Source organism: Sphingomonas sp. (assembly GCF_036387535.1).
Lineage (GTDB): Bacteria > Pseudomonadota > Alphaproteobacteria > Sphingomonadales > Sphingomonadaceae > Sphingomonas_R.
This window is the reverse complement of the sequence record NZ_DASVTO010000004.1, coordinates 1-55954: the sequence shown is the minus strand read 5'-3', so window position 1 is coordinate 55954 and position 55954 is coordinate 1. Positions and strand designations below refer to the sequence as shown.

Genomic DNA, 55954 nt, shown 5'->3' with positions numbered 1-55954 from the left:
CGTGTCGATATATCCCGGCGCGATCGCGTTGACCGTGATCCCGAACCGCGCGCCTTCCTGTGCCAGCGCCTTGGTGAAACCATGGATGCCCGATTTGGCGGCGGCATAGTTTACCTGGCCATATTGCCCGGCCTGCCCGTTGATCGATCCGATATTGACGATCCGGCCCCAGCCCCGGTCCTTCATGCCGGAAAAGGTCGCCTTCGCCATGTTGAAGCAGCCACCCAGATTGGTATCGATCACTTCCTTCCACGCCTGATAGCTCATTTTCATCAGCGTGCCGTCGCGCGTGATGCCGGCATTGTTGACGACCACGTCGACTGGTCCAAGCGCCTCGGTCACCGCCGCCACGCCGTCGATGCAGGCCTGATGATCCGACACATCCCACTGGAACGTCTGGATGCCGGTTCGCTCGGTAAAGGCCCGCGCCCGTTCCGCATTGCCGGCGTAATTGGCGGCGACGGTCATTCCGGCGTCCTTCAATGCCAGGCTGATCGCCTCGCCGATGCCGCGTGTTCCTCCGGTAACGATTGCCACGCGTGCCATAAGCTCACTCTCCGATTTTCGTTGCCGCTACGTTAAGCGGCTCGCATCCACCCTTCAAGTTCGCGCGCGACAAGTTTTTCAAGGAGGGCGATTCCGATAGGGCTGTCGTTCAGGCACGGCAGATAGGCGAAACGCTCGCCCCCCGCCGCCTCGAACGTTTCGCGCCCGCGGATCGCCATTTCCTCCAGCGTCTCCAGACAATCGGCGGAAAAGCCGGGCGCGACCACGGCGACGGATTTCACGCCCTGTTCCGGCAATCCGGCCAGCATCAGGTCGGTCGCCGGCTCCAGCCACTTGGCCGGTCCGAACCGCGACTGGAACGCGATCGCGATCGGCCGCCCCATGGCTTCCGACAACAGCCGCGCCGTTTTCTGGCAATGGCAATGATAGGGATCGCCCAGTGCGAGCGTCCGTTTCGGCATGCCATGAAAGCTGGCGATGATCCGGTCTGGCACGAAATCCAGATCCGACAGCCCCTGTTCGATCGCCGTCTTCAGCGCCCCGATATAGTCCGGATCGTCATGATAGGGCGGCATCGTCCTCAGCGCCGGCTGCCACCGCATCTTCGCCAGTTCGGCGAACGCCTGGTCGTTCGCGGTGGCGGTCGTCGCCGCGCAATATTGCGGGTAGAGCGGCGCCAGCAGGATGCGTTCGCATCCGGCCGCCTTCATCGCCGCCAGCCGGTCGGGGATCGACGGATTGCCATAGCGCATGGCGTGATCGACCAGCACGTCCGGTCCGAACCGCCCCTTCAACGCATTCGCCTGGGCGGTCGTGATCGCCTGCAACGGCGATCCGTCGTCACGCCACACCTGCGCATAGGCGTGGGCGGATTTCTTCGGCCGCACGTTCAGGATGATGCCGCGCAGCACCGGCTGCCACAGCAGAGCCGGGATCTCGACCACGCGGCGATCGGACAGGAATTGCCGAAGATAGCGTTTCACTGCCTTCGCATCCGGCGCATCGGGCGTGCCAAGGTTCATCAGCAGCACGCCGATCCGCGGCTTGACGATGACGGGATGGTCGGGGGGGAGCGTAGCCATGCGCCGTCCTAGCCGCTCTGTATCAGGAAGGAAGCACGAATAGCCGATCAGAGTGAGCGACCCCGTCGTGCGGTCACAGCTTCAACGGCAAGGTCCGTAGCCGCCGGCCGATCAGGGTGGCGACCGCATTGGCGATCGCCGGCGCCACAGGCGGAACCGCAATCTCCCCCACGCCACCCGGTGCCGCATCGCTGCGGATCAGCTCGATCGCGATCTCCGGCGTATCGGCCAGCATTGGCAGGCCCAGCGCGTCGAAATTGCGTTGTTCGGGCACGCCGGCGACATAGCTGACCGCACCACCCAGCGTCGCCGCCATCCCCCACAGGATGCCACCCTCGATCTGCGCGCGGACCAGATCGGGATGGATCAACCGTCCGGCGTCGACCGCCGCGGTGATCTTCACCACCCGGATCCGGCCGGCATCGACCCGGACGTCCGCCAGCATCGCGACGTGCGATCCGAAGCTGGAATGAATCGCGATCCCCTGTCCCGATCCCGCGCCGCCGCCCTCCCATTCCCCGCGTGCGGTCACCAGCGACAGGCACTTTGCCAGCCGTGCCTGCCCGCCCAGCATACGGATGCGATGGGAGAACGGATCGATACCGGCCTGCGCCGCCAGCATGTCGACGAAGCATTCGGTGAAGAAGGCGGTGTAGCTATGCGCCACGCTGCGCCAGATCCCGGTTTCCACCCCGACCTCAACCGGCAGATGGTCGACCGCGACCGCCGGGATCGCATAGGGCGGCACGGCCCCCTCGACGGCCGCGCGTTCCGCATGGCCGGGGTCGCCCGCGAACCGCGGAAGCAGCCGCGCGGTCATTTCGCCCGCCGATGACGGAGTCGCGATCCGCGCCTGCCAGTCCAGGATCGCGCCGCCCGCACCCAGCCGGGCCGACATCCGTGCGCGCGCGGGCGGGCGATTGCGGCTGCGCATCGTCTCCTCCTCCCGCGACCAGACCAGTTGCACCGGGCGCTTCACCTGGATCGCGATCAGTGCCGCCTGCACCGCCGCGTCATGATCCACCTTGCGCCCGAACCCGCCGCCGATCGGCATCGGATAGACGATCACCTGCGCCGGCTTGAACCCCGTCGCTCGGGCCACCGCGTCCCGCGACGCGACCAGCGCCTGCGTCGGCATCCAGATTTCCAGCCGATCGCCACTGACCCGCGCCGTCGCGGTCAGCGTCTCCATCGGCGCATGGGCGGCGAACGGCACGGCGAACTCCGCGGTGATCGGCGCGGCGGCGCCCAGCACCGCCGCTACATCGCCCGTCTCGGCAAAGCGCTTGCCCCCCGTGCCGTTCAGGGCGGCGGTCAACGCCGCGTCGATCGATGCCGCGTCCGGTGCCGCGCCACCGGATCGGAACGCCGGGTCGATCGCGTCCAGACCCCGGTTGGCCGCCCACCAGTTGCGGGCCACGACAGCAACCCAAGCCGGGTTCTGCACGACCGCGATCACGCCGGGTACGCCGTCGCCCGCCGCCAGCGTCACGCCCGTCAGCCGTGCGCCACCCGCGGGCGCCCCGCGGACGGCGGCGTAGACCATGTCCGGCAACCGCACGTCCCCGGCAAAGCGCATCGATCCATCCACCTTGCTCGGCAGGTCGATGCGCGGGACGCTTCGCCCAGAAATGCCGCCCGCGCCCGGCGTCCGTAACGCCACGCCGGCGGGCAGATCGAGCGCCGCCGCTTCCGCCGCGAGTTCCCCGAACCGCAGCCGATCGTCGCCGCGCATGACGAAGCCGTCGCGCGTGTCGCATGCCTGCCAGTCGATCTTCCACCGCCGCGCCGCCGCCATGCACAACAGCACCCGCGCACCCGCCCCTGCGGCCCGGTACCGCGCTTCGAATCCGCGCACCGAACTGGATCCACCGGTCAGCAGAAAAGTGGTCCGCGCCGCTACTTCGGTCGCCACCCGCCCGGCCACGCCCGCCAGCGCATGCGGCACCGCTTCCGCCGCGCCCTCGCGCAACAGGAAATCATTGGCATAAAGGGGGTTGATCGGCGCCGGCTCGACCGACACGGTACGCCAATCCGCACCCAGCTCGTCCGCCAGCATCTGCGGCAGCGCCGTCCACACACCTTGCCCCATTTCCGCCTGCGGTACGACGACGGCGATGTGACCGTCCTCGCCGATCTTCACGAACCCGTCGAAGATCGTCTCCCCGGGCGCGGCGACCAGGTTGTTGGCGTAGCTGCGGGGCCAAACGCCCCAACCCACCAGCAACCCGGCTCCGATGCCGCCGGCCACCAACATCTTCCGCCGGCTGATCCCCTCATCCATGGCGCGGCGATAGCGCCCGCTTGATCGGCAAGGAAGCCGTCACGCCTCGGCCGGGACGGATCGATAGATTTCGCGCAGCAGCTTCTTGTCGATCTTGCCGGTTCCCAGCTTCGGCAGCGGATCCGCCGAAAACCATGTCCGAACCGGCAGCTTGAACCGCGCCAGCCGCTCGGTCAGGAACGCGGCCAGCACGTCGTCGGACAGAACCCCGTCCTCGACGAGATGGACGACCGCGCCCGGTACTTCCCCCAGGCGGTCGTCGGACAGCCCGAATACCGACGCTTCCGCCACCGCCGGATGGGCATAGATCGCGGCTTCCACCTCCTGGCAGCTGATATTTTCCCCGCCGCGGATGATGATGTCCTTGGCCCGGTCGACGATGAACAGATAGCCGTCGGCGTCCAGATAGCCGATATCGCCGGTCAGGAAATGGTCGCCGCGGAACGCCGCCTGCGTCGCCGCGGGGTTGTTCCAATAACCCCGGAAATTGGCGCGACTGCGGATTCCGATCTCCCCGCGTTCGCCGGGTGGCAGCATCGTGCCATCCTCCCCGAAAATCGCGACATCCACGAACGGCTGCTGCGCCTTGCCGGTCGATGCCGGTTTCGCGACGTAATTGGCGCGGAAATTGGTGCAGCCGACAGCATTGGTTTCCGTCAGGCCATAGCCCAGCATGGGGGAGCCCTTCGGAAACTGCGCGATCAGCCGCGCGACGTGCGCCACCGGCCGCGCGGCACCGCCCGCGGCGATATCCAGCAAGGAGGACGTATCATAGCGGCCATGATCCGGATGCTGCATCAGTTCCAGGCTCATCGTCGGAACCCCGACGAAATAGGTTATCTTCTCCGCTTCGATCAGGCGCAGCGCCTCGCCCGCATCCCATTTGCGCATCAGCACCATCTTGCGCCCGATCGCGAAGCTGTTCAGCATCACGGGGACTGCGCCGGTGACATGGAACAGCGGCACCGCCACCAGCGTGGCCGGCGGGTCCGCCGGCGGCTGGCCGTCATCGATCATCAGCTTCAGCAACGAAGCCGTATAGGCGAGAAAGGAATAGGTCGCGGTCACCACCGCCCGGTGATCCGATACCGCGCCCTTCGACAGGCCGGTCGATCCCGACGTGTAGAGGATGGTCGCATCATCCTCCGGCGCGACGACGGGGCGCACCCCCTCTGCGATCCCGTCGAGCAACGGCTGCAACGCTTCGGCCAGGTCGGCCTCGATCGGCAGGATCACCATCGCGGTTTCGATTCCCGCCGCGGCCACGCGCCGCCCACGCTCGGCGTCGGCCACGATCAGCGTGGGGGTCACCAATCCGATCCCGCTCGCCAGCTCGTCCGGCTGCCACCAGCCATTGACCAGCGTCGCGACCGCACCGGCCTTCACCACCGCCATATAGACCAGGATCCAGGATGGGCAGTTGCGCATCGCGATCACGATCCGGTCGCCCTTGGCGACACCCCACCCGCCGACAAAGGCACGCGCCAGCCGGTCGGACCATTGCGCCAGTTCAGCGAAGCTCAACCGCTCCGCACCGGCCACGACCGCCGGCTTGTCCCCGTGCGCCGCGCAGAAATAATCGAAGAAGGCGGCCAATGTCCCCGGTGCCCCCGGTACGATCGCGCGACCGGGCACGATGACATCGCCGCCATCGGCAGATCCGGCGATCAGCGGTCCTTGGGCACCCGTGACGCCGCCGATGGCGGCTTCCATGCGCAGGTCGAGCTCGCTGGCCATAACATTCTCTCGCTATCTTTTCGTTTGTCGTTGCGCCCTTTATGGAGGCCGAAATCGCCGGGGAAAAGCCTTGATCCTGAACCTCCTCGCCGACGCTACGGCAGCCTTGGATTTCTCCACGCTCGGGCTTTCCCCGATCGCGCTGGATCTTGGGACGTGGCGGATCGGCGGCACGACTCTGCACCCGCAGGTGCACTGGTATTCGCTCGGCTATATCGTCGGCATCCTGTTCGGATACTGGTACCTGACGAAGCTGCTGGCCCGACCGGGCGCCCCGATGGCGAAACGCCATGCGGAGGATCTGGTATTCTACGCCACCATCGGCATCCTCGCGGGCGGACGGCTTGGCTATGTGCTGTTCTACAAACCCGAAATCCTGCGCAACCCGATCGAGATCCTGTATCTCTGGCAGGGGGGCATGTCGCTGCACGGCGGGTTGCTCGGCACGATCATCGCGATCCTTTTGCTGGCCCGGAAGAACGGCTTGAACGCACTTCGCGTCTGCGATTATGTCGCGGTCTGCACGCCGCCGGCGCTGTTCCTGGTGCGCATCGCCAATTTCGTGAACGGCGAACTCTGGGGCCGGCCGACCACCCTGCCATGGGGCATCATCTTCCCGCGCACGGAAGACGGTATTCCCCGCCATCCGTCGCAACTCTATGAAGCGGCGCTGGAGGGCATTCTGCTGTTCATCATCCTCAACATCCTGTTCTGGCGCACCGATGCGCGCTACAAGCCCGGTCTCCTCGTCGGCAGCGGGCTGCTCGGCTATGGTATCATCCGCTTCCTGCTCGAATATGTGCGCCAGCCGGATGCCGGGCTCGAACATCTCAGCTGGGGCCTCACCATGGGCCAGACGCTCAGTGTGCCGATGCTGGCGGCGGGGCTCTATCTGATCGCGACTGCCAACGGCCGGCGCGTCCGCGTCGAACCGGTCGCCGGGGGGCAAAGCGTCGCCTGATAGCCTTGCCGATCGGCTGGCGGCGCAGATTGCGGCTGCCGGCCCGATGCCGCTCGACGCCTGGATGATGGCGGCGATCGCGCGATATTACGCCACGCGCGATCCGCTGGGTGCCGGGGGGGATTTCACCACCGCTCCGGAAATCAGCCAGATGTTCGGCGAACTGGCCGGTCTGTGGCTGGCGGACATCTGGGACCGGGCCGGTCGCCCGCCCGCCGCCTATGTCGAACTCGGTCCCGGCCGCGGTACGCTGGCGCATGACGCGCGGCGGGCGATGCGCAGCGCCGGGCTCGCCCCGGAAATCCACTTCGTCGAAACCAGCCCGGTCCTGCGCCACGCACAGGCGCTTCGCCTGCCCGACGCGGTCTGGCATGACGATGTCGCCTCGCTCCCCACCGATCGCGCACTGCTGATCGTGGCGAACGAGTTCTTCGACGCGCTGCCGATCCGGCAATGGCTGCGCACGGACGACGGCTGGCGCGAACGCCATGTCGATCATCAGTCGGGCCGCTTCCTGCCGGTTCCGGGGCCGCGCGTCGATACCGACGCCCCCATCCCGGACGCGCCGCCAGGCACGATCGCCGAACGCCGCCCCGCCGCCGATACGCTCCTGTCCGAACTCGCGCCACGGATCGCGGCGCAGGGCGGCACCTTGCTCGTGATCGACTATGGCTATCCCGGTCCCGCATCGGGCGACACGCTTCAGGCCGTGCGCGCGCATGGCTTCGTCGATCCGTTCCAGGATCCGGGCGAGGCGGATATCACCGCCCATGTCGATTTCACGGCGCTGGCCGCCGCTGCGGTGCCACTGGTCGCGTCCGGCCCGGTCGATCAGGGCGAATGGCTGCTTCGCCTGGGGATCGCTACCCGGGCGGCGGCCCTCGCCCGCGCCGCCCCCGATCAGGCGGATGCGATTGTCGCCGCCTATCGCCGCCTGACCGCGGCCGAAGATATGGGGCGTCTGTTCAAGGTCCTGGCCCTCACCGCGCCCGGCTGGCCCGAGCCCGCGGCCCTCCGCGGCTAGCTTGCGGGTCCGCCGCAAAACGCCGATGCTGCGGCCGGTATAGCGGAGAGGCACCATGCACCCCGACGACATCACGGCGCGCGCGATCGCACTGTACGATCGCTTCACCCACGATACGCATGATCGCCGCGCCTTCATGGCGGACCTGACGAAACTGGCCGGCGGCTCCGCTGCGGCCGGCGCCCTGCTCGCCACGATCGCGGCCGATCCTGCCGCTGCGGCGATCGTGGCGCCGGATGACAAACGGCTGAAGACCAGCAACGTCCGCTGGAAGATGTCCGAGACTCGCCTGATGCACGGCTATATGGCGCTGCCCGCCAACGCGCGTGGCCGCCAGTCATCGGTGATGGTGATCCATGAAAATCGCGGGCTCAACGATCATATCCGCGATATCGCCCGCCGCATCGCTCTGGCTGGCTATGTCGCGCTCGCGCCGGATTTTCTGTCCGGCAACGGCGGCACCCCCGGTGATCCGGATGCGGCCCGCACCCTGATCGGTCAGCTCGATCTGACGCAGGCCGTTGCGGATGCCGTTGCCACCACCCGCTGGTTGAGGAATAATCGGTTCGCCAGCGGCAAGGTCGCGGCGCTGGGCTTCTGCTGGGGCGGTGCGATGGTCAACCGCCTCGCCATCGCCGCGGGGGATCTGCTGACCGCCGGCGTCGCCTTCTACGGCCCGGCGCCCGATCCGGCCGAGGCCTTACGGGTCCGCGCCGCCCTGCTGCTTCACTATGCGGGGCTGGACGATCGTGTGAACAGGACCGCGCGGCCATGGATCGACGCGCTCAAGGCGGCGCACGTTCCGGTGGATGCCTATGACTATCCGGGTGTGAACCACGCGTTCAACAATGACACGTCGGCCGACCGCTATGATAAGGCCGCGGCCGATCTCGCCTGGGATCGCACGCTGGCCTTTCTGAAGGATCGCCTGTCATGACCCGCTCGCTCACGCTCTACACGAATCCCATGTCCCGCGGCCGTATCGTCCGCTGGATGCTGGAGGAAATCGGCACCGCCTATGACGTCGTGCTGCTCGACTATACCGGCGCGATGAAGGAACCCGATTATCTGGCGATCAACCCGATGGGAAAGGTTCCCGCACTGCGCCACGGCGACGCGGTGGTGACCGAGGTTGCGGCAATCTGCGCCTATCTGGCGGATGCGTTTCCGGATGCGGGCTTGGCGCCGCCGCTTCCGGACCGCGCGGCTTATTATCGCTGGCTGTTCTTTGCCGCCGGACCGTTGGAGGCCGCCGTCACCAATACGGCATTGGGCGCGGAGTTTCCGCCCGAACGCGCGGCGACGCTGGGCTATGGAACGCTGTCGACGACGCTCGATACGCTGGAGGCCGCGATCGGCGATCGTGATTACATCGCCGGTGACCGCTTCAGTGCGGCAGATGTCTATGTCGGCTCGCATCTGGGCTGGGGCATGATGTTCGGGACGATCGAAGCCCGCCCTACCTTCCAGCGCTATCAATCCGCGCTTCAAGACCGCCCGGCGTTCCACCGTGCCGCCTCGCTCGATGATGCCGCAATGCCGCCGCGGCCGGCGGGCTGACGAAAAAGGCCCGGCGGATCGCTCCGCCGGGCCCGTTCGAACGTCGTTGCGGATCGTTTAGCGGCGATCGCCCATGAAGCTCAGCAGGAACGTGAACATGTTGATGAAGTCGAGATAGAGCGTCAGCGCGCCCATCACCACCGACTTGCCGACGAAGTCGGAGCCCTGCACATGGAAATACATGCTCTTGATCTTCTGCGTGTCATAGGCGGTCAGGCCCGCGAATAGCAGCACGCCGATCGCGCTGATCGCCATCTGCATCGCCGGCGACCGCAGGAAGATGTTGATGACCATCGCCACCAGCAGGCCGACAACGCCCATGATCAGGAACGTGCCGAAGCCCGACAGATCCTTCTTGGTCGTATATCCGAACAGGCTGAGCCCGGCAAATGCCGCCGCGGTCGCGAAGAAGGTCGTCGCGATCGACGTGCCCGTATACACCAGGAAGATCGTCGACATCGACAGACCCATGACCGCGGCAAACGCCCAGAACAGGCCTTGCGCCGCGGTCGTCGAAAGCTTGTTGATGCCAAAGCTCAACACCATCACGAACGCCAGCGGCGCGAAGATGATGAGGTAGCGCAGAGGCGTCATCATGACCTGTTGCGCCAGGCCGCTCGACGCGAAACCCAGCGCGACGATGCCGGTCAGCAACACGCCGGACGCCATGTAATTGTAAACCGAAAGCATGTAGGAGCGCAGCCCCGCATCCCGGGCCGCGGACGCATCCCGGCCTGCCGAGCGCGGCACGGCCGTCGTACGGGGGTCAGACCAATTCGCCATCGCGATCATTCTCCAAGGTCGGAACGCAATACGCGTTCCTCTGGCGCCAATATCATCCCGAAGCGTATCGATTTCAAGCGGCGCACACGGGAGCGTCATGTTTCAAAAGGTTGCTGGAAGGATCGACGCATGCACAGGCTCTTCGTGGCGATCCGCCCTGCGCGGCCACTGCGCGACGCCATGCTCGCGATAGCGCCGGACATCGACGGTGCGCGTTGGCAGGACGATGATCACCTGCATGTGACGCTGCGCTTCATCGGCTCGGTCGAACGTCCTCTGGCGGAGGATATCGCCGCCGCGCTGGCGGCATCCGGGCCGCCGGCTTCGCTCTCACGCTGGGCGCGCCCGGCCGCTTCGATCGGCGTGGTCGGATCGACAGCCTCTGGATCGCCGCCGGCCCGGCGGACCGGCTGACCGCGCTCCATCGCAAGGTGGATCATGTCCTGACCGGCCTCGGCCTTCCGCCGGAGGGTCGCGCCTATCTGCCGCATGTCACGCTCGCCCGCTTCGGCCGGCACGGGGGCGATCCCGCGCCTTTCCTGTTCGCGGCCGCCGGTCTCGCAGGCCTGGCTGTGCCCGTGACGGATTTCACCCTGTTCGAAAGCCATCTCGGCCCCGACGGCGCGTTTTACGAACAGGTTGCACGCTATCCGCTGGGCGCTGCCGGCTAAGCATCTAGCCGGTAACCGGACACTGCTGCCTGTATGTGGGCGACGGACCTGCACCGCGTCCGCCGGAGCGCGCGCCTGCCACAGACGTTACAAAGCGTGTCGGTCATCCAATCGCCACTTTACGGGTCCGTCAATCTCTTGCACATCTTCGGACAGGGCGACGACCATGATCGCCGGCAGGAGAGCAGAACCATGCATCATGACGCCCGGCCCCCCGGTGCCTATCGCTGGTATGTTCTCGCCCTGTTCACGATCGTCTATGCGTTCAACTTCATCGATCGCCAGATCGTTACCATCCTCGCCCCCTATCTGAAGGCCGATCTTGGACTGACCGATGCGCAGGTCGGGCTGTTGTTCGGCACGGCCTTCGCGCTTTTCTATGCCCTGTTCGGCCTGCCGCTCGCCCGGTTGGCGGATGGATGGCACCGGGTCCGCACGCTGTCGATCGGCCTCGGGCTCTGGTCGGCGATGACCGCTCTGTCCGGAACCGCGGGCAGCTTCGGGCAACTCGCGCTCGCCCGCGTCGGGGTCGGGGTCGGGGAAGCCAGCGCCAGTCCGTCCGCCTTCTCGATCCTGCAGGATTATTTTCCCAAGGCACAGCGCGCCACTGCGCTCGCCCTGTATTCCAGCGGCATCTATCTCGGTGCCGGCGCTTCGCTGATGATCGGTGGCCATATCGTGGCCTTGTGGGATCGGCTCTATCCGATCGGCACCGCTCCGTTCGGCCTCGTCGGGTGGCAGGCCGCCTATATGGCGGTCGGGCTGCCCGGCGTCCTGCTCGCGCTGCTGGTGGTCATCACGGTGCGGGAACCCGTGCGCGGCGCGATTGATGGCCATCCTCACCCCGGCGATCCGCATCCGTTCCGCGCGGCGTTCCGGGAATTGGGGACCTTGTTTCCGCCCTTCAGCCTGCTGTCCCTCCGGCGGCTGGGTGCGTCGCCGGCCATGGTCCGGCGCAACCTGTTGCGGCTGCTGGCCATCGCGGGGGTCGCGGTCGCGATGATCCTGTTGACGGACGCGCTGCTCGCACCGGCCAAGCGTGCGCCGATCTTCTGGATCGGCACCACCGCGGTCACCACCAACATGGTGCAGTGGACGGCGATCGCGGTCGGTGCCTACGCCGTCCTGTCCTGGATCCAGTCGATCCGCCTGCGCGATCCGGTCGTCTCCGAACTGCTGCTGGACACTCCCAGCTTCCTCGCACTCGCGGTGGCCGGCGGATTTCTCAGCTTCGGCAGCTACGCACTCAGCGCCTTCATCTATCTCTACGGGGTCGCCCATCTGGGGATGAAGCCCGCGGATGGCTTCACCATCGGCGCGATCGCCGCCGTTGCCGGCGGAATCGGGACGACGCTCGGCGGCGTCATCGCCGATGCGGCGCGCCGGCGTCACCCCGGCGGCCGGCTCTATGTTGCCGCCGCCGCCGCCGGCATCTGCTGTATCCTCACCATCGGTCAGTATCTGACCACCGACCGGACCACCTTCTTCATTCTGAACTTTCTGGGAACATTGTGCCTCACCATGTGGCTCGGCCCGGTCTTCGCCACCGGCCAGGATCATGTTCTCCCAAGGATGCGCGGCACTGCCACCGCGGTCCAGTTTCTGGGAATCAACCTGATCGGGCTGGGTCTCGGCCCCTATTGGGTCGGTCTGATCAGCGACATCACGGGCGACCTGCGGCTGGCGATCCTCTCGGCGCTGGTCCCGATCCCGCTCGTCATCGCGCTGTTCCTGTTCGCCGCACGCCGGTTACCCGCGGCGGAGGCGCGCGTGGCGGAACTGGCCGCCACGCGCTGATCGCTCAGGCCGGCGTCACCACACCGCAGGCAAGCCGGCTGCCGCTGTTTCCCGACGGATCGGTGCGATAGTCGTCGGGGCCGGCGTGGATCAGGATCGCCGCGCCGTCGGCATCCAGCAACGGCGTGGCGCCCGACATCAGCATCACGCCCGCTGCCACCGTATCGATCTGACCCCGGCCATCGGCACCGATCTCGATGTTGGGCAGGTCGCCCAGATGCGGCCCTGCGCCCGAGTCCTTGCCATGCTTCATGCCGGTCGGGTTCCAATGGCCCCCCGCCGTGGTAAAATCGGGCGCGTCGCACTTGCCCATCATATGGAAATGCAGCCCCTTCGGGCCCGGCGCCATGCCCGTCGCCTGCACCCTCATGCGCAGGCCGCTCGCGGTCTGCTCGAACGTGGCGTTGCCCTTGGCCGCGCCGGTCGCATCCATCAAGGTCGCCGTGGCGCGGGGCATCGCCGCGCCACCGCCGGCAGTGCCGGTCCCGCCGACATCCATCGTACAGGCGGTCATCGCACAGGCGGTCGCGCCCAGCATCGCCAGCGTCGTCACCTTCACCCAAACATCACGCATGTCTTGCTCCTGCCTGTTCCCGGTCGATGAACGCGCCGCGGTTCGTTCCGGTGCCGATCCTGCAGGACGATCAACACAGTTTCGCACACACGAAAAAGGCCGGCTCCCTTGCGGAAGCCGACCCCTTCGTTGCGTCGGTCCCGCCCGAAGGCGGAACCAGGACAATCACATGCCCGAACCCGGACCGTAGGTGATTTCCACGCGACGGTTCTGCGGTTCGCGCACACCATCGGCGGTTTCCACCAGCGGGCGGCTTTCGCCGAACGCTTCGGTCGTGATCGAACCGTCGGCAATGCCCTTGCCGGCCAGGTACGACTTCACCGCGTCGGCACGACGCTGCGAAAGACCGACGTTGTAGGAGTCCGAACCGGACTTGTCGGCGTGACCGGCAAGCATGACCGAAGCCGAACCCGACGTCGTGAATGCCTGTGCGGCATTGTCGAGGATCGTGGCGGCTTCCGGCGTGATGTCCGACTTGTTCCAGTCGAAGAACACGATGAACGGACCAGCAGGAACCGGCGCAGGCGGCGGCGTCGGGGCTGGCTCAGGCGGCAACGGCGCGGGCTGCGGAGCCGGCTCGACCGGCGGCGGCGGCGCTGCCGGTTCACCGAAGTTGAACACCAGGCTGGCGAGAACCGAATGCGACCGGAAACGACCGTCCGTCTGTGCGCCACCGCTGGTGGTGTACTTCAGGTTGTCGACGTTGAAGAAACGATACTTCAGGCCGATGTCTACATTGTCGGTGACCGGATACCGGACGCCGGCAATCGCCTGCCATGCAAAGCGCGTGTCGCTGTCGTCGACGATCACCGGCCCGCCGTTGAGGCGATAGATGTTCGCGCTGACGCGGGCGATACCGGCACCACCGCCGACATAGCCGTTTAAGCCTTCGTTCGAACCGAAGTCGAGCAGGCCGTTGACCATGAAGCTGAGCGCATCGGTCGAACCGCTGCGGTTGCTCTCGTAACGGCCGGCCGGCGTGCCGTTGATGGCGACCGTCGTCGTGTGTGCTTCGACTTCGGCCCGCTTGTAGCCGACTTCGCCTTCGATCCGGATCGGACCGAAATCATAACCGATGATGCCGTCGACGTCGAAACCATAATCATGGTCGACCTTCAGGCCATTGTTGATGGCACCGATGTCGAAGTTCGAATCTTCGACCAGCAACCCGCCGCCTTCAACACCCACATACCAGGCGTTGTCACGCGCCATGGCCGGCGTCGCGAGCGCCGTTGTAGCAAGCGCGACCAAGATGGTCAGCTTACGCATAGAAATCCCCTTTCGTTCGTGTTCCGGAAGGAACCGCAGTTTACCTAAACTAACCCGCCCCCCCCACGCAAGCGTACTGGGTTCGGAAGCGTTGCATAAAGGCCACGTTGGCACCAATCGTGCCACGCCTCCGATTTGCAGACGCAGCCCTTAACACAGCAATCGGCTTGCGGTTTCGCACCCCCCGAAAAAAAACACTCAAGTGGTAATTAGACCATGGTTGCGAAGGGTGTCCAGAATGGCAAAAATCGTCGCGCGTGCCTCGATATCGGCGATAGGACCACCGGTAGGCCCAATGATTCCAGGCTGTTGCCGTCCGACCACCGGAATCCCGTCACACAGCACGCCGCCGGTGGGAAATGGCCCCGCCGTCCATGCCGATCCGGTCCACCGCACATGCCGGCCTTGATCGATAAGCCACACCAGCATGCCCGATACCGGCGCTGCGAACCGCCACCCGCCCTCGGTCCAGATCGCCAGCGATCCGGTTCGTCCTGCCCACGCACCGGTCCCGCCGGCCGCCACGATCCATGTCCGTCCCGCGCCCGGATCGGCCGGCGGCGTCGCCAGCACCATGGATTCGGCGACCGGGTGCAGCAGCATGTCGACACGCGCCAGCGCCTCATTGTGCGTCACCTCCTTCTGCGCCTGCCCCGTCATGATCCACGGCAACTCGAATCGTTCCGTCGCGTCCGTCATCGTCCCCACCCTTCCGCCTCAAACCCTGACCTCCGCTTCGGCCGCGATCGACGCCGCCGCCGTCCCGACCTGCACCACCGAAACGCGCAGCATCCCCGCTGCATCATATCCGTCGGCCGCCTGCAACGCGGGTGGGTAGCGCCACTCGGGAACCGTCAGGTCCACCGTCCGCGCCCCGCCCGGCCGCAGGATCCGGAGGCGGTACCGCTCCGTCTCTTCGCCCAGCGGCGCGTCGACCCCGTCCGCCCATCCCCACCCCATCCGGCTCCGCCGCGTCCAGCTGATCCGGACCGCTCCATCCGCCGTTCTGGCGGCACGCAGGTGGACGGGCGACAACGGCCGCACCGCCAACCCAGCCATCTCGTGCGTCGCGACCACCGGAGCAGGATCGCCGATCCCCTGCGCCAGCACCGTCGCCACCGACCCGACATCGGCGGCCACGGAAACCATCCGGTCCGGGTCGATCAGGATGAACCGTTCGTCCGGGCCATGCTGCGCGATCGCCACCTCGGTGCCGCGCCGCCCCCGCAACAGCCGTCCGATCCGGAACCGCGCCACGCCGATCTGCTCCGCCCGGCCGAACTGGACCAGTTCCGCGCCGAGCCACGCCAGGTTCGCGCCCGCCAGCAACTGCGCATCGGAACAGCCCTGCACCGTCATCCGGTCGTTCAACAGCAGGATCTCGATTTCCGTCCGGTCGTCGAACATCATGCCGCCCGCCGCCGGCACGCTGCCGGACACGCGCCCCATGGTCGCGGGCGGCGCCGTCCGCCCGATCGGGGTCAGCGTCCCGCCTGCATCGGCGCTGCCATCCAGCCGCGCCTGCCGCCATCCGGGCGGTGTTCCTGCCGCGGCGATACATAATCGCACGCTCCCATCGGCCGCGTCGGGGCCGGGCGGCATCTCGAACAGCGCGATCGTCGTCGGCCCCTGCGGTTCGTCCGTCTCCGTGATGGCGCGCCCGGCGACCGCGGTCGGCAGGGGCCGTGATCCGGCGCCGTCGCTGCCGACCAGCTGCAACTCCACCACCATCCGGTCCAGCGTCACCGACGCCACCCGCCACGGCTCGGCGCCATCGGACAGGGTCACCGCCTGTCCGGGCCGCACCGCCATCCACCGCCACGGCAGCCGGATCACTGCCGTCCGCCCTGCCGCCACGTCCGCCGCCAGCCGCCGCTCGGCCAGGTTCTTGGCCAGATCGGCGGAAAGCACCGCGGGCAGTTCCAGCATCGCCACCCGCCGTCCGACGCCACCCCGCCGCGCATGCTGCAACCCCGTCTGGTACGTACGCGCCACGTCATAATAGGCCAGCGTCACCGCGTCCGGCACCGTACCCGCCGCCCGCCGCGCCTGCGTCCGTCGCACTCCGCCACGCTCACCGGCCGCCGCGCCCAGCGCATGGTCGGGGAACCGCACCGCCGCTCCCTCCCCTTCGCGCAGCACCAGGCCATGATCGCCATCGACCAGCGTCAGCGGCACGACGGCGGCCAGCGTCTCGATCGCCGCCCGCACGCTGTCCCCGCTCGCCGCATAGCCGACGATCGTCGTGGCCGTCGCATCCGCCAGCACGCCGCCCGACACCTCACGGGCGATCGCCCCCACCGTCGCTGCGGCGGCGTCCGCCTCCACTTCGAAACTCAGCGACGGGATCCGATTGCCATAGGCAGCCAGCGACATATCCTCGAACACGACATAGGCGATCCCGCGATAAGCCGGCGTCTGCCCGATGCCCTCCGCCGCCGCGATCAACGGATCGGGTGCCTGATCCTCCCCGCCGTCATGAAATCGGAACCCCGTCGCCGCCTTCCAGTCACCGGCCGCGCCCCGCAACAGGATCCCGTCGGCCCAGATCCGACCGATCGACCGCACCCGCCGCGCCGACACGGCCACCGCGAACGACGCGGAATAGCTGTAGGTGGTCGTCCTCGGCTGTCCCTTGCCGCCACCGCCGCGCGTGCCTGTCTCCTTCAGGTCCGTCGCCCAGATCACGGTTCCGGCCACCCGCATGGTGCCGAACAGCTTCGGGATCGCGCTGCCATAGGTCGACGTCTGGACGCTCAGGTCGCCAAGGCGCGGCCCCTGCCGCCCCGACGCCAGCACGCGCGCATCGATCCGGTTGCCGATCAGCGCCCCGATCGCGCCGCCCACCGGTCCGCCGACCAGCGTCCCGACGGTCGTCAGCACCAGCGTCGCCATCGTTCAATCCTCCCCGAACCGCCACATCGCCAGTACCGGCCACGGCACCGCGCCCGGCACTTCCACCACCCGGCCGATCCCTGCATCGGCATGCACGAACCCGATGTCGGTGCTCATTAGCAGGTGGAACTGTCGCGGCCCCGCCTCCGCCAGCATCACGTCACCGGGCTCTGCCACCATGATCCGCCGCAGCCCCGCCTGGCCGATCGTCGCGATGATCGCCGCTGCCGTTCCTCCACGCATCGCATAGCGTGCCGGCACCCGACCCGGCGGCACCGCCCCCGCGACCGCAATCAGCCCGACACAGTCCAGCCCGAACGCCGGGTCCCGCCCCTGCGGCCGGAACCGCACGCCGATACAGGCGCGCGCCCGCGCCACCACCGCCTCACCCATGTCATTCCCCCGGATACCGTGTGAGCAGGTCATTGCCCGGCAGATGCGGTTCCCCGCGAAAGTTCACGGCATTGCCGAACCGCGTCGCGCAGGTCGCCAGGCTCCGGTCACATCCCTCGGTCAGCAGGATGCGGTCCCCGGCCGCCACCGGCCAGCGCGGCGGATCGCGCAGCACCAGCATCGCCCCGGCGGACCGCGCGATCCCGATCGACAGACCCGCGCCCGGCCCCTCCAGCCAGCGCGCCCGTCCGCCGCCCCAGCCGTTCGCCACCGGCTCGCCGGCCGCCACCATCACCGTCTGCGCATCCACCACCGCCGTGATCCGGATGACCCGGATCAGGCCGGCCATGTCGACCCGGCACCGCGCGTCGCCCAGGTCCGCGCGACATTCGGGCGACGTCCGTTCGACCACCGGCCGCTCCAGCACCGCGGTCGGCCCGCGCAATTCTGCCTCGAACGCCGCATCGCGTCGGTCGACATCGCCGATCTCACCGCGCGCCAGCGGCACCGGCACAGCATCCGGATCGCCCCAGTCGATCGCGAACAGCCGCACCGCCGCCCCGTCCCAGCGCCCGGCGTCCAGGTCCGCGGCCGCGATCCGGTCGTCGGTCAACGCACCGCTGATATCCAGCGACTCCACCGCAAACCCCTCGCTCCGTGTCACCGCCGACGGCACCATCCCCGGCGCCGCGGCATAGCGCAGCCCATCCACCTCCAGGTCGCGATCATGGCCGGTAAAGCCCAGGCTCACCCCGTCACGCCGGTCCAGCCGCCAGCAAAATGCTACCCGGGTCAGCTGTGGCGTCAGCCAGTCGCTCATGCCGCCCCCTCCCCTTCGCGGATCTCGATCAGCGGCACCGACGGGATGTCACCCGCCAGGAAGGTCGCGCGCCCGATATCGATCCGGTCCTCGGCGAACCGCACCGGCACGTCAAACCGGTACCCCGCCGTCACGGCAACGCCCGCCGCCGGCGCCCGCTCGAACGCCACGACGCCGCCCGGCTCCAGCGTCCAGCCGCCGATCGCCTGGACCCCGTTCAGTCCGACCCGCACGCTGCCCGCCACCGGACGTGTGATCCGGCGCGGCACCGCGTCACCGCCGGTCCCATAGGCCTTGGTCAAGCCAAAGCGCGTGGCCACGCCGTCCCCCGTGCCGATCGCCTGATCGCCGAAACCCGGCACGCCCGTCATCCCCGCCGAACTGTCGTCGAACGGATCGCGCAGGCGAAACCCCTGTGCCGCCCCGCGCCGCGCCCGGAAAAACGCGATCAGCGCCTGCGCATCCGCTTCGGATCGCACGCCCGGCCCGGCGTCGAACCGCAACCGTGCCTCCGCCCAATCCGCATTACGCTGCTCATGCCCGGCGGCGCTGGTCAAGATGGCGGTGGAGAAGCTCGGGCTCACGCTCACCTGCCGGCCCAGCGCGATCGGGAAATCCACATCGTCGAACGGCCGCATCGCCTCTCCTTCCATGTCCCAGTGCACATATCCGTCGCGCGCCACCTGGGGCAGCGCCCACACGAACACGTCGGCCACGCCCCGCGCCCGGCCCGCTTCGGCCGCCGCGTTGATCGCGCGCCATTGCGGCGCCGCTTCGCGGTTCAGCACGAACCCGGAAAAATACTGCTGCTCCTCCACCGGATAGCCCAGCCGTGCCGTCATCGCCGCCACGCCGCGCGCGGTCGCACCGGCATTCCGCGTCGTCACCCAGTCATAATCTTCCAGCTGCAGGATATCGAACGCCGGTCGCGCCCAGCCGACCGGTACGTTCATGCGGCGCAGTTCGGGCGCCGCACCGTCCAATACGGTCGGCAGATATACCAGCACCGCCACTCGACAGCCCGGCGCCTCCGCCCGCACCGCATCGCGCAGCGCCAGCGTCGACGCCGTCAGCATCTGCCCGGCCTGGTCCAGCATCGCGATCTGCGCGGCACTCATCGCCCCCGCAACGTCGGCGATCGGCACCAGCGTCGCCCCGAAGGCCGCACGCGCCGCCGCATCATACAGGCATGGCTGACCGCCCGGCGCGACCCACCACCATGGTTCCCCGATCTGGAACCAGGGCGATAATCCCGCCCCCACCCCCAGCCCCACGAACGCCCGCGCCACCGTCCGCAAATAGGCCATGGCCCCGTCATGGGCGGGCGACAGCAGGGTCGACGGCGGCACCCATCCGGTCAGCGCGGGGGCGCCGTCCGCAGTCCGCTGCTTCCAGTCGTCCCAGCAATGCGCATCGAACAGCTCATAGCTCAGCGACAGGATCACGCGATACTCCAGCGCCGCCGCCCGCGCCGCGAAATCCCGGTGCCATGCCGCGCAGGGTCCGTTCAACACGCCACCGGCCAGGCTGACCAGCCAGCGGTCGCCGGCCCGTTCCAGCCGGAAATAATGGCTCATCCCGACATAATGGTTGATGACCGCGCGGTAGCCGAGCATCAGCGCGCCGCGCAGCACCCGTTCCGGCGTCAGATGATAGGCATCGTCATATCCCGTCGCGATGCGCAGGCCATGCGCCGGTACCATCGCATCGCCCAGCGCCAGCACCGATCCCGCCCCGTCGCAGGCGATGTCCGACAGCGTGGCCCACCCCTCCACCGCCGTCGGCAACGCGCCGCCGCCGGTCGCATAGCCCGGCGCCACCAGCGACAGGAACATCCGGTCGATATCGCCCGCCCACACCCGGTCGGCCTCGTCTGGCAGCAGATAGCCGCCATCCAGCGCCGCGAAATGGAGTTCGACGACCGCATCCTCGGGCGTCCCCGCCGCATAATTCCATAACCGCACATACCAGGCACGCGGCTGCCCCGCCGCGTCGCGTCCCTCGATGGTCAGCGTCGGACCGTTGACCGCGTCCAGCGGCAGGATACCGCCCGACCGCCAGCGGAATCGCAAGACGCAGTCGCGGAAATCGCGATCCGTGGCATAGCCCAGCAACGGATGATCCCACCGGTCCTCCGCCGCCCAGATCAATCCCGCCAGATCGCCCTGCTGATAGAATACCGCTTCCACGCGCAAGGCGTGCGGGCCGGTCGTGACCACCGACGCCATCATCGGCCGCGGAAAATCCACCGTCCAGAACCGCGGGTCGAACCGCTTCACATGCGCCGTCTCGGTCCGCTCGCTCGCCAGTCGCCAGCCCATCGCATGCTCCCTACCGATCCACCCCGGCCAGCGCGGCGCGCACCGCCCGCGCCACCTGCCGCGACGATTGCGTCAGCGCATCCGGCGCGGTCCCCGCCGGCACGTTCACCATGATCGCCACGCGCACCTCGCGCGGGGCGGGCTCGGCCGGCTGCGCCGCACGCACCTGCCCGCTCGTTGTCGGCACGAACAGTTCCGGCCCGCGCTCGCCCACGATATAGGCGGCACCGGGCGCCACGGGTCCGCCGGTCGCCCGCCCCGGCAACCCCGCCACCGCCCCGATCAGGCTGGTCGCGACCGACGCCAGGCCTCCGCCCTTGCGGGGCGCGCCGCCACCCAGCACCGATCCGATCCCGCCCGATACCGCCGCCGCGGCAATCTCCCCCAGCACCGCCAAGGCCGTGCGCTTCAGATCGTCGAACCCCAGCTTGCCCGTCCGCACCGCCCGCGCCAGTGCGGTCTCGATCGCGCGTCCCGCCTGTGTCGCATCGCGGCCCAACGGGCCGGTCAGCGTCGCGCGCATCTCCGCCACGTCGCGCGCGAACCCGGCGGTATCGGCGCGCACACCGATCACCAGCCGCTCGATCTCATCCTCCATCCGGATCCCTTTCCTGCATCGCCGCCAGGTCCTGCGATCCCAGCGGTGCGCCGTCCTCGCTCGCAATCACCGCCACCAGCGCCGCCAGTTCCGCTGGCGTCGCCCGCCAGAACCGGTCCGGTCCCCAACCGAACAGCACGCCCGCCTGCCCCGCCATCCGCACCGCGGCATCGGCGAACCGCATCATCGCCCCTGCAGGATCTGCACGATCAGCGTGCGCAGCGCCGGCGTCACCGCCGCCAGCCCGACTTCCAGGATCGCCTCGCCGATCCGCTCCCTGGTCAGGCCGTCGTCGCGCTCGACCACGACATGCCAGAACAGCGTCGCGATCTCGTGCAGCGACAGCTTGCCCGCCGCCGCGCGTTCGACCAGATCGAACAGCGGCCCCAGATCCGCCTCCGCCGCCACCAGTGCCTGAAAACTCGGGCGCAGGGTCACGCCGCGGCCGTCGACGGTCAGCGCCGCCTCGCCCCGCGCGGCGTTCATGACGACACCACCTGGCCGGAGGACTCCAGCGCCAGCGTATAGGATCGCTCGCCATTATAATCCCCGGCATAGTCCAGCCGCGCGACCAGAAACCGCCCGCGCAGCCGCTCGCCGCTTTCGAAACTCAGCTCGTAATCGTCCAGCACGCCGCTCAGCGCATTCGCCTTCAATTGCGTCTCCGCCGCCGATCCGGTGAACACGCCCGCGCCGCTGACCGACACCGATCGCACGCCCGCACCCGACAGCAATTCGCGCCATCCGCCCGATGCCTTGCTGGTGATGACCACCGCTTCGCCATTGATCGACAATTGCGTCGTCCGCATCCCGGCGACGGTCGCATAGACCGGGCTCGCCGCCCCATCCCCGACCTTCAACAGAAACGCACTTCCCTTCTCCACCGCCATGCCAAACTCCTGATCCAAGATTTGAAAAGCCGTCTGCCTCGGGGGAACGGGCTCAGCTCAGCGGGACGGTCCGCACTCGATATTCCACCATCCCCGCCCATCTTCGCCCCACATCCCGCACCACGCGCGCGCGCAGGAACAGCAGCCCGGCCACCGCATGCCCCGGCAACATCCGCGGCATCTCCGCGATCGCCGCCTCCGCTGCGGCCATCAGCATGTGCAGCCGCGCCGCCTGTCCCGCCTCTTCGCGGATCACCACCGCGATCCGGTGCTCCCGCCCATCCAGCCCCTTGGCGCCCCACGCCATTGTCACGGTCTCGCCGATCTCGACGAAAGGCGGCACTGCGTCCGCCGGCGCCCCGTCGAACACACCGCTGACCCCCGCCCCCAACCCCGTCCGCAACGCCGCCACCACCGCCGCCTGCACCGCTGCCGCCGCGCCGTTCATGCCACCCCCGCCCGCACGGCGACGCCGATCGTGCGCAGCCGCGCATCCGCCAGCATTCGTCGTGACACACCCCGGCCGACCAGCACCACGCCGTCCGCGCGCGTTTCGATCGTCAGGTCCGGCAGCACCGCCGCCGCGACCGCCGCCACCCGCCCGATCGCCGCACGCTGCCGTTCCCGCACGATCCGCTCCACCTGGGTCATGGCACCTCCTCGGCATAGATCGTGATCCGGTCCGGCATCCGCGGGTCGGTCAGCACGCGCAGCACTCGCAACTGCATCCCCGCCCGCGCGATCCGGTCGTCCGCGCGGACGTCGAACGGGCGCATCGCGATCCGCCAGCGGCCGGGACCGTCGGGTACGCAGCCGGCCCATGCCGATCCCACCGCCGCCGCCGCGCCCGCCACCCCGCCCAGCGCATCGCGTGGGCCCTCCCGCGCCACCGTCACGCGTTCCCGCAACAGCCCCGCCAACCCGCCGCTCACAACCGCACCTGTCGGAACGGTCGCCACAGCGCCGCCACCGCGGCGGGCGGCGCTGCATCATCGTCGCGGTGCGCGTACAGATACGCTGCCAGCCGCACGATCCCCTGCCGCACCGGCGCCGGCATGTCCTCCGCCGGCGCCGCCCCCAGAAACCGCTCCGCCATCCCCTCCGCCGCCACGACCAGCGTCGCCAGCACCGCATCCTCAGCCGTACTCTCCAGCCGCAGATACGCCTTCACCTCCTCGGTCCCGACCATCCACCCCTCCTTTCCCTCCCGTCACCCCGGGTCGAGCCCGGGGTGACGCAGGCGTCACACCGAAAACCGCATCAGCTTGATGGCTTCGCTGTTCACCACCGCTCCGCCCACACGCTTGGTGGCGTAGAAATGGACGAACGGCTTGTTGGTGAACGGATCGCGCAGGATCTGCGTCTCCTGCCGCTCGGCGATCAGATAGCCGACGCGGAAATTGCCGAACGCGATCGCCAGGCTGTTCGCGGCGATGTCGGGCATGTCCTCCGCCTCCACTACCGGATACCCCAGCAGCGTGTCCGGTCGCCCCTCGATCAGCCCCGGCTGCCACAGGAACGCGCCGTCCGCGGTCTTCACCTTGCGGATCGCGGACAGGGTCGCGCTGTTCATCACGAACGACGCACCCTGCCGGTACGGACTGCGCAACGCCTGCACCAGGTCGATCAATCGGTCCTGCGGGTTGCTACCGAATGCACCCGCGGCACCCGATGCGACATATTGCAGTGTCCCGAACGCACGCGCCGCGTCCCCGTCCGCCGCTACCGGTTCGGCCAGGAACCCGCGCGGGCGATTGACGCCGTTGCCGACGACGAACGCCGCTCCCTCCGCCCGCGCGAACTCGGTCGCGATTTCGTTCGCCAGCCATTGTTCGACATCGAACGCGGCATCGTCCAGCATCGCCTGGCTCGCCGCGGGATTGGCATAGAGTTCACCCGTCGGCGGCGCGATTTCCGCGAATTGCGGCGTCGCCGTCTCCGGTCGCCCGGCGGTTTCCGCCACCCAGCCCGACGGCGTCGTCCCCTTCGCCACCAGTTTGCGGTACCCGGCGGTCCCGACCTTCACCACCTGCGCGATCGATCGGATTGGCGAGATATTCGCCAGCGTCGCGTCGATCCGCCGGTCGATCTCCTCCGGCACGGCATAGCCGCCGGCCGCATCGCCGACGCCGCTCATGCTCTTCAACTCGACACCCACCTCGCGCCCGGCGCGCAGATATCCGTCGACGAACGCCGTCACCGTGCCATGTTCCGCCCGCGCGCCTTGCAATGCCGGCCGCCCGAACCCGTCCGCCTTCACTTCGTACATATGCGTCTCCCAAGAAAAACCTTCCCCTCTCCCGCTGACAGGGAGAGGGGCTGACCACGGCCGGCGGTGGGGGGGCCGAGGCCGACCGAAGGTCACGCCAAACCCACCTCATCCACGCGCGCGCCCGGCTGCATCGGCACCGCCACCAACGACACCTCCAGCAAGTCGACATCGATCAGTTCACGATATGTTCCACGGCGTTCCCGCCGCGCTCGATACCCGAACGACAGTCCTTCGACCGTCCCCGCCAGCAACGCCGCGCCCGCCGCGGACCGCGCCGCCACCCGGCCCGTCACCCGCAATCCGCGCGCATCTTCGGTCAGCGTCTCGATCACCCCCGCCGCGCGCAGCCCGCCATGCTGCCACAGCAACGGCACCCGCCCGCGCCCTGCCGCCAGCGTCCGTGCGAACGCTCCTGCCCGCACGATATCGCCGCCACGATCCACCACGTCGAACAGCGCGGCATAGCCCGCGAACCGCACGACGCTCACGGCTTCAGATGCGCGGTCAAGCCGACCCGCGCCGCCATCCCGACCACCAGCGCCGCCAGCAGGATCCGTACGATCCAGGCCAGCACCGCGTTACGCGCCGACACCTTCGCATCGCGCCACGCCTTCAACAACTCGCGCAGTTCGCCGATGTCCGCGCGCGCGCCGGGATCGTTCAACCCCAGCCGCTCCAGCACCCGCTCCGCCCCCGCATTGCTCGCCTCCTCGATCAACGCGCGCACCGTTACCGGCGCGGGGCCCCTCGCCTCTTGTGTCATCGCTGCTTCCCCTCTCGCTCACTCCGCCGCGAACCCCAGCATCTCGCGCTTTTCCGCGCGCGTCAGGAAATCCGCGCCCGTCACCTGGCTCCACATCGCCGCGCGATCGCCGGCCAGGGCCGGCACCGCATCCAGGTCCGCCGCCAGGCCCAGGTCCGCCCACCACGGCGCCAGCCCGGCGGACAGTCCGTCCAGCAGCTTGGCCACCAGCGGCAGCACCGTCAGTCGCCACAGGGCCCGGCTCGCCTCCGCATAATTGGCGTAGGTATTGTCACCCGGCAGGCCGAGCAGCATCGGCGGCACGCCGAACGCCAGCGCGATCTCGCGCGCCGCCGCCGCTTTCAGGCCCACGAAATCCATGTCCGCCGGCGACAGGCTCATCGCCTGCCATTTCAACCCGCCTTCCAGCAGCATCGGCCGCCCGGCATTGGCGGATCCGGCGAAGCTCGCATCCATGTCGGCCTTCAACCGGTCATGTTGCTCGCGCGACAGCACCGCGCCCGGCTCACCCGGATCATAGACCAGCGCACCCGAAGGCCGGGCCGCATTGTCCAGCAACGCCTTGTTCCACCGTGTCGCGGCATTGTGGATCGCCACCGGCCCCGCCGCCGCGCCCAGCGATCCCAGGCCATAATGGTCGTCCAGCGGATGCAGCGCCTTCAGGTGGATCACCCCCGCACCGCCGTCACCGGCCAGCGGATACCGCATCACCGCAGCCCCGGCCTGATAGCGATAGGCAACCGGCCACCCGCCCCCATCCGGCTCCACCGTCACGCGCTCGGGACGCAATGGATACAGCGCATCCGGCCGCCCGTCCGCGCCGATCCCGACCAGCAGATACGCATTGCCGTGCAACAGCATCTGCGCCGCCGCCGTTTCCAGCACGGGCTTCACGATCCGCTCGGCCACGTGCCCCTGTTCGCCCGCCAGCACGATGACGCTGCCGCACGCATCCGCCACCATCCGCACTGATCGCTGCGCCACCGCATTGCCCAGATACGCATCCCGCACCTGCGCCTCATATCCGCGCGGCCAATCCCCCTGCAGGCCGCCGACGCCGATCCCACCCCGCACCAACGCCGGACGCGCCTCCGCACGCCCGGACCTCCGCCCGAACAACCGCATACCCACCTCCCTCTCCTTCTTCTAAACCCTCTCCCCTCGGGAGAGGGAGAAAGGCGGCTCACAACACCCTGAGCCCCGGCATCCCCACGCCCCGCCCCAGCATCAGCTCGGTCATCGCCCACACCAGCGCATCCGCCCGGTCCGGCGATCGTCCCGGCCCCACATAGCAACCGCCCGACAGCAGCCCCGCCAGCTCGTCCTCCAGCTGCGGAAACGCGCCGACATGCACCGCACGGCCGGCTTCATATAGCGCCGCTACCGGCTCGGCCCGCGCCACCTTGCCGCGGCTGGCGTGGACCAGCTTCACCGGCAGGCCCTGGTTCGCGGCGCGCAGCACCGCCTCCACCATCGCCCCGCCATTGTTCGCCTCTGCTACGACTCGATCCGCCCCGTGCCTCGCGGCGCAGTCCGCCACCGCCCGCGCCCAGCCGTCCGGCGTCGCCCCCTGCACGCTGGCGTCGGCGATCACCTGCGCGATCCCGTCCGCCCCCAGCGCCACCGCCACGATCCCGCACGCGTCCGATCCGGCCCCGGCTCCCGCCGGCGGATCGACCGCCACCACCGTCCGTACGGATGGCAGCGCACGGGTCCGCCGGCATGCCTCGATCAGCGCACGGCTCCACAGCGCGCCCTCGATCTCCTCGATCAGCTCGCCGTCCAGCTCCTGCCGCCCCAGCCGCGTGCCGCCATATAGCGCATCCATCGTCGCGACGAAGCTGTCGGCCAGGTTGGCACGGTTGTCCGCGGTTCGCCCGCGCGTCACCACCACCCCCGGCATCGCGACCAACCTGCGCACCAGCGGCACCGGGCGCGGGGTGGTGGTCGCCACCGTCCTGGGATCTTGCCCCAGCCGCAGACCCATCATCAGATTGTCCCACGCCGCGTCGCCATCCTTCCACTTCGCGATCTCGTCGGCCCACGCGGCATGATGCTGCGGCCCGCGCAACGCCTCCGGTTCCGCCGCGGAATAGACGAAGGCCTGCCCTCCACCCGGCCAGCGCAGCCGGCGCAGCGACGGCTCCCACACCGGCCGCACCGGTGGCGGCGCAATGGCCAGCAGCCCGCTTTCGCCCTCCACCATCACCGCCCGCGCCTCGGCATAGGTGGCTCCTACCAGCGCCACCTGCACGCCCGGCGTCGCCTCCACCTGCGCCCGCACCCATTCGGCACCGGCCCGCGTCTTCCCGAACCCGCGCCCGCCCAGCATCAGCCATATCCGCCAATCTCCCGTCGGCGCCCGCTGTCCCGGCCGCGCCCACAAGTCCCAATGATGCTCCGCCGCTCGCGCGCTTTCGCCCAGCCCGGCGATCCATCGCACCCGCTCCTCCGCCGGCAGACACGCCAGCCGCTCCCCCAAGGATCGATCCAATCCGCCTCCTTCCCCCGTTCATCCGATCACCGTCATCCCGGCGCCTACCGGGGTCCGACTCGACGGACGTCACCGGCGCGACCATCGCGGCGCATCTGGGCCCCGGCATGCGCCGGGGTGACGTTTGTGGTATCCAGCGCCGAAACCTCCCCTGCCACCAACCGCTGCTTTATCTCGGCCAGCTTGTCCCCGATCCGCTGCTGCACCACCGCCAGATCCTCGATCTCGTCGAAGATGTCGGTCGCCTGGACCGCGGCGCGGTGCTGCCGCAACAGTTGCAGCCAGCCGCGCTCCTCCTGCACGGATGGCGCATCGGCCTCCGCCGGCCCGCCGAACGCCCGCGCCAGCGCGCGTTCCAGCATCTTGAATTCCAGCCGCAGATACCCCTCCGCAAGTGCCCGCAGAAACGCCGTGCGGAACACGCCGTCAACCTGCCGCCGCTGCCAGGCGCGCTTGTCGTTCGTACCCGCCAGCACCGCCGACCGCGTCACATTCGCCGATGTCGCCAGTTCCTCCAGGAACCGCCGCTCGATTGTCGGCGACCAGGTCGCCGGCCGCTTCTCATCCGCCATTCCCGCCCTCCGGACATGAAAAGGGCCGGGATGCGGTCACCCGCCCCGGCCCTTTCGGACTTTCTCATCGTTCCTGTTTTGTGCCAGATCAGCGCGCCGATGTCAAGCACTAATAACCGCGCTGGTACATTGCTAGTCGGCGAGTGGTTGCCAGATCTCGTTATGCCGGGCCGGCGCCGGAATGAACGGCGCGTTGAAAAAGGCGTGGACGACCTCGCCGTCCGGCTGCAATCCCCGGCGCGCGATCCACGCCGCCAGTTCATCCGCCTTCGCCGCCAGGATCGCGTCGTCGACCTTGCCGGCGAACCCCACCACCGCCACCCGCCGCGCCGGGATCATCGCGATCTCCACACCCGGATCGGCGGTCGGCAACGTATCGCGCGTATAGATTTTCGGCATCACGAAACTGACGGTCCACCCCTGCCCGACGCGTCGCTCCGCCAGCACCGGCGCCGTCATCGGGATCTCGTCGCCTTCGCGATGCTCCGCAAAGATATAGCCGGCCAGCACGCCGAATCCCTGCCCCAGCGCCCGGTCGCGCCCGCCCGGCTGCACCGTCCGCGCCACCAGGATCGGCGGATATCGTCGTACCGAAAACAGCCCGTCTTCCTCCACCGTGATGAAATCGGGCTTCTCGGTCGCGCGCTCCTTCAGCCAGTACAGCCCGGCTCCCGCCACCGCGACCGCCCCGATCCCCGCGGCCCACCGTCCGATCCTGCGATAATTCATCGATATCATCCCGAAACGAAGCCCCTCCCCGTCAGGGGCGGGGTTGGGGCGGGGCAACAGCACCCCAAGGTTCAACGCCCGATCTTTACGCCAACAGCCATCCGGAAAGGAATGGAGCGCCCTAAGCCGCCGCCTGCTCCAGAACCTCGCTCGCCTCGACCCATTTCGCCTCCGCTGCGGCCAGCCCGGCCTCCGCCTCCGCCCGCGCCTTCATCAGTTCGGACATGGTCAGCTTCGCATAGGCCGCACCCGCCGATTTCGGATCGAACATCGCCAGGTCGATCTCGCCCCGGATCGCGGAATATCGCGCCATCTCGCGCTCCGCCGCCTGCACTGCCTTGCGCAGCCCCTGCGACTTCTCGCGCTGTTCCGCAGCCGCCTTGCGGTCCTGCTTCGACTTGGACTTGCCGCCGCCGGCACCATTGTCGTTGCTGCCCGACCCGCCCGATCCCTTCAGCACCATCTCGGTATAATCGTCCAGCGACCCGGTATATTCGGTCGCGGTCCCGCCATCGACCAGCACCAGTCGGTCCGCGGTCAGTTCCAGCATGTGGCGGTCATGGCTCACCAGCACCACCGCGCCCGCATAATCGTTCAACGCCTGCACCAGCGCCTCGCGCGAATCGACGTCCAGATGGTTGGTCGGCTCGTCCAGGATCAGCATGTGCGGCGCCTCCCGCGTGATCAGCGCCAGCGCCAGCCGCGCGCGCTCCCCGCCCGACAGCTTGCCGACCTTGGTCAGCGCCTTGTCGCCGGAAAATCCGAACCGCCCCAATTGCGCCCGCACCGCGCCCGGCGACATCCCCTTCATGATCCGCGTCATATGCTCCAGCGGCGTGTCCGACGTGTCGAGTTCCTCCACCTGATATTGCGTGAAATACCCGACCTTCATCTTCGACGTCGCGGTCATGCCGCCTTCCATCGCCGGCAATTGCGCCGCCAGCAGCCGTGCCAGCGTCGTCTTGCCATTGCCGTTGCGGCCCAGCAGCGCGACGCGGTCGTCCGGGTCCAACCGGAAATTCAGCCGTTGCAGGATCGGCGTGTCGGCATAGCCCACCGCCGCCATGTCCAGCGTCACCAGCGGCGGGCGCAACTCGCTCGGGTCCGGGAAATTGAACGACAGCGTCGGGTCCTCGGCCGCGCTCGCGATCGGCTGCATCTTGGCCAGCGCCTTGGCGCGCGACTGCGCCTGCTTGGCGGTCGATGCCCGCGCCGAATTGCGCGCGATATAATCCTGCAACTTCTCGCGCTGCTTCGCCTGGCTCGCCCGTGCCGACTCCAGCTGCGCCAGCCGCTCCGCACGCTGCCGCTCGAACGAATCATATCCGCCCGCGTACAGCGTGGTCTGCCCGTTCTCCAGGTGCAGGATATAATCGACGACGTTGTTCAGCAGGTCGCGTTCATGGCTGATGACCACCATCGTCGCGCGATAGCCCTTCAGGAAGTTCTCCAGCCACATCGTCGCTTCCAGATCGAGATGGTTGGACGGCTCGTCCAGCATCAGCAGGTCCGGCCCGGAAAACAGCAGCGCGGCCAGCGCGACGCGCATCTTCCATCCGCCCGAATAGCTGTCGAGCGGCCGCCCCTGCATCTCCTCGTCGAACCCCAGCCCGACCAGGATCCGCGCCGCCCGCGCCGGCGCGCCATAGGCGTCGATCGCGATCAGCCGTTCATGCACCTCGCCCAGCCGGTCCGGATCGGTCTCGGCCTCGCTTTCGATCAGCAACGCCGCGCGCTCGGTATCCGCGGCCAGCACCGTCTCGAACGGCGTGGCCGTACCCGACGGCGCCTCCTGCGCGATATAGCCGATCTTGGCGCCGCGCGGCATCTCGACCGCGCCCTCGTCCGAATCCATCAGGCCGCAGATGACCTTCATCAGCGTCGACTTGCCGGCGCCGTTGCGGCCGATCAGCCCGACGCGTGCCCGCATGGGCAGCGCCGCCGTGGCGCGGTTCAGGATCGTGCGTCCGCCAAGACGCACCGTGATTCCGTTCAGGTTCAGCATGGCCGCGCCGATAGCGCAAAACGCCGCGCCGCGCTATCGGGGCGCGAACACGACCAGACGGAAGCCCCGAACCATGACCGACACGCCCCCCGATCGCCTCTCCACCAACCCGAAAAGTCCCTATTTCCTGACCGAACATCTCCAGCGCGGCGTCGGCATCGTCTTCAACGGCGTCGAAAAGACCAATGTCGACGAATATTGCGTGTCCGAAGGCTGGGTGAAGATGGCGGTCGGTCGCACGCTGGATCGCAAGGGCAATCCGATGACGATCACGCTGAAGGGCACCGTCATCCCCTATTTCCGCGACACCGCTGCGCAAACCGACCAAGGGCCTGAAGCCGAAACGGCGCCCGCGGATCCGGCTGCGGACTCCTGATCCGGCCTGCGCCGACTGCCGCAGCCGGTTCAGCTCTTCACGAACGCGCCGAATTCCCCCAGTTGCACGATCGGATCACGAAGCCGCGCATCCTGCATCGCCTCGACGAACTGATCGTGCTGCGGGTGCGACGGCAGCCAGACCGCACGGCTCTGGAAGTCTGCCGCCGAATAGGTCCCCCAGTTGGTCAGCTGCCCGAAATAGATCTCGCTGGCGCCCACGCGGTGGGCCAGGTCGCACGCATCGCCCATCTCGGCAAAGTTCTCGACCTGCACGGTAAAGGCCAGACCGAACAGGTCGACCTGTCCCGTCGCCAGCAGCTCGCCCGCAAACGCCATATTCTCCAGCATCGTGCTCCACCGGGCACCACGGCGCAGCCGCTCGTGCGTCGGTCCGGTGGCGGCATCCACGCTGATCCGCAATGTGGATGTCCGGCCATGCAGCACCGGGAAACTCGCCCATTGCCGCGGCGTCAGCAGCATGGCGTTGGTCATGATCCTGAACTTCAGCTTGGCGAACGCGTCGTCCTCCAACGCGGTCAGCAACTGGCGGAAGTTCTTGCTGGCGAACGGATCGCCCGAACCGGTGACGTAAACTGACGTCGCGCCTTTCAACAGCGGCAGGATCTTCGTTTCCTGCAACAGGTCGAACGCCGCCCGCTGCGCCGAATCCGCCGCATAGGTTTCGATCCGGCAACTCGGACAGCTCAGGTTGCAGGTCCGGTCATAGGCCAGGTTCACGTCCTGCGGCCCTTGGTTCAGCCTGACGGCCGCGTCGCGGATCACGGTTCGCCAGAAATCGGATTGCGCCGCCATGTCGGCCGCGGTCGACAGGCGCGCGGACTGGATGGAAGGGCACGTCATCTTGTTGCAGTAACGGTAGCTTCCGTCATGGATCGACGCCCGGATGTTCCGCGCCTGATCGGAATTCCAGACATCTTCCCAGGCCTGCGTCTGCAGATTTCCGATCGATCTCGGCAGGTAACTGGAGCAGCAGAGATGCGCCGATCGTTCCAGCACGTCCAGGTTGACGAACGGCATGCGACAGACCCGGCCCTGCAGATCATATTTCGGATTATCGGGATCCAGCAGGCTGTTCAGGTAGAAAAGCGCACCCTGCATCAACGGAGATTGGCTGAACCGCGCCGCGACGGGATCGAGACTTTCGATCACGGTTGCGACCTGCCCGTTCGCCGCATGGTACATCCCGATCAGGATGATCAGCCTCAGCTGCTCGCCCTTGTCGGCTGTCCGGTCCAGCCGGTCGCCCAATGCCGCCAGCAGATCGGGCAGGCCCTGGGTAATGCCCGGAATCTCCGGCCACAATTCGGGATGATCCAGGCCGTCCGACAGGATCGACATCAGCAGGTCGGCGATTTCGTCGGTGTTCTGCCGCAACGACGCCGCCGGCGCGGGTCGGCTTTCTTCCGCAATCGGGTCGATGACGGGTTCGGTGACGTCCGACAGGAAATCCATGGTTAAGCCCCGATCAAGATAATTGAACGAAACCTACCCGGACAAGGTTAACAACCTCTTCACCGATCGCTCACGCCATCCGCGCGATGAACGCCCGCTCCTTTTCCGCCAGGCCCGCGAACGACGGCCGTGCCAGGATCGCGTCCCGGAACGCCGTCACCCGCGGATATGCGTCCAGCGTGCCGCCGGCATGCTCCAGGTTGAGCAACGGGCTCGCCACGGCCAGATCCGCCAGGGTACAGCGGTCCTCGACCAGGAACAGGCTGTCCGGGATCCGCGTCTCCAGATAGGTGAGCAGCCGCGGCAACGCCGCTTCACCCCGCGCCGCAGCGTCATCGTCGCCGGCGACCCGCTCGAACTTCGGCCGCACCACGCGGTTCAGGAACATCGGCCCGATCGCGCCGAACAGCTCGCTGTCACCGAACTCCTCCCATGCCATGGCCCAGCCCCGCGCGCGGGGCGCGGTGGGGATCAGCGCCGGCTCTGGATGCTTCGCTTCGATATAGGCCACGATCGCGCTCGAATCGGGCAGCAGATAGTCGTCATCGCGCAACGCCGGCATCTTGCCGAGCGGATTGGCCTCGCGGAACTCCGGATCCTCGCTTGCCCGCCCGATCCGCTTCAGTTCGATCGCCACGCCCTTTTCATGCGCGAACGCCAATACCTTGCGCACGAAGGGAGAAAAGGAACTGCCATACAGGATCACGCGCCGTCTCCTCAAATCCCTCTCCCACCGGGAGAGGGAGGGCCCCGCCGCAAAGCGGTGGGAGGGTGAGAGTGACAGGGCTGTCGCGCTTCATCCCAGACCATAATGATCCGCCACCCGGTCCAGCGCCAGCCCCAGCACCAGTTTTCCCGACCGCTTCGGCCAGGCCAGCGCCCGTTCCGCTGCCTCCAGCCCCTCGCCCGCACACACCACGCGCCACAACACGTCCGACAATCCCGGCCCGGCCGCCGTAACCGCGTCCGAAAATCGCTGCTTGGCCGCGATCTGCGCCGTGGTCGGATCCATCGCCTGCGCCCCGCCGCGGCCCGGGGTCGCCGCCGCGTCCCACCGCATCGTGACACGCGGGTTCAGCTGCGCCGTTTCCCAATCCGCCCGCACCCGCTCGCCCGCCTCATATTGCCGTGCGCTCACATGCCCGCGGGCACGCAACCAGCCGAGCGTCGACTCACCCCGGTTGACGGTCACGCGCCGCCCGTCGCCACCGGGCGCGGGCATGGTGCGCTCCGCCAGCATCCGGTTCGCGCCGTCCGGCCGCGCATCGCGCACGCACCAGCCGCGCCCTGCTGCGGTCGCGACCAGGCATCCGCCCTCGATCCGCGCCAGATCATGGCGCACCAACACCGCCACCAGCGCGGCCGGCGTATCCGACAGCCTCCGTCCCGCCGCCAACGCCGCCATCACCGCCTGACCACGCCGGTCCAACTGCACGCCCATCGCCATCTCCCTCGCTGCCGGCCATGACTTGCCATATTCGCCGGTTTGTAGGACAGGGGAATAACCGTATCGGTTAGCGAGGGTTTATGATCACCATCATCCGCGATGTTCGCCGGTCCAGGGGCATGACGTTGCAGGACGTCGCCGATGCTTGCGTCCCACCCACCACGGCGCAGACGATCGGGCGGCTGGAAACGGGCATGCGCACCGTCTCGGTCGCGTGGCTCAACCGGATCGCCGCTGCGCTGGGCGTGCCCGCGGCCGATCTCGTACGCCTGCCGGAACAGGTCGATCTGCCCGTCGCCGCGATCCTCGGCGGCACCGGCGCCGTCGCCCCGCGCCAATCGGACGCCGTCATACCGCCCCGTCCCGCCGCGGGTCAGGTCGCGATCATCGTGGAGGCCGGCGTTGGCGATTACCGCGCCGGTGACATCCTCTGGTGCGATCGCATCGCGGCGGACGCCTTCCCCGCTGCGCTCAACCGCGACATCCTCGTACCCCGACCTGCCGGACGATTCCTGTTCGGCCGCCTGATCGGGCGCGAAGCCGGCAAGCTTCAGATGCTCCCCCTCGGCGCCGGCATGCGGCAACAGGTGCTGGCCGATCCGCCCTGGGCCGCGGTCGCGCGCCTCCTGGTCCGCAATCTCTGACGCTCTGCCCCGGTAACGTCCGCGACCAACACAGATCGGGTCGACCACCCCTCGCCACCCTTGCCCCCTTCCGCTAAGAGCGCGCGACACCCGAAGGAGCCTGACAGGATGATCGAAGCGGAATGGTGGGAGTTCGAGGACCGCAAGAGCCTCGCGCAACAGGTCGCCGACGATATCGAATTCGTGATCGAACGCGCGATCACCGGCCGCGGCCATGCCTTGCTCGCGGTGACCGGCGGCAGCATGCCGGCCGCGATCTTCGCCGAACTCGGCAAGCGGAAAATCGCCTGGGACAAGGTGGCCATCACCCTCACCGACGACCGTATCGTTCCCGATGATGATGCGCTCAGCAATTTCGCCGCGCTGAAAGCCATGGCCGGCAAGACCGGCGCGACCCTGGTGCCGCTGGTGCAGGGTGCGACGCGCGATGACGATGTTGCCGCCGCCGGTCGCGCCGCCGATGCGCGGCTGGCCGATCTTCATTTCCCGCCGGACCTCGTCTGGCTGGGCGTGGGAGAGGATGGCCACACCGCCTCGATCTTCCCGGGTCCCGATTTTCAGCACGCCGTCGCCGGTCCCGCCGCCCGGCGTGCGGTCGGTGTCCGTCCCGATCCGATGCCGGCCGATCGCCCCGCCAACCGCGTCACGCTGACGCTGCCCGCGCTTGCCGCCGGCCACGCCATGATCGTCACCATCGCCGGCGATGCGAAGAAGGCGGTGCTGGAACGCGCGATCGAGGAAGGCCCGTCATCCACGCTGCCGATCGGGCGCGTGCTGGCCGCGACCGAGGCTGCGATCGATATCTACTGGAGCGCCGAATGACGACGACCGACGCCACTGCGCTACCGCCCGCCACCGACACTGCGACGTTGGCCGCCGCGGTCCGGCTCGCACTGCGCCGGATGGCGAAATCGGTCACCGTCATCACCTGCCTGCACGAAGGCCGGCGCTATGCGATGGCGGCCACGGCGGTCGATGCGCTGTCGATGGATCCGCCATCGATGATCCTGTCGGTCAACCGGTCGGCGTCGCTGCACGCCCCGCTCGCGGCGGGTGCGGACTTCTGCATCAACGTCCTCGGACACAGCCATGAAGCGGTCAGCCGCGCCTGCGGCGGCGGCATGAGCGGCGAGGATCGCTTCGGGGTGGGCGACTGGATCGCGGGGCCATCCGGCGTGCCGATCCTGGCCGATGCGCAGGCCAGCTTCGTCTGCCACAACGACGTCTCGCTCAGCTATGGCACGCATGGCATCTTCGTCGGCCGCCTGGTCGATGTGCGCTCGTTCGGCGATGTCGATCCGCTCGTCTATCTCGACGGCCGCTATACCCGCATCGCCGATTGATCGCCGCGGCCGGGTTCAGGCCGCGGTGATTGCCTGCCCCTGCTGCAACATCTCGCCGCGCGTCACGATCACGCGGTCGCCCAGTTTCACCGCCTTGAACAGCTTGGCCGCGAACGGCGTCGGCACCCCGATGCAGCCATGGCTGACGAATCCATAGCGCACGTTGCTGCCGTGGATGGACACGCCGTCGTTGGTCAGCCGCAGCATATAGGGCATCGGTGCGTCATACAGGTTGGAAACATGATCCGCGTCCTTCTGCGTGATCGGAAAAATGCCGAGCGGCGTCGGCTTCTCGTCGGCGCCGTACATCACCACCGCGGTCCCGATCTCATATCCCCCGCGAAAGATCGACAGCGTCTGCGCCATCAGGTCGACGGTGACGATCACCGGGCCGGGCGGTACCCCGGCCTCGTCCCATACATAATCGCCGTGGGTGAAGGGATGCGGCACGTCCAGCACCCGCTTGATGACCATGCCCGTTTCGGCCGGTTCGGCTTGCGGCTTGGTGATCTTGGGCGCGGCGACGGGCCGGACCGCCTGCACCGGATGTTCCGTCGCCGCCACGACATGCGGCGCGGGAACCGGCGCCGGCCGGCGCAACGTGACTCCGGCATACCAGGTTGCGGCGCCCAGCCCGATCAGGGCGATCGCGCCCGCTATTCCCCGCTCCATCCACCGTCTGCCCGTCATCGCCGTCCCTTCGCCTTGGCGCCGCATCGCACCGCGCGCAAGGCATCCCTGCACGCCGTCCGGTAAAGATCGCGCAAAGCGCCGCCGCGGCCGTGGGATCAGCGGCTCCGCCGCACCGGCGTCGCGCTCACTCGCTCGACATACAGCCGGTCGCCGCCGGTCGCGACCTTTTCGCGCAGGATGTCATAGCCATTCTCGTTCTCGACCAGATCGCTCAGCTTGCGCATGCCATAGTTGCGCGGGTCGAAATCGGGCATCAGCTTCTGGATCTGCGTGCCGACCACGCCCAGCGGAACGCGCTTGTCATCGCCGATCACCGCATCGAACGCCTCGTCCAGTGCCGGGCGAAAATCAGCGGGGGATTTCAGCGTCTGCGCGGTCGCGGCCACCGGTTCGGCGACCTCCGGCTCCGGCTCCGTCACCCGTGTCCGCGGCGCCTTTGCCGGCTTGCTCACCGCCGCCGCCGGGGCGCTGGCGACTGCGGCGGCCGCCGCGCCTTTCTGCCGGAACAATTCGGTGTAGATGAAGCGGTCGCATGCGGTGATGAACGGCTTCGGCGTCTTCTTCTCGCCAAATCCGAACACCGTCAGCCCATTTTCCCGGATCCGGGTCGCGAGCCGCGTGAAATCGCTGTCGCTGGTCACCAGGCAGAACCCGTCCAGGCTGCCCTGATGCAACAGGTCCATCGCATCGATGATCAGCGCGCTGTCGCTGGCGTTTTTCCCGATGGTATTGCGGAACTGCTGGATCGGCTGGATCGCATGTTCCATCAACGGGTTCCGCCACCCCGCCAGGTTCTGCATCGTGAAATCGCCGTAGATGCGCTTCACCACCGCGGTCCCCAGCGCCGCCACCTCCGACAGCAGCGGCCCGATGACATTGGGCGATGCATTGTCGGCATCGATCAGGACGGCAAGGCGCAAAGCAGATCTCCCGGACATGCGGCGTGTCGCATGATCATGTATAGCCGGGCATTGGCCCGCCGGGCTACCCTGGTTCGCAGACGCCCGGTCAATCTCTGTCCTTTGGCGGCTATGCCGACCGCATCACGACGTCACGTCAGGGGGATCGGCGGGTGCCGTGTCAGAACCGCGCCGCCAGCGACAGGCCGCCGCCGCTGCCATCGCCCCACGGCACCAGCCGCACGTCGGACGTGCGCTGGCGGGTGATGGCGAACGCGGTTCCCGTACCCAATGCCGCGCCGGCGACCGCGTCGTACCAATGATGCCGCCGCGCCTCCACGCGCGCGACACCGACGAACGTCGCCAGTGCAAACGCCGGCAATCCTGCCTGCCAGCCATATCGATTTTCCAGCGTGCCCGCTGCCGCGAATGCGATGGACGTATGTCCCGACGGGAAACTCTTGCGATCGCTGCCGTCCGGGCGGCGCTCGGGGATCAGTTCCTTCAAGGCATAGGTCGCGCCGCCGGTCGCAATCAGGCTTCCCGCCGCCTGCAGATCACCATGCCAGTCGCCCTGCACCGCCGGCACGCCCAGCGCGACACCGACCAGCGCATCCCGCGCGATCCCGCTCGCCTTGCCCCACCCCCGGTGCGACGCCGCGGCCGGCGACGAAATCAGGAACAGCATGATCGCACACAGGGTGCGGCGTTTTGGATCCATGGTCATGCAGACCAGACGTACCCGTGCAGCCATTCCCTCACAAGCCGGTGGATGATGTCGCAAACGGGGGCTGCGAAACCGCGATTCCCAAGCGGATCGGAGGCATGGACCGGACGGCCACGGCGCGCCATAGACGCAGGGATCTTATCGGAGCCCTGCCATGTCCCTGTCCCTTTATGACGCCGTCGTTCCTTCCAACCTGCAGATTCTGGCCGCCGTCGACGCCATGCTGGACAAGGCGGAGGCGTCCTGCACCGAAAGCGGCCGCGCGGCATCCGATCTGATCGATGCGCGGCTTGCGCCCGACATGCTGCCGTTCGGCTACCAGGTGAAATCCTGCGCCGCGCACTCGGCCGGTGCCATCGACGGCACGAAGGCGGGGCGCTTCGCCCCGGACCGGTCGCCATGGCCGACCGATTTCGTCAGCCTGCATGCCATCGTGCAACAGGCGATCACCGATCTGAACGGACTGGACCGGGCGGCGGTCGATGCCTTGGTCGATCAGGATACTTGCTTCGAATTTGGCGAAGTGCGCTTCCCCTTCACGGGCGCGAACTTCCTGCTCTCCTTCTCGCAACCGAACTTCTATTTCCACGCGTCCATGGCCTATGCGATCCTGCGGGCGCAGGGCGTGAACCTGGGCAAGCGCGACTTTCTGGGCACGATGCGCATGGCGCAATAGCATCGCCGGACGCGGGGCCGCTTCGTCACCGGGCCGCTCCGCCGACCTCCTCCAGCGTGCGGACGGTGCCCGGTGCTGCGGGGCGCCGTCGACGCCCGAACCGGATCGCCAGGGTGGTTGCGAACGGCACGATGATGACGGCATCGATGGCGATCACACCCGGCGGCGCATCGGGAAACGCGATCAGGTGCAGGCAGGCGGTCGTCAACACGGCCGCCGCCACGGTCCGCCGCAGGTGCGCGCGGGCGATCACGGCCGGCCGGGCCGCGGCCACGATGATCGCCGCCGCAAGGCTGCTCCAGAAACCGGCGGCAAGCGGTGCATCCGGGCCGGCCAGCGCGCGAAGCCACAGCATCGCCAGCAACAGCAGGGGCACGCCCCACAGGATGACGTCCCAGCATGCCGCCAGCCGATCACCGCGAAGGCCGCGGCGGCGGCGCTTCTGCAACCATAAGGTCGTGCCCGTTGCGGTCACGACGCACAGCGCCCCGCCCAGCAGCATATAGGCGATCTCGACCGCCAGTCCGCCATAATTGCCGAAGTGCAGATTATAGGTCGACGCCGCCACCTGCTTGCCGATCGCGCCGTTCGACAGCCCGATCGGGCCTCGCCACCGCCCCGCCCCATCGAAGACATAGCTTTCGCCATAGATCAGCCGCCGGGGATGGTCGGCCAGGATCTGGATATGTTGCCCCCGCGTGCCGGGATCGTGGATGGTGACATAGGTCGGATCGGCGAACGGAACCCGCCTGCCCAGCACGCGCAACGCCGTCGCGGCATCGGCCAGCGGAGCCTTTGCCGCGTCGGGCGCCGGGTCCTGGCCGAAGATCGGGGCATAGATGCGCTCCATGTCGCCGCCGGTATAAGCGCGGGCCAGCATGCTGAACCCGACGCTGCCAAGCCCGATGAACGCGCCGGTCAATGCCACGGCCAGCACGAACGGCACCGTCCACACGCCCAGCCGGTTGTGCCAGTCGGCACGCGCGATCTGCGGATCGTGGCGCATGCGCAGGCGGAACGCATCGCGAATGATCCGCGGATGCGCCAGCACGCCGGTCACGACCAGCACGACCAGCATGACGCCCAGCGCGCCGACCAGGATAAGTCCCCATGTCGTCGGCAGATGCAGATATTCGTGCATCGCGATCAGGAATTCGGTCCAGGCATGCGCTTCCCGACCGACCACGCGGCCGGCGCCATCGACATACCAGGCGCCATTGTCGGTGGTGACGACCGCCCGGGGCAGGTCGTCGGTCGGCATGCGGATATACAGGTGCGCCGTCCGGGGCTTGCCTGCCTCCGATGCCAGCACGGCCTGCATCGCGCGTTGCGCGGCATCGGGCGACAGATACCGGGTTTCGGTCACCAGCGGCTGCTCCCATCGCTGCCAGCGATCGTGGATCACGATCAGCGATCCGGTCAGCGCAAGGATGTAGATCAGCGCGCTGGCAAGCAGGCCGATCGCGGCGTGGCCGCCCAGCGCGCGCTGGACGATGCTCTGGCGGGGTGAATCGGGTCGGGTCACGAAACCTCCCACAGGATGGTGCCGATCATTGCGGCGGTCAGCGGCGCGGCGATCATCCGGACGGGTGCCGCGCGTGTCATCTGGATCGCCATGATCGCGGCCCATGCCGTCGGTTGCAGGAACAACGCCAGGACGATCGCATCCGCATCCCCCGCGCCGCCGCGCCGCGCGAAGGCCTGCGCGCCAAATGCCAGCCACTGCGCCGCCGCGAACGCACCCGGCACGACCAGCATGAACACGATCAGCCGGCGGGCCAGGTCACGTCGGCGCTGCGGGAGGGTGATCGATGGCGCCGTCCGCGCCGCGCGGCGCGATCTGGCGGGTGCGGTCCACGCCTCGCGCAGCACCAGGATCAACGCCACCGCCATCGCCGTGACGGTGCCGATCGCCAGTCCCCATGCACCGTCCGTGATCGTCAGCATGGCCAGTCCCACGATCCCCAGGCCCCAGCCGATCGCCGCCAGCACGCGACGTCCGCCCCAGCCGAGCCGGATCAACAGCATCGCGGCCGCAAGGCCGATCAGGGCAAGCGCGATCATGCGACCGCTCTCAATAATTCCAGCCGATGGTGCCAAGCACCGTGCGTGGCGCACTGTAGAAGCCCTGATCGAAATTGAGTGCGCCCAGATATTTGGCGTTGGTCACATTCTTCAGGTTGGCGCTGATCGACAGGCGCTCGGTCAACGCATAGCGCGCGAGCAGGTCGAGCACGGCATAGCCCTTCTGCGTGATGCGGACCTGCTCGCCGGTCGTCTTTGAAACGATGCCGTCGGGTTCCAGGTAGATGCGGCTCTGATACTGGAACGAAGCGCCGATCTTCAGCGCCGGCAGCGGCGGCGGTGAATAGGTCAGGTTGAGCCGCGCGGTGTTGCGCGGCACGAAGGTACGGACCGGCTCGTCTCTATCCCCGCGCACCCGCATGATCGTGTACCCGCCCGTCGCCTGCACACCCGGCGCCAGCTGACCTCCGAATTCCAGCTCGACGCCCTGCGATGTCGCGTCGACTCCGCGGTAGATGGTGCGCAACAGCACCGGATCCAAGCCCGCGGCCTCCGCGGTATTCTTCTGCCGCGCCTGGAAGATCGCGGCACTGGCGTTCAGCCGGCCACCCAGCCATTCGCCCTTCACGCCCGCTTCGATCGTGTCGCCTTCGATCGGCGCGAGCAGCCGGTTGTCGGCATCGAACTGGGTCTGCGGATTGAAGATCGTGGCGAAACTCGCATAGCCGCTGATCGTGGACGACAGGTCCAGCGTGGCGCCGACGAACGGCAGAAACTTCGTCCGGTCATAATCGGTCGGGGTGTTATAGGATGTGCCCTCGCTGAACGCGCGGGTATAATTGCCGCCGACCATGATCTTCAGGCGGTCGGCCGGATTGATCCGCACCAGGCCATAACCGGTCTCGCGGCGGGTATGGGTCGACAGGCTGGGCGTGTACGGCGTCGGAAAGTTTGGCAACGGGAAACTGCCGTCGAATGCGGTGGTCAGCGTCAGGGGCAATCCGATGGTGGCGGTCTCATAGCTTGAATCCTGCCGATATTGCTGCGCGCTGCGGTTGACGCCCAGCATCACGTCATGGTCGCGGCCGAACAGCGCCACGGTCCCGGCGACATGGGCATCGACGGTCAGGTTGCGGCCCTCGCCCCGGAATGCGCCGGGATAACTGAAGATGCCGCCGCCGGTGATCCTGTCCGGATTGCCATAGACATAGAAATTGCGGTCATTCTCGCTGTTCGCGCGGCGCACCGCACTGATCTTGGCGGTCCAGCCATTCCCGAACCGGTGCGTGATGTCGCCGAAGATCTGGCGGTCCACCACGTTCCAGCCGGCCCAGTCCGGCCCGGTGTTGGTCGACCGCGCCAGCGGAATCCGCGTGCCGTCGGTATAGTATAGCGGCAGCGCGCCCCACATCGCGCCGCGGGTCTGGTGATCCTGATGCCCATAACCGCCGCTGACCACCGTATTCGCCCCGACATCGGCCTCGACGATGCCATAGCCGGTCCAGCGGCGCAGATGGTAGCGATCGAGATAGCTGTCGGTGTCGAGCAACGCCCCGACCGCGCGGGCCCGGATGCTGCCATCCTTGTTCAACGGCATGCTGACATCACCGTCCAGACGGACATGGTCGAACGATCCATATTGCGCGCTGAACGACGCGTTCGGGGTCAGGCTCGGACGCTTGCGGATGAAATTGACGACCGCCGATGGATTGCCGGTCGACGACAACAGCCCCGGCGCACCGCGCAGCACCTCGATCCGGTCATAGATTGCGGTGTCGATCGAACCGGTCTGCACCGCGAATGCGAACGGCAGGCCGATGCCGTCGATCTGGAATGTCTGGATGTCGAACCCGCGCGCGGAATAATAAAAGCGGTCGGTCTCCTGCGCCTGGACGGTGATGCCGGGCACCGTCGCCAGCAGCGCGTTGACATCGTTGAGTTGAAAATCCTGGATCTGCGCGCGCGTGACGACGCTGACCGATTGCGGCGTTTCACGCTGGCTCAGCGCAAACCGCGTGGCCGTGCTCTGCGCCTTCACCCCATAATCATCCGTGCCTTCGGTCCGCTGCCCGGTCACGACGATCTCGTCGCGCGCAGAGGCAGCCGGATTCTCGTCCCCGACGGCGGCGACCGCCGATACGGCGAGCAGGGCAAGGGCAAAGGTCATGAGCGTGCGGTCCTCCAGCGGGCGTCCGCACTCCTTATCGCCTGCAACCGCTATTGCAAGTGATTATCACTATCGTTCGCTGTGGGGAGCGCGTCGGCAGTCCCGATTGTGCGCTTTCCAACGCCGCGACCCGTCATGCCGGCCTCGGCCTCCCGTCGATCGGCAAGGCTCAGGTCGCCCTTGCGGCCTACGTCCAAAGCGCCAAGGCGTCTTCGTCGATCGGCGCGACATGGGTCGGCCCATCGCCGAACCGCACTTCCGCCCGGGATCGTGTCAGCGACGGCCACATCACCGCCCCATGATGATCGGGGGAGCCATGAATGATGAAAGCGGCCCAGCGATCATGCATTTCCGTCGCCAGCGCCTGATTGGCCGGTGTCGGCAACTGCCCGAAAGCACGCCCGATCGGGGTGTCCAGCCGCCCCCAGGCATATCCCATCTCTGCGACATGGCTTGCCCAACCCGCAAATGGCCCGCTCTCCGCTGTGCGGTCGAACCGATAGACATAGGTCGGCGCAGCGCCGACCGCCGCATGCGCGAACGCGATCTGCATGGACGACCGCCAATATTCCTCGGCGGTCAGGAACTGGACGCGCAACTGGATCGGCGACAGGTCCGGGTACCGTGCGCGATAGCGATCGAACACCGGCGCCGCGATCGCCAGATCAATGTTGCTGAGTTCGGACTGCGCCAGTGGCTGGCCAATCCGCTTCCGGTCGAGAAACACGATTGCCTCATCCCGGTTGGTGCCGATCAACAAACCGACGCCGGCGGCCGCTCGCGCCTGCATGGCGGCCAACGGTGGTCGTGGGAGGAAATCGTCCCCGATCATCGCACGGAATGGGAACGGCCGCCCATATCCGGCGGCGAGATCGGCCTGAAGCGCCAGAATGTCGGCGGTAGACAGCGTGCGGAGCGCCTCGGCAGGCTGCCCGCGCCGTTCCAGCCATGTGCCCGCCATGCGCCCCAGCGCCGTCGCCCGCGGCACGTCGCAGAGCGTTTCACCCCCGCTTTCCACGATGGCGCGCTTGAACAACCCGCGTGCCGATGGTGCCGCCATCAGCGAGACGACATTCTTGCCGCCCGCGGACTCACCGCCCAGCGTCACGCGGGCCGGGTCGCCGCCAAAGGCAGCGATATTGGCTTGCACCCACCGCAGCGCCGCAACGATATCCTTCAGGCCGTTGTTGCCACTGCCGCGCCATGCGCGCCCCAGCACTGCGCCCAGCTCCAGAAAGCCCAGTGCGCCGACGCGGTAACCCACCGTCACGCACACGATCCCCTTCCTGGCGAAGGTACCGGTGTCGAACGGCGCCTGCGACGCGGCACCGGACTCGTTGCCGCCTCCGTGCACCCAGACATACACCGGGTGCGGCCCGGGTGCATCGGGCGCGAATATGTTCAGGTACAGACAATCCTCGGACCGTTCGGCGGTACCGAAATACTCCTCGGGCGACGCGACATAGGCGGGGTCGGGCTGGATGGGTGCAGGCGCCCAGGCGCTCCCGTCGCGCACACCCGACCAGGATCGTGCCGGCTGTGGTGCCCGGAACCGGTTCGGCCCGATCGGCGGCGCGGCATAGGGAATGGCCTTGAACGCGACCACGCCCTGCTGCGCCCGGCCCCGGATACGACCCTGCCGCAACGCTAGCGTGCCATCGGCATCCCATGTCGCGCCCGGGACAGCACCCGCTCGCCCGCTCGCTGCCAACGCCGCACCACCGATCAGCAGCGCGCGTCGGTCGACGAACGGGCCGGCGCTCATACCGCGTTGCCGCGCGCGATCGTGGCGAGGACAGCGGCGCTTGGCTTCGGCGTGCGGCGGAAGGTCGTGCGATCGACGCTGCACAATCCGAACTTGGGCCCGTAACCGAACACCCACTCGAAATTATCGAGCAAGGACCAGTGAATGTAGCCCAGCACCGGCACACCGGCGGCCATTGCTGCCTTCAAGTCCGCCAATGCCGCAGGAATGAACGCCGCGCGCTGTCGGTCGTCGTCGGTGCCGATGCCATGCTCGGTCACCAGCACCGGCACCCTGGCCCGTTCCCAGGCGTAGCGCGCCGCACCGGCCAGCGACGCAGGATAGATTTCCGTGCCGCGCGTGCTCTTGGGCGCGTCGGCGGGTGGCGGCAGATCGCCCTTGTCGCCGACCCGCTGCCGTTCGTAATTCTGCACGCCGACGAAATCGTCATGCTGCGCGAGGCTCAGCCAGTCATCATAGCAATAGGCGCGTTTCTCATCCCGTCGGCTGCTGGGACCGGCGGGCTGATCGTCCTCGATCGCCAGGCTCACGCCGACCGGCAGGTCGCGCCGTACCGCCTTGATCGCGGCCTTGGCGGCCGTGTGCGCCTTCATCAGAATGGGCTGGATGACCTTGGTCTGCGCCGGGCTTTCGACGAACATCGCCACGAAATTCGTGCCGCCATACGCCTTCGCAGCGGCGGCCCGCACCGCATCCGCGTCGCCAAAGGCCTGCGGCGGCAGCTTCCACCGCAACAGCGGCATCAGGTTCGGCTCGTTGAGCGTCACGACCGCATGGATACCCGCCGCCATGTGGCGCGCGACCCGGTCCGCAAATCGCGCGAACAGCAGCGGAGCGTCGGCATTGGTCCAACCACCCTTCAACGCGAACCAGCGCGGGCAGGTGAAATGATTGAGCGTCACGACGGGCTTCAGTCCACGGGCACGGCACCCGTCGATCATCGCCTTGTAGTGATCGAGCATGGCAAGTGAAAATTCGTTCTCCGCCGGCTCGATCCGCGCCCATTCGAGCGAGAAGCGATAGCTGTTCAGACCGAGGGAGCGGACAATGTCCAGGTCGAGCGGCCAACGATGAAAGCTGTCGCATGCATCGCCCGAGGACTCGGCAAAAGGGGATGGCTTGACATGCTCGATCGCCCAAACGTCCGAATTGACGTTGTTGCCTTCGACCTGGTGGGCGGCGGTCGCTGCTCCCCACAGGAATCCGGCGGGAAACGTCTTGGCTTTCGACGGGCGCGCGATCCGCTGTGCCGCCACCGGGGCCGCAGCCGCGATCGACGCCAGCGCGCCCGCCTTCAACACCACCCGGCGCCCGGCGTTCGAAAGATCTGAAAATTTCGGCATCATCAAAATCCAAATCGCAATGCGGTACCGATCGTCCGCACGGAATCGAGGTTGAACGTCTGCAGGTTGGTCAGCTTGTTGGGCGTGGACGTTGCGTCGCCGGCATCCGTGCTCAACGACGTCGGGACGAACCGGTTCGTGCAATTCTTGCAGAATAGCGAGAAGCGCAGATTGTCGCCCACCCGTACGCCCGCGGTCATGCCGAACAGATCGATCGCGCCAAGCCCCGTCGCTGGCGACCGGTTTATGGCATAGTTGATGCTCGACCGGTGGTACCAATCGCCGCCGATGAACGGGACGACGTCGCCGCTGACCGGCAGGTCATAGCCGATCTGCACCGTGGAGGTAAATTTGGGCGATACGGGCAGGGTCAGGCCGGCGGCATCGAACACCCGGACCGTGGCGGAACACCCCCTGGTCGCCTGGGTCGGATAGCATTGCGCCCCGGGAAAGCTGGAGAATTTCGACGACAGCAGCGCGCCGCTCGCATTGATCGCCAGGCCTTCGATCGGCCGCAGCCCGATGGTCGTTTCGATGCCGCGGGATCGTACCTTCGCCGCGTTCTGCACGATGAAGGACTGAGACACGATGTCGAACGACTGGACCTGGAAATCGCTGAACTTGGTCGTGAACAGCGACACGTTCACCGTCAGCCGCCGATCGAGGAAGCTCGACTTCACGCCGAACTCTCCGGTGTTCGAGATTTCCGGCCGCACGACCAGCGAGGCGGCCGCATTTGGCGCCTGATCGTTGAAACCGGGGCCCTTGTAGCCGCGGCCGTAGAAGCCGTACGCCATGATTGCGGGTGTCGCCTGATATTGCGCACCCAGCTTCCAGCTGAAATTCGTGTTCGCATAATCCTGGACGATCCGCACACTCGGGCCGCCAAGCGGGACGAAATAGCGAAACCGCCCCTGGGTCAGGTCGATGTCGATCGTGTCACGGGTCACGCGACCACCGGCGATCAGCTTCAGCGCGTCGGTCAGGGCATAGGTCAGCTGACCAAATCCGGCCAGGCTCTCCGTATCCAGCGTGTAGACGCGGTCGCTGCCGAGGAACAACGCGTTGCTGACGGAACAGGTCGGTGGCCGGGCGCCGGCCACCGCAGTCGCCCCGACGCAGAACGGAAAGCCCCGCGCGACGAAGGTCGGCAGATAATTATTGCCGCCCAGGGCGGTGTCATAATCCAGCGTCGACTTGAACGCATAGAGCCCGACCTGGCCCGTCAGCCGGTTGCCCGCGGGCAAGGCGACGCGCAACTCGTCCGAATATTGATCATAACGACCGACGGCGCGGTTCAGGCTGGCGGCATTCTGCGCCGTCCCGTCAATGTCGAGCTGCTGGCTCTGCCCGTAATAGCGCCACGCCGCCAGGTTGCTGATCTCGATGCCGGAATCAAGCGTATGGGTGACGGAGACCTGCGCACCGCCAGTATCGATGTCGCGATAATATCCGCCTTCGCCCGCGAACAGGAAGTTCGCTGGACTGGCCGTGATGCCGACGGCAGTCAGCGGCGCCAGATTGTTGCTGCCGGTCGCGAGCCGGCGATAGCTCGGGTTGAACAACCCACCGGTACCGGTCAGCTTGTTATAGTCGCCGATGGCATAGATCGACCATGCGTCGTTGGGCTCGATCAGCAGCTTGCCCTTGACCTGATAGGATCTCCGGTTGATGTCGTCGCGAACGCCCGCCGGAACCGTACCGACGAAGCTGATCGGCGGCTCTTCATACCCATAGAGCGCGTTGATCCGCAGCGCGGCGATGCTGCCCAGCGGGATGTTCAGCGTCTGCCGACCGATCAGGCCGGGCGCGATGCGATCCGCGCCCGGCGTCTCGCGGGACGAGAGTTCGACCTCGCTGACCGACGAGAATTGCCCCAGCTTGGGCCGTGCGGTCACAATGTTGAGAAGACCGGCGGACGCGTTCTTGCCGAACAGCAGGCCTTGCGGCCCGTTCAGCACCTCCACCCGCTCCAGATCCATGAACTTGGCCGAATTCAGGATCGGCCGCGCGTAGTTGACGTCGTCGATGGCCAGCGCGACGCTGGAGTCGATCGTACCCGAAAACGAGATCGTGCCGACCCCGCGCACCGCGAACGTGGAATCCCCGCCGATCTGCAGCGTGGGCGCCGCGCGGGTCAGCTGCGTGAGATCGTTGATCTGTTGCGCCCGCAACGTGTCGGCGGTGACTGCGGTCAGGCTGACCGGCACCCGCTGGATGCTCTCGCTCCGCCGCTGGGCCGTGACCACGATGTCGGCGGACCCCGCATCGGCCGTTGTGTCGGCAAGGGCCGGATCGGGCGCGCGCTCCTGCGCGTGCGTCACGGCCGCCATCGCCATCATCCCGGCGCCTGCCAGCAATTTCCAGAGTCGCATGATTTCCCCTCCCTACCGTTTTTTTCCTTTTGGCACGATTTTTACATGCGTTCAAGAACGCATGTAAGTTTTGGATGTTTGCGGGCGGAGCGGATTATGCGATCTGGCAGCGGTCGCAGACCGAGGGAGACGATCGATTACACGGCGGACGCAGCTGGAGCGCACCACCAAAACCCGTCTGGCGCTGATCGACGCGACGATCGATGTCGTGAACGCCCGCGGCTATAATGGGGCGAGCACGGCGCTGATCGCCGAGCGTGCCGGCGTCAGCCGCGGCGCGATCCTGCACCATTTCGGCACGCGCGCGGCCTTGATGGCGGAAGTGATCGTGACGGTCTATCGGCGGGAAAACGCACAATATCACGAAACCGTGTCCAGTGGCCGGTCGGGCCAGCGGATTGCCGACTGGCCCACGATCCTGTGGGACGTGCTCAGCCAGCCGTCGGGGATGGCGGTCCTCGAAATCCTTCAGGCGACGTATAGCGATCCGGAGCTCGCAAATGACGTCGTCGCGATGCAGGCAGTGGTGGAAAACGAGGCTCTTGCCGCCATGCGGAGCAATCTGGGTGGGAATCAGGAGGAAGCACGGGCCTTGATGCGGCTGATGGTCTGGTCGGTTCGCGGACTGTCGATCGCCAATCGGCTGATGCCGGATCGCGACGCCACCCGCGCGGCCATCACTCTGCTCGCGCGTCTGCTCCACCAATCAACGCCGTCCGGGCGGATCGACGATCTGCATTCCGATCCGGTTTGACGAACGTCACACACCCGCACGACGCGGCGATGGTTCACCGCGCGACCCGGCAACATGGCGCGCTCCTTGGCGGAACCGCAACGCCCGGCTCAATGCCCCGGCATCGGCCGATCGATCGCCTTCTCCGCGCCGCCCCGCCACTTCGCGACCAGCGCGACCGGTACCGGCGGCGCCCTGTTGCCCCAGCTTGATCGCACGAACGACGCCACCGCGGCGATCTGCGCATCGTCCAGTCCGTCGCGGAACGTCGGCATCCCGCCTCGGCCGTTCAGCAACAGCTGCGCGACCTTGGCTGGATCGCCCGTCACGAACTTGTTGCGCGCCAGCGCGGGAAAGGCGCCCGGTATGCCCTGCCCCGCCGGCTGATGACAGGCGGCGCAATTCTGGGCGAAGATCTGCTGCCCGGACGTGACCGGCGCCGCCGCGGCGCCGGGCGCTTGCGCCAGCAGCAACGCCGCGGTGGCCAGCATGGCCGTCCCGGCCGCAACATGTCGGATCATGGAAGCCTCCTTTCGGATCGCACGATCGCGATCATGACGCGGACGCCTGCTTGTGCAGCGCATCGATCTGCATCCAGGCGGATTCGATCCCGCCCGCCTGCCAGCCACCCAGATGGCTCAGATGTTCGCCCGCCAGGTAGATACGCCGGTCCGGCCGCAACAGCACCGGATAGTCGCGGGCCCGCGCCGCTTCGTTCCAGACCGCCCAGCCACCCAGATTATATTGCACCCGGTGCCACGCGACGGAAAAGGCGCTCTCGAAACTTTCGGCATATTCCGGAAAGATCTTCTGCCCGAAATCGACCGCGAACTTGGCCCGATCGGCGGGCGACAGCGCGCTGACCTTGGCCGCCGATCCGATGAAGTTGTAATAACCGAGCAGCACGCCCTTCTGCCCCAGCCATCCCGTCGACGGCAGCGAGATGCTGCCAATATCGGGATCGTCGGTGTAGACATGCCCGCCATAGATCCAGTGCTTCTCTTCCCAGAAACGCTGCTTCATCTGCAACCCGATCTTGCCGACCGGGGCATAGGCGACGCCTTCCATCGCGGTCTTGTGCGCGGGCGACAGGCCGTGATCGATCATCTTCAGCACGGACAGCGGGATCGTGCAGATGCACCAATCGCCCTTGACGACGCTGCGCTGGCCCTTGGCATCGACGACACTGACGGACACGCCCTTGTCATTCTGCCGGATCTTCTCGACCACGGTCGCATACCGGATCTTGTCGCCGACATGACGGACGAAGCCGGCCGGCAGCATCGCCATCCCGCCCTTCGGCTGGAACATCGTCCGCTGCTGGTCCCACTCCGAAACCGACGCCAGCACGCGCCAGGCCTCGGAATGCAGCACGTCGGTAAAGGCATAGGGCTTGGTCGGCTCCCCCGCGACCAGCCCGGCGCCGGGCTTCACGATCCAGCCACGGCTCTCGCTGCCGCCATAGCGATGGTCGGCGCCCTCCAGATACCCCTCGCTTTTCAGATAGGCGAGGAACAGGTCGCGGTCCGCGGCGGTGAACTGCTGGTCCAGCGCGCCCGACTGCACCGTCTTGGCCAGGATCTCCGCGGCATGGCCGCGCGCATCCGACGCGATCTCGCGCTTGCGCACGGGACGATTGGCAAGCGGTCCGCTGCCCTTGGTGAAAAAGGCGTAGCTGTTTTCATTGTCGTTGTTAAACAGCTCGACGTCGACGCCGAACTCCTTGATGTAATGCAGCGTCGATCGCTGATGGAACGGGATCCGCCACGGGCCATGGTTGATATACAGCCCCTCGTCGAACGTGCAGGTCTGCGTCTCCCCGCCCAGTTCGGTCAGTTGGAAGCCCTTGCGCGCGGTCTGCGATCGGCCGCCGGCAAAGCCCCGCGCTTCGATCACGGTCACGTCATAGCCCGCCTTGCCAAGTTCATAGGCGGAGGTCAGCCCCGCGACGCCGGCACCCAGGATGATGACGGAACGGCCGGCGCCGCCCCCGGCCAAGGGCGGCGGCGCGGTCGCGGCGGACGCCAGGTCCATGCCGAACGCCTCCATGCCCGTCATCAGCAACGACGTCCCGCCGATCGCCGCCAGTCCTTCCAGGAAGGATCGTCGTGTCATCACCATGGCTGTGGCCGCCTGTTCCGGAAGGATGGGAAGATACGGATCATTGCGGCGCCTTCACCGCAATCGCCTCGATTTCGATCAGGTACATCGGCCCCGCCAGCGCCGCGACCTGCACCGTCGATCGGGCGACCAGATTGGGCTGCTCCGGGGTTCCGAAAAACTGTTTGTACCCGTCGTTGAAGCCGGCAAAATCCATCTTGCCGCCCAGCTTCGCATCGCCGGCGACGAACACGGTCAGTTTCACGACATCGCCCATCGCATAGCCATGCGCCTTCAGGATGGTCTCGATCCGCTTGAACGTCGAAACCGTCTGGGTCTTCGTGTCCCCATAATCGGCGATCGTGGTCGCGGGGCGCGACGGATCGATCGGGCTGGCCAGCTGCCCGCTCAGGATCAGGGTCTCGCTTCCCGCCGGTACCGTCACGCCTTGCAGGATGATGGCATCGGGCGCGCCCTTGTGCCGCACCAACGGTGCGGCCACGGCGGGGGCGGCTGCCGCAACGGCCGCCGCCAGGATCAAGAGCTTCGATTTTGAATGAACCCTCATAATGCTCCCCTATATTTACGCGTCGTATATCTTGTTATCAATCAGAAGTCGAAATTGATCCGGGCATAATAATAGCCGCCGTTGATGCCGTAAGGACTGAACGTCAGCGGCGCATCGATGACGTTCCCGCCGTTGATCAGCGAGAAATTGGTCGTACCGGGGACCAGCCCGACCGTCGGCGGGCGCTTGTTGAACACATTGTTCGCACCCAGCGAAAATTCGAATGAATCGGTCAGCTTGTAGTTCAGCTCGATGTCGCCTATAAACGCGGTGTTGATTTTCTGCAGATAGTAATCGGCGCCGTTGGGCGTGGTATAGGCCGAACTCTTGCCATAGACCGTCCCGCGCAACGTCGCGGACAGACGATCGAGCGTGTAGAAGGCCGATGCCACTACCTTCACGCGTGGCGACGCGCTTTCCAGGTTGGATCGTGCTTCCAGATCGAACAGGTCCACGGGGTTCGGCGCCCGGACCGAGGGATTGCTGACCAGCGTCGGCGTCAGCTGCGCGGGCGCGACGCCCAATTTGGTAATCTTGGTCTTGTTGTAATTGGCCGCGATCGTCCAGTTGACCTGCCCGGCATCGCCAAAGTCCGTCGCCAGGCTCGCGACCAGATCGATCCCGCGCGTCCGCGTGTCGGCGCCGTTGGTGAAGATGTTGATCCCGGTCTGATCGACGGTGGGGTCCAGGACATTGCCGTTGGCGATGATCGCCGCCGTCACGCCGGGGAAGTTGACCGAATATTCCTGCCCCCCGATCGTGACCGTGCCGCCACCGCCGCCAAACAGGGATCCGGTGCCCAGGATGCGGTTCCGGATCTTCACCTGATACGCGTCGATCGTGAACGTCAGCCGCGACATCGGCCGGATGACCGTCCCCAGGCTGAAATTCGTCGATTTCTCGGGCTTCAGATTGCTGAAGCCGAGCAACTTCGCCGCCGCGGAATTGGCGGGCAACTGCACGAAGGCCGATGTCGGCGACACGTTGGTGGCGGAATAGAAGCTTTCGGCCAGCGTCGGCGCGCGGAAACCGGTGGCGGCGGTCCCGCGCAACGAGAACATGTCCGAGAAGTCGTAGCGCCCGGTCCCCTTGAAATTGGTCGTGCCGCCGAAGTCCGAATAATGTTCGTACCGCATCGCGCCGTCCAGCTTCAAACCGTCGACCGGCTGCGCCGCAATGTCCAGATAGACGGCTTCGTTGTTGCGCGTGTTGCGGCCCGCGTCCGATGGACGGAACCCGGGATAGGATTGCGCGCCTTCCTTGTAGATCGACCCGGGATCGCCCGATCCGATTTCATACGCGTTCTTGCGATGCTCATATCCGAACGCCACGTTCAGCGGCGCGGCCATCCCCAGTTCGAACTCGCGGCTGAAATCCGCGTTGATGGTCCACTCGCTCGCCTTGAAATACCCGTCATAGAAGTCGGTCGGCGTGAACCCGGTATCGGCGTAGAGCGAGGCGTTGGCGGAATCCACGGTATAGATCAGGTTCTTGTCGACACCGTAGGTGTTGCTCAGGTCGAACCGGAAGCCCGCGATTTCGCCCTTCACGCCGCCCGTAACGCCGAAATCATCCTCACGGATCTTTTCGCGCGGGCTGAACCCGTTGACCGGGCTGTCGCCCTGCGGATCAAAATAGGTGGTGACGCCACCCACGGTCCGCGACACCCGGGTCGGCACGCGAAGGTTCTCATAGGCGGACGCGATCCGCCGGCCATAGGTGCCGAAACTGTAAAGCTGGACGGCGCCCAGGTCATAGCCGGCATTATATTGCGCCGTAGTGAGCCGGGATTCGGCATCGCCGTTGATCTTGTTGACATAGGGGAAACCCGGAATGCCGGGATAAAGCTGGCGCTGGATCGCGCTCAGCCCGCTGGCCAGGTTCCCACCGGCATCGGTGACGCGCCGGTCGAGCCCGCCGATCTGCGTGAAGTCGTGATAGCGGTGGAACAGGGTCAGGTTAACGAACCCCGCGTCCCCGATCTTCGTCGCCAGATGCGCGGTTCCGGCATAGGTGCCGCCACCGACCTTGTAATGCTTGCCGGCGGTCACGTTACCGCTGAAATCGTCCGAATCGTCCTTCAGCAGGATGTTGATGACGCCGGCGATCGCATCCGATCCATATTGCGCCGCTGCGCCGTCCTCCAGGACCTCGATCCGCTTGATCGATCCCGGCGCGATCATGTCGAGATCGGCCGTCGCCGCACCCTGATAGGGGCCACCCAGGACGGCCAGATTGGCCGTGCCGTGCCGCCGCTTGCCATTGACCAGGACCAGCGTGTGGTTGGGGCTCAGACCGCGCAATCGCGCCGAAAGCGTCAGGTTCGCCGTATCGCCGCCAAAGGCCTGCGCGGTAAAGGACGGCACCAGCTGCGTCAGGACCTGGTTCAGATTGGGCTGACCGACATGGCTGAGGGCTTCGGCGCTCAACACCTTGATCGGCGTGGCGCTCTCGGCCGCGGTGATCCCCAGCGCCCGCGTCCCCGTGACGATGACCTCATTGTCCTCCGACAGGCCGGCCGCAGATCCGGGTGCCATCGCCGCATCGGGCATCATGTCGGCCGCTGCATATTGTTCGGGTACGGCCTGTGCGGAAACCCCCGTCGCCGCGCACAGCATCGATGCGATCAATGCAGATCGTGAAATATCGCGTGCAGATTGAACCATGAAGACCCCCTATATCTGGTTAGCCCAGCAGGATCCTCTCCAGGATTATGTTCTTGTTTGTAGTTTCATAGTAAAGCCACACACGATATGAGACAGCGATATAAATCTACAGGACAAAGCAGGCATCTTGCGTCGAAAATAAGCCGCAGACCGCGGCCTTTTCCGACTTCATGCTCTTCTTTGATTTAATCCCTGTAGGTGCATTCTTCCGCAATTAAAATTGAAACACAAGAGGGTGATCGATCATTTTTGAAAGATTTGTTGAAAGATGATCGGATCGGACATTCATCTGTATGCCCGCGATCACAGCAACTTGGCGCCGGTGGCACGCATCGGACCAAGCCGGCGGCCGCACATCCCGGCCCACACCGGGGTCGGCTGACCATCCTGCTACAGCGAACCGGATCACCGGACATAGCCAAACGATACCCACCGACTGGCCGTGCACCACCGTCGCCGCGAACAGCATCAGCGCCGGCACGCTCGCCCCCCGCACCATGGTCTCGACCGTCGTCATGTCCGGCCCCCGATCTCAGAACTGAACCGGACACCAGCTTCGGTGCGAACACGCTGCACCGCAACAGATTGTCACTCAAACCGCGGAAACGGACATCAATATTCTATTGCTGTCACTTTTTCGCAACAAAGCGCATGTCTGTGCGGCTCACCCGGAACCCTGCGGACCGGAGCGGTCATGTCCCACCGAGTGGTGTAGCTTTGGCGGCGTAGCCGCATCGATGTCCGGGCAAGCCGGTATCGATTAGGCGGCCATGGGCGGCAGCGTGACGGCGGGATCATCGCTCAACTGCGCGACGCTTTCCAGCGTCATGTAACGTCCTCGCTGGACTGCCCATTCGTCGTTCTGCTTGAGCAGGAGCGCGCCGACGAGGCGGGTGATGGCATCTTCGTTGGGGAAGATGCCGACGACGCG

Annotated in this window: 58 protein-coding genes and 1 pseudogene (1 of these 59 cut by a window edge); 13 read left to right on the top strand and 46 right to left on the bottom strand. The window is 67.1% G+C overall.

Translation table 11 applies throughout. The features are described from left to right. The 4 genes from phbB to VF649_RS00890 all read right to left on the bottom strand — a co-directional run. Positions 1-546, bottom strand: partial view of an acetoacetyl-CoA reductase gene (gene phbB / locus VF649_RS00905; RefSeq protein WP_331010068.1) — the 5' portion only. Its footprint begins 177 nt before the window's first position; only the first 546 of its 723 coding nucleotides appear in the window; its start codon is at positions 544-546; the stop codon falls past the left edge of the window. A 32-nt stretch (positions 547-578) separates the two neighbouring features. Next, a complete protein-coding gene (gene hemH, locus VF649_RS00900; protein ID WP_331010067.1) occupies positions 579-1589 on the bottom strand; it encodes a ferrochelatase in 1011 nt (336 codons plus the stop codon). A gap of 73 nt (positions 1590-1662) precedes the next feature. After that, on the bottom strand, positions 1663-3873 hold the full coding sequence (locus VF649_RS00895; protein ID WP_331010066.1) for a xanthine dehydrogenase family protein molybdopterin-binding subunit: 2211 nt from the start codon (positions 3871-3873) through the stop codon (positions 1663-1665). 39 nt (positions 3874-3912) lie between these two features. Further along, positions 3913-5610: a class I adenylate-forming enzyme family protein gene (locus VF649_RS00890; RefSeq protein WP_331010065.1), complete on the bottom strand. Its 1698-nt coding sequence runs from the start codon at positions 5608-5610 to the stop codon at positions 3913-3915. Between the two features lie 70 nt (positions 5611-5680). Between VF649_RS00890 and lgt the strand changes: the two genes are divergently transcribed. Genes lgt through VF649_RS00870 form a run of 4 tightly spaced genes read left to right on the top strand, consistent with a single transcriptional unit; the run spans position 5681 to position 9155 of the window. Beyond that, complete coding sequence (lgt, locus tag VF649_RS00885) at positions 5681-6571, top strand: prolipoprotein diacylglyceryl transferase (protein WP_331010064.1); 891 nt, start codon at positions 5681-5683, stop codon at positions 6569-6571. A gap of 46 nt (positions 6572-6617) precedes the next feature. After that, positions 6618-7595, top strand: coding sequence for a class I SAM-dependent methyltransferase (locus VF649_RS00880; RefSeq protein WP_331010063.1), 978 nt, complete (start codon positions 6618-6620; stop codon positions 7593-7595). A gap of 55 nt (positions 7596-7650) precedes the next feature. Then, complete coding sequence (locus VF649_RS00875; RefSeq protein ID WP_331010062.1) at positions 7651-8532, top strand: dienelactone hydrolase family protein; 882 nt, start codon at positions 7651-7653, stop codon at positions 8530-8532. Then, entirely contained in the window at positions 8529-9155 is a 627-nt protein-coding gene (locus VF649_RS00870) for a glutathione S-transferase family protein (RefSeq protein WP_331010061.1), read from the top strand. The genes VF649_RS00875 and VF649_RS00870 overlap by 4 nt, the downstream gene beginning before the upstream one ends. 57 nt (positions 9156-9212) lie before the next feature. On the opposite strand, the gene VF649_RS00865 is transcribed toward VF649_RS00870, so the two are convergent. Continuing rightward, complete coding sequence (locus VF649_RS00865; protein WP_331010060.1) at positions 9213-9938, bottom strand: Bax inhibitor-1/YccA family protein; 726 nt, start codon at positions 9936-9938, stop codon at positions 9213-9215. 129 nt (positions 9939-10067) lie between these two features. On the opposite strand from VF649_RS00865, the gene VF649_RS00860 reads away from it, so the two are divergent. The 3 genes from VF649_RS00860 to VF649_RS00850 all read left to right on the top strand — a co-directional run bounded on the left by VF649_RS00860 (position 10068) and on the right by VF649_RS00850 (position 12406). Continuing rightward, on the top strand, positions 10068-10352 hold the full coding sequence (locus VF649_RS00860) for a 2'-5' RNA ligase family protein (RefSeq protein ID WP_331010059.1): 285 nt from the start codon (positions 10068-10070) through the stop codon (positions 10350-10352). Continuing rightward, a complete protein-coding gene (locus VF649_RS00855; RefSeq protein ID WP_331010099.1) occupies positions 10247-10609 on the top strand; it encodes a 2'-5' RNA ligase family protein in 363 nt (120 codons plus the stop codon). The genes VF649_RS00860 and VF649_RS00855 overlap by 106 nt, the downstream gene beginning before the upstream one ends. A gap of 192 nt (positions 10610-10801) precedes the next feature. Further along, a complete protein-coding gene (locus tag VF649_RS00850) occupies positions 10802-12406 on the top strand; it encodes an MFS transporter (RefSeq protein WP_331010058.1) in 1605 nt (534 codons plus the stop codon). A gap of 4 nt (positions 12407-12410) precedes the next feature. Here VF649_RS00850 and VF649_RS00845 read toward each other — a convergent pair whose 3' ends face one another. The 23 genes and pseudogenes from VF649_RS00845 to VF649_RS00735 all read right to left on the bottom strand — a co-directional run bounded on the left by VF649_RS00845 (position 12411) and on the right by VF649_RS00735 (position 31001). Next, positions 12411-12980 carry a superoxide dismutase family protein gene (locus VF649_RS00845; protein WP_331010057.1) on the bottom strand — a complete coding sequence of 190 codons (570 nt, stop codon included), beginning with the start codon at positions 12978-12980 and terminating at the stop codon, positions 12411-12413. A gap of 165 nt (positions 12981-13145) precedes the next feature. Next, on the bottom strand, positions 13146-14249 hold the full coding sequence (locus VF649_RS00840) for an OmpA family protein (protein WP_331010098.1): 1104 nt from the start codon (positions 14247-14249) through the stop codon (positions 13146-13148). A 198-nt stretch (positions 14250-14447) separates the two neighbouring features. Continuing rightward, positions 14448-14948 (bottom strand): DUF2793 domain-containing protein, encoded by a 501-nt coding sequence (locus VF649_RS00835; RefSeq protein ID WP_331010056.1) that lies wholly within the window; start codon positions 14946-14948, stop codon positions 14448-14450. Positions 14949-14966: 18 nt separating this feature from the next. Beyond that, positions 14967-17144, bottom strand: coding sequence for a phage tail protein (locus VF649_RS00830; protein WP_331010055.1), 2178 nt, complete (start codon positions 17142-17144; stop codon positions 14967-14969). 3 nt (positions 17145-17147) lie between these two features. Beyond that, positions 17148-17537 (bottom strand): peptidoglycan endopeptidase, encoded by a 390-nt coding sequence (locus tag VF649_RS00825; protein WP_331010054.1) that lies wholly within the window; start codon positions 17535-17537, stop codon positions 17148-17150. Between the two features lies 1 nt (position 17538). Then, a complete protein-coding gene (locus VF649_RS00820) occupies positions 17539-18357 on the bottom strand; it encodes a DUF2163 domain-containing protein (protein ID WP_331010053.1) in 819 nt (272 codons plus the stop codon). Next, positions 18354-20678: a DUF2460 domain-containing protein gene (locus tag VF649_RS00815; protein ID WP_331010052.1), complete on the bottom strand. Its 2325-nt coding sequence runs from the start codon at positions 20676-20678 to the stop codon at positions 18354-18356. The genes VF649_RS00820 and VF649_RS00815 overlap by 4 nt, the downstream gene beginning before the upstream one ends. 10 nt (positions 20679-20688) lie before the next feature. Then, complete coding sequence (locus VF649_RS00810; protein WP_331010051.1) at positions 20689-21276, bottom strand: tail tape measure protein; 588 nt, start codon at positions 21274-21276, stop codon at positions 20689-20691. Then, the gene (locus tag VF649_RS00805) at positions 21266-21460 is read right to left on the bottom strand and encodes a phage tail assembly chaperone (RefSeq protein ID WP_414713618.1); all 195 of its coding nucleotides are present in this window, start codon (positions 21458-21460) and stop codon (positions 21266-21268) included. Before VF649_RS00805 ends, VF649_RS00810 begins: the two co-directional genes overlap by 11 nt. Further along, positions 21460-21762, bottom strand: a complete 303-nt coding sequence (locus tag VF649_RS00800; protein ID WP_331010049.1) for a gene transfer agent family protein — start codon at positions 21760-21762, stop codon at positions 21460-21462. Before VF649_RS00800 ends, VF649_RS00805 begins: the two co-directional genes overlap by 1 nt. Next, positions 21759-22166, bottom strand: a complete 408-nt coding sequence (locus VF649_RS00795) for a phage tail protein (protein WP_331010048.1) — start codon at positions 22164-22166, stop codon at positions 21759-21761. The genes VF649_RS00800 and VF649_RS00795 overlap by 4 nt, the downstream gene beginning before the upstream one ends. 52 nt (positions 22167-22218) lie before the next feature. Continuing rightward, positions 22219-22614, bottom strand: coding sequence for a tail completion protein gp17 (gene gp17 / locus VF649_RS00790; RefSeq protein ID WP_331010047.1), 396 nt, complete (start codon positions 22612-22614; stop codon positions 22219-22221). Further along, positions 22611-22817: a hypothetical protein gene (locus VF649_RS00785; protein ID WP_331010046.1), complete on the bottom strand. Its 207-nt coding sequence runs from the start codon at positions 22815-22817 to the stop codon at positions 22611-22613. Before VF649_RS00785 ends, gp17 begins: the two co-directional genes overlap by 4 nt. Next, a complete protein-coding gene (locus tag VF649_RS00780; protein ID WP_331010045.1) occupies positions 22814-23098 on the bottom strand; it encodes a head-tail adaptor protein in 285 nt (94 codons plus the stop codon). Before VF649_RS00780 ends, VF649_RS00785 begins: the two co-directional genes overlap by 4 nt. After that, positions 23095-23355 carry a head-tail connector protein gene (locus VF649_RS00775; RefSeq protein ID WP_331010044.1) on the bottom strand — a complete coding sequence of 87 codons (261 nt, stop codon included), beginning with the start codon at positions 23353-23355 and terminating at the stop codon, positions 23095-23097. Before VF649_RS00775 ends, VF649_RS00780 begins: the two co-directional genes overlap by 4 nt. Before the next feature lie 54 nt (positions 23356-23409). Next, positions 23410-24435: a phage major capsid protein gene (locus VF649_RS00770; protein WP_331010043.1), complete on the bottom strand. Its 1026-nt coding sequence runs from the start codon at positions 24433-24435 to the stop codon at positions 23410-23412. A gap of 92 nt (positions 24436-24527) precedes the next feature. Then, a complete protein-coding gene (locus VF649_RS00765; protein WP_331010042.1) occupies positions 24528-24926 on the bottom strand; it encodes an HK97 family phage prohead protease in 399 nt (132 codons plus the stop codon). Next, positions 24923-25201 carry a DUF6127 family protein gene (locus tag VF649_RS00760; protein WP_331010041.1) on the bottom strand — a complete coding sequence of 93 codons (279 nt, stop codon included), beginning with the start codon at positions 25199-25201 and terminating at the stop codon, positions 24923-24925. The genes VF649_RS00765 and VF649_RS00760 overlap by 4 nt, the downstream gene beginning before the upstream one ends. Before the next feature lie 18 nt (positions 25202-25219). Continuing rightward, a complete protein-coding gene (locus VF649_RS00755) occupies positions 25220-26326 on the bottom strand; it encodes a phage portal protein (protein WP_331010097.1) in 1107 nt (368 codons plus the stop codon). Between the two features lie 62 nt (positions 26327-26388). Continuing rightward, positions 26389-27695: pseudogene (locus VF649_RS00750) on the bottom strand (DNA-packaging protein); the annotation flags it as partial. A 44-nt stretch (positions 27696-27739) separates the two neighbouring features. Further along, positions 27740-28267: a hypothetical protein gene (locus VF649_RS00745; RefSeq protein ID WP_331010040.1), complete on the bottom strand. Its 528-nt coding sequence runs from the start codon at positions 28265-28267 to the stop codon at positions 27740-27742. Between the two features lie 132 nt (positions 28268-28399). Continuing rightward, positions 28400-28996 (bottom strand): heme-binding protein, encoded by a 597-nt coding sequence (locus tag VF649_RS00740; RefSeq protein ID WP_331010039.1) that lies wholly within the window; start codon positions 28994-28996, stop codon positions 28400-28402. Between the two features lie 121 nt (positions 28997-29117). Then, positions 29118-31001, bottom strand: a complete 1884-nt coding sequence (locus VF649_RS00735) for an ABC-F family ATP-binding cassette domain-containing protein (protein WP_331010038.1) — start codon at positions 30999-31001, stop codon at positions 29118-29120. Positions 31002-31074: 73 nt separating this feature from the next. Between VF649_RS00735 and VF649_RS00730 the strand changes: the two genes are divergently transcribed. Beyond that, a complete protein-coding gene (locus VF649_RS00730) occupies positions 31075-31377 on the top strand; it encodes a DUF3297 family protein (protein WP_331010037.1) in 303 nt (100 codons plus the stop codon). 29 nt (positions 31378-31406) lie between these two features. Here VF649_RS00730 and VF649_RS00725 read toward each other — a convergent pair whose 3' ends face one another. The 3 genes from VF649_RS00725 to VF649_RS00715 all read right to left on the bottom strand — a co-directional run bounded on the left by VF649_RS00725 (position 31407) and on the right by VF649_RS00715 (position 34092). Continuing rightward, on the bottom strand, positions 31407-32852 hold the full coding sequence (locus tag VF649_RS00725) for an SPASM domain-containing protein (protein WP_331010036.1): 1446 nt from the start codon (positions 32850-32852) through the stop codon (positions 31407-31409). A 70-nt stretch (positions 32853-32922) separates the two neighbouring features. Further along, on the bottom strand, positions 32923-33558 hold the full coding sequence (locus tag VF649_RS00720; protein WP_331010035.1) for a glutathione S-transferase family protein: 636 nt from the start codon (positions 33556-33558) through the stop codon (positions 32923-32925). A 90-nt stretch (positions 33559-33648) separates the two neighbouring features. Continuing rightward, positions 33649-34092, bottom strand: coding sequence for a DUF6456 domain-containing protein (locus VF649_RS00715; protein WP_331010095.1), 444 nt, complete (start codon positions 34090-34092; stop codon positions 33649-33651). Positions 34093-34379: 287 nt separating this feature from the next. Here VF649_RS00715 and VF649_RS00710 point away from each other — a divergent pair, with 287 nt between their 5' ends. From VF649_RS00710 to VF649_RS00700, 3 genes are all read left to right on the top strand, one after another. Beyond that, entirely contained in the window at positions 34380-34943 is a 564-nt protein-coding gene (locus VF649_RS00710; RefSeq protein ID WP_331010034.1) for a helix-turn-helix transcriptional regulator, read from the top strand. 108 nt (positions 34944-35051) lie between these two features. Beyond that, positions 35052-35765: a 6-phosphogluconolactonase gene (pgl, locus tag VF649_RS00705; protein ID WP_331010033.1), complete on the top strand. Its 714-nt coding sequence runs from the start codon at positions 35052-35054 to the stop codon at positions 35763-35765. Continuing rightward, on the top strand, positions 35762-36286 hold the full coding sequence (locus VF649_RS00700; RefSeq protein WP_331010032.1) for a flavin reductase family protein: 525 nt from the start codon (positions 35762-35764) through the stop codon (positions 36284-36286). Before pgl ends, VF649_RS00700 begins: the two co-directional genes overlap by 4 nt. A gap of 15 nt (positions 36287-36301) precedes the next feature. On the opposite strand, the gene VF649_RS00695 is transcribed toward VF649_RS00700, so the two are convergent. The 3 genes from VF649_RS00695 to VF649_RS00685 form a co-directional block, all read right to left on the bottom strand. Then, positions 36302-36976, bottom strand: a complete 675-nt coding sequence (locus VF649_RS00695; RefSeq protein WP_331010031.1) for a L,D-transpeptidase family protein — start codon at positions 36974-36976, stop codon at positions 36302-36304. A gap of 98 nt (positions 36977-37074) precedes the next feature. Continuing rightward, complete coding sequence (locus tag VF649_RS00690) at positions 37075-37899, bottom strand: NYN domain-containing protein (protein ID WP_331010030.1); 825 nt, start codon at positions 37897-37899, stop codon at positions 37075-37077. A 160-nt stretch (positions 37900-38059) separates the two neighbouring features. Then, entirely contained in the window at positions 38060-38605 is a 546-nt protein-coding gene (locus tag VF649_RS00685) for a phosphatase PAP2 family protein (RefSeq protein WP_331010029.1), read from the bottom strand. 154 nt (positions 38606-38759) lie between these two features. Here VF649_RS00685 and VF649_RS00680 point away from each other — a divergent pair, with 154 nt between their 5' ends. Then, positions 38760-39281 carry a DUF1993 domain-containing protein gene (locus tag VF649_RS00680; RefSeq protein ID WP_331010028.1) on the top strand — a complete coding sequence of 174 codons (522 nt, stop codon included), beginning with the start codon at positions 38760-38762 and terminating at the stop codon, positions 39279-39281. A gap of 25 nt (positions 39282-39306) precedes the next feature. On the opposite strand, the gene VF649_RS00675 is transcribed toward VF649_RS00680, so the two are convergent. From VF649_RS00675 to VF649_RS00650, 6 genes are all read right to left on the bottom strand, one after another. Further along, positions 39307-40806, bottom strand: a complete 1500-nt coding sequence (locus VF649_RS00675; RefSeq protein WP_331010027.1) for a PepSY-associated TM helix domain-containing protein — start codon at positions 40804-40806, stop codon at positions 39307-39309. After that, positions 40803-41345, bottom strand: a complete 543-nt coding sequence (locus VF649_RS00670; RefSeq protein ID WP_331010026.1) for a hypothetical protein — start codon at positions 41343-41345, stop codon at positions 40803-40805. Before VF649_RS00670 ends, VF649_RS00675 begins: the two co-directional genes overlap by 4 nt. Positions 41346-41355: 10 nt before the next feature. Beyond that, a complete protein-coding gene (locus VF649_RS00665; protein ID WP_331010025.1) occupies positions 41356-43473 on the bottom strand; it encodes a TonB-dependent siderophore receptor in 2118 nt (705 codons plus the stop codon). 187 nt (positions 43474-43660) lie between these two features. Beyond that, positions 43661-45238, bottom strand: a complete 1578-nt coding sequence (locus tag VF649_RS00660) for a carboxylesterase/lipase family protein (RefSeq protein WP_331010024.1) — start codon at positions 45236-45238, stop codon at positions 43661-43663. Further along, a complete protein-coding gene (locus tag VF649_RS00655) occupies positions 45235-46581 on the bottom strand; it encodes a glycoside hydrolase family 1 protein (protein ID WP_331010023.1) in 1347 nt (448 codons plus the stop codon). Before VF649_RS00655 ends, VF649_RS00660 begins: the two co-directional genes overlap by 4 nt. A gap of 2 nt (positions 46582-46583) precedes the next feature. Then, a complete protein-coding gene (locus VF649_RS00650) occupies positions 46584-48956 on the bottom strand; it encodes a TonB-dependent receptor (RefSeq protein ID WP_331010022.1) in 2373 nt (790 codons plus the stop codon). A 103-nt stretch (positions 48957-49059) separates the two neighbouring features. Here VF649_RS00650 and VF649_RS00645 point away from each other — a divergent pair, with 103 nt between their 5' ends. After that, positions 49060-49710, top strand: coding sequence for a helix-turn-helix domain-containing protein (locus VF649_RS00645; protein ID WP_331010094.1), 651 nt, complete (start codon positions 49060-49062; stop codon positions 49708-49710). An 89-nt stretch (positions 49711-49799) separates the two neighbouring features. On the opposite strand, the gene VF649_RS00640 is transcribed toward VF649_RS00645, so the two are convergent. From VF649_RS00640 to VF649_RS00615, 6 genes are all read right to left on the bottom strand, one after another. Next, a complete protein-coding gene (locus tag VF649_RS00640; protein WP_331010021.1) occupies positions 49800-50210 on the bottom strand; it encodes a cytochrome c in 411 nt (136 codons plus the stop codon). A 31-nt stretch (positions 50211-50241) separates the two neighbouring features. After that, the gene (locus VF649_RS00635; protein ID WP_331010020.1) at positions 50242-51810 is read right to left on the bottom strand and encodes a flavin monoamine oxidase family protein; all 1569 of its coding nucleotides are present in this window, start codon (positions 51808-51810) and stop codon (positions 50242-50244) included. A 40-nt stretch (positions 51811-51850) separates the two neighbouring features. Then, entirely contained in the window at positions 51851-52357 is a 507-nt protein-coding gene (locus tag VF649_RS00630) for a RidA family protein (RefSeq protein ID WP_331010019.1), read from the bottom strand. A gap of 41 nt (positions 52358-52398) precedes the next feature. Further along, a complete protein-coding gene (locus tag VF649_RS00625) occupies positions 52399-54987 on the bottom strand; it encodes a TonB-dependent receptor plug domain-containing protein (protein WP_331010018.1) in 2589 nt (862 codons plus the stop codon). A 250-nt stretch (positions 54988-55237) separates the two neighbouring features. Next, positions 55238-55540, bottom strand: coding sequence for a hypothetical protein (locus tag VF649_RS00620; RefSeq protein ID WP_331010017.1), 303 nt, complete (start codon positions 55538-55540; stop codon positions 55238-55240). Between the two features lie 243 nt (positions 55541-55783). Further along, on the bottom strand, positions 55784-55954 hold a 171-nt coding region (locus tag VF649_RS00615; RefSeq protein ID WP_331010093.1), incomplete at its 5' end, for a transposase.

Bases quoted from the DNA above. Each gene is read 5' to 3' on its own strand.
- hemH (WP_331010067.1), bottom strand. From the start codon at position 1,589: ATGGCTACGCTCCCCCCCGACCATCCCGTCATCGTCAAGCCGCGGATC.
- VF649_RS00895 (WP_331010066.1), bottom strand. From the start codon at position 3,873: ATGGATGAGGGGATCAGCCGGCGGAAGATGTTGGTGGCCGGCGGCATC.
- VF649_RS00890 (WP_331010065.1), bottom strand. From the start codon at position 5,610: ATGGCCAGCGAGCTCGACCTGCGCATGGAAGCCGCCATCGGCGGCGTC.
- VF649_RS00880 (WP_331010063.1), top strand. From the start codon at position 6,618: ATGCCGCTCGACGCCTGGATGATGGCGGCGATCGCGCGATATTACGCC.
- VF649_RS00875 (WP_331010062.1), top strand. From the start codon at position 7,651: ATGCACCCCGACGACATCACGGCGCGCGCGATCGCACTGTACGATCGC.
- VF649_RS00870 (WP_331010061.1), top strand. From the start codon at position 8,529: ATGACCCGCTCGCTCACGCTCTACACGAATCCCATGTCCCGCGGCCGT.
- VF649_RS00865 (WP_331010060.1), bottom strand. From the start codon at position 9,938: ATGGCGAATTGGTCTGACCCCCGTACGACGGCCGTGCCGCGCTCGGCA.
- VF649_RS00860 (WP_331010059.1), top strand. From the start codon at position 10,068: ATGCACAGGCTCTTCGTGGCGATCCGCCCTGCGCGGCCACTGCGCGAC.
- VF649_RS00850 (WP_331010058.1), top strand. From the start codon at position 10,802: ATGCATCATGACGCCCGGCCCCCCGGTGCCTATCGCTGGTATGTTCTC.
- VF649_RS00845 (WP_331010057.1), bottom strand. From the start codon at position 12,980: ATGCGTGATGTTTGGGTGAAGGTGACGACGCTGGCGATGCTGGGCGCG.
- VF649_RS00840 (WP_331010098.1), bottom strand. From the start codon at position 14,249: ATGCGTAAGCTGACCATCTTGGTCGCGCTTGCTACAACGGCGCTCGCG.
- VF649_RS00835 (WP_331010056.1), bottom strand. From the start codon at position 14,948: ATGACGGACGCGACGGAACGATTCGAGTTGCCGTGGATCATGACGGGG.
- VF649_RS00830 (WP_331010055.1), bottom strand. From the start codon at position 17,144: ATGGCGACGCTGGTGCTGACGACCGTCGGGACGCTGGTCGGCGGACCG.
- VF649_RS00825 (WP_331010054.1), bottom strand. From the start codon at position 17,537: ATGGGTGAGGCGGTGGTGGCGCGGGCGCGCGCCTGTATCGGCGTGCGG.
- VF649_RS00820 (WP_331010053.1), bottom strand. From the start codon at position 18,357: ATGAGCGACTGGCTGACGCCACAGCTGACCCGGGTAGCATTTTGCTGG.
- VF649_RS00815 (WP_331010052.1), bottom strand. From the start codon at position 20,678: ATGGGCTGGCGACTGGCGAGCGAGCGGACCGAGACGGCGCATGTGAAG.
- VF649_RS00810 (WP_331010051.1), bottom strand. From the start codon at position 21,276: ATGGAGGATGAGATCGAGCGGCTGGTGATCGGTGTGCGCGCCGATACC.
- VF649_RS00805 (WP_414713618.1), bottom strand. From the start codon at position 21,460: ATGCGGTTCGCCGATGCCGCGGTGCGGATGGCGGGGCAGGCGGGCGTG.
- VF649_RS00800 (WP_331010049.1), bottom strand. From the start codon at position 21,762: ATGAACGCCGCGCGGGGCGAGGCGGCGCTGACCGTCGACGGCCGCGGC.
- VF649_RS00795 (WP_331010048.1), bottom strand. From the start codon at position 22,166: ATGGCGGTGGAGAAGGGAAGTGCGTTTCTGTTGAAGGTCGGGGATGGG.
- gp17 (WP_331010047.1), bottom strand. From the start codon at position 22,614: ATGAACGGCGCGGCGGCAGCGGTGCAGGCGGCGGTGGTGGCGGCGTTG.
- VF649_RS00785 (WP_331010046.1), bottom strand. From the start codon at position 22,817: ATGACCCAGGTGGAGCGGATCGTGCGGGAACGGCAGCGTGCGGCGATC.
- VF649_RS00775 (WP_331010044.1), bottom strand. From the start codon at position 23,355: ATGGTCGGGACCGAGGAGGTGAAGGCGTATCTGCGGCTGGAGAGTACG.
- VF649_RS00770 (WP_331010043.1), bottom strand. From the start codon at position 24,435: ATGTACGAAGTGAAGGCGGACGGGTTCGGGCGGCCGGCATTGCAAGGC.
- VF649_RS00760 (WP_331010041.1), bottom strand. From the start codon at position 25,201: ATGACACAAGAGGCGAGGGGCCCCGCGCCGGTAACGGTGCGCGCGTTG.
- VF649_RS00755 (WP_331010097.1), bottom strand. From the start codon at position 26,326: ATGCGGTTGTTCGGGCGGAGGTCCGGGCGTGCGGAGGCGCGTCCGGCG.
- VF649_RS00745 (WP_331010040.1), bottom strand. From the start codon at position 28,267: ATGGCGGATGAGAAGCGGCCGGCGACCTGGTCGCCGACAATCGAGCGG.
- VF649_RS00740 (WP_331010039.1), bottom strand. From the start codon at position 28,996: ATGAATTATCGCAGGATCGGACGGTGGGCCGCGGGGATCGGGGCGGTC.
- VF649_RS00735 (WP_331010038.1), bottom strand. From the start codon at position 31,001: ATGCTGAACCTGAACGGAATCACGGTGCGTCTTGGCGGACGCACGATC.
- VF649_RS00730 (WP_331010037.1), top strand. From the start codon at position 31,075: ATGACCGACACGCCCCCCGATCGCCTCTCCACCAACCCGAAAAGTCCC.
- VF649_RS00725 (WP_331010036.1), bottom strand. From the start codon at position 32,852: ATGGATTTCCTGTCGGACGTCACCGAACCCGTCATCGACCCGATTGCG.
- VF649_RS00715 (WP_331010095.1), bottom strand. From the start codon at position 34,092: ATGCTGGCGGAGCGCACCATGCCCGCGCCCGGTGGCGACGGGCGGCGC.
- VF649_RS00710 (WP_331010034.1), top strand. From the start codon at position 34,380: ATGATCACCATCATCCGCGATGTTCGCCGGTCCAGGGGCATGACGTTG.
- pgl (WP_331010033.1), top strand. From the start codon at position 35,052: ATGATCGAAGCGGAATGGTGGGAGTTCGAGGACCGCAAGAGCCTCGCG.
- VF649_RS00700 (WP_331010032.1), top strand. From the start codon at position 35,762: ATGACGACGACCGACGCCACTGCGCTACCGCCCGCCACCGACACTGCG.
- VF649_RS00695 (WP_331010031.1), bottom strand. From the start codon at position 36,976: ATGACGGGCAGACGGTGGATGGAGCGGGGAATAGCGGGCGCGATCGCC.
- VF649_RS00685 (WP_331010029.1), bottom strand. From the start codon at position 38,605: ATGACCATGGATCCAAAACGCCGCACCCTGTGTGCGATCATGCTGTTC.
- VF649_RS00680 (WP_331010028.1), top strand. From the start codon at position 38,760: ATGTCCCTGTCCCTTTATGACGCCGTCGTTCCTTCCAACCTGCAGATT.
- VF649_RS00670 (WP_331010026.1), bottom strand. From the start codon at position 41,345: ATGATCGCGCTTGCCCTGATCGGCCTTGCGGCCGCGATGCTGTTGATC.
- VF649_RS00665 (WP_331010025.1), bottom strand. From the start codon at position 43,473: ATGACCTTTGCCCTTGCCCTGCTCGCCGTATCGGCGGTCGCCGCCGTC.
- VF649_RS00660 (WP_331010024.1), bottom strand. From the start codon at position 45,238: ATGAGCGCCGGCCCGTTCGTCGACCGACGCGCGCTGCTGATCGGTGGT.
- VF649_RS00655 (WP_331010023.1), bottom strand. From the start codon at position 46,581: ATGCCGAAATTTTCAGATCTTTCGAACGCCGGGCGCCGGGTGGTGTTG.
- VF649_RS00650 (WP_331010022.1), bottom strand. From the start codon at position 48,956: ATGCGACTCTGGAAATTGCTGGCAGGCGCCGGGATGATGGCGATGGCG.
- VF649_RS00640 (WP_331010021.1), bottom strand. From the start codon at position 50,210: ATGATCCGACATGTTGCGGCCGGGACGGCCATGCTGGCCACCGCGGCG.
- VF649_RS00635 (WP_331010020.1), bottom strand. From the start codon at position 51,810: ATGGTGATGACACGACGATCCTTCCTGGAAGGACTGGCGGCGATCGGC.
- VF649_RS00630 (WP_331010019.1), bottom strand. From the start codon at position 52,357: ATGAGGGTTCATTCAAAATCGAAGCTCTTGATCCTGGCGGCGGCCGTT.
- VF649_RS00620 (WP_331010017.1), bottom strand. From the start codon at position 55,540: ATGACGACGGTCGAGACCATGGTGCGGGGGGCGAGCGTGCCGGCGCTG.